Source organism: Pseudaquabacterium terrae (assembly GCF_013266755.1).
GTDB classification, from domain to species: Bacteria; Pseudomonadota; Gammaproteobacteria; order Burkholderiales; family Burkholderiaceae_C; genus Pseudaquabacterium; species Pseudaquabacterium terrae.
In genome coordinates this window covers 170203-225998 of sequence record NZ_JABRWJ010000005.1, presented here as the reverse complement: position 1 = coordinate 225998, position 55796 = coordinate 170203, and the positions used below count along the sequence as shown (strand labels likewise).

The window sequence follows — 55796 nt, the reverse complement described above, 5'->3', positions numbered from 1 at the left end:
TCATCGCCTGCATCCTTGGACCCGCCGGCGATCGATGCGGCACTGCTCGCCGCCTGCCTGCTGACCTCCGGATCGACCGGCACGCCGCAGCCGCATGCCAAGACCTGGGCACAGCTGCACGCGAATACGCGCGGCGGCAGCGCGCGGCTGGCCGAGATGCTCGGGCGGCCGACGATGAACGGGCTGACGCTGGTGGCCACCGTGCCGCCGCAGCACAGCTACGGCTTCGAATCGAGCCTCCTGCTTGCTCTGCACGGCGGCGCCGCCTTCCACAGCGGGCGGCCCTTCTATCCGGCCGACATCGTGCGCGCGCTCGCCGAGGTGCCGCGGCCGCGCGCGCTGGTGACGACGCCGTTCCACCTGAAGGCGCTGCTCGGCGCCGGGCTCGCGTTGCCGCCGGTCGATCTGGTGCTGAGCGCGACCGCGCCGCTGTCGCCGCAGCTCGCGCGCGAGGCCGAGCGCCGCTTCGACGGTGCGCTGATCGAAATTTACGGCTGCACCGAAGCGGGCCAGGTCGCGACGCGGCGCACCGCCGCCGGCGAAGTCTGGCAGACCTTCGGCGAGCTGCGCCTGCGCCACGAGCCGGCGGCCGCAGATGCGCAGGAGCGCTTCATCGTCGAAGGCGGCCACGTGCTCGAGCCGACGCCGCTGGCCGACCTGCTGCGGCTCGACGACGCGCGGCACTTCATGCTGCTCGGCCGCGCCAACGACCTGATCCACGTCGCCGGCCGGCGCAGCTCGCTGGGCCACCTGAACTTCCATCTCAACAGCATCGAGGGCGTGCAGGACGGCGCGTTCTGGCTGCCCGACGAGGTGCCCGACGCCGTCGTGCGGCCGGTGGCCTTCGTCGTCGCGCCCGAGCTGTCGGCGCAGGCGATTGCCGCCGGGCTGCGCGCGCGGCTCGAAGCCGTCTTTGTGCCGCGCCGCATCGTGCACGTCGACGCGTTGCCGCGCGAGGCGACCGGCAAGCTCACACAGGGTGCCCTGCGCGATTTTGCGCTCGCGCAGCTTCGTCACGATGGCGGGCACTGAACCGCTGGTGCTGCGCCGGCGGATCGCAGCAGACCATCCGGCCTTCGCCGGCCACTTCCCGGGCCGGCCGATCCTGCCCGGCGTGCTGCTGCTGGCCGAGGTGGTCGAGGCGCTGCGCGCGCACGGCGAAGCGGCCGACACCTTGACGATCCAGGCCGCGAAGTTCCTCGCGCCGGTCGGCCCGGGCGCCGAGCTGACGATCACTTTGAACGTCAGCAACCGCGGCGGCTGGCGCTTCGAGATTCATGCCGACGGGGTGCTGGCCGCCAGCGGCAGCCTGGCGGCCCCGTGAAGGCCGGCTGGACCGCCGAGCGCGAACGCAGCAACGCGCTGGCGCTGAAGCTGATGAGCTGGATCGCGCTGCGCTGCGGCCGGCGCATCGCGCGCGGCGTGCTGCACCTGATCGCCGCCTACTTCGTGCTGTTCGCACCGGCAGCGCGGCGCGCCAGCACGCGTTACCTCGGCCGGATCTTCGGCCGCCCGCCGCGCTGGCGCGAGCTGTACGCGCACGTGTTCTGCTTCGCCGCGACGATCCTCGACCGCGTCTATTTCCTGCGCCGGCACACCGATTGGCTCGAGCTGACGCTGCACGGCCATGACACGGTGCTGCAGGCGCTGGATGAAGGCCGCGGCGCCTTCCTGATGGGCGCCCACGTCGGCAGCTTCGAGGCGCTGCGCGCCGCTGCCGCCCACGAGCAGACCGACAAGCGCATCGCCATGGTCATGTACCCGGACAACGCGCGCAAGATCAATGCCGCGCTGGCGGCGATCGCACCCGACGCGGTGCCCGACATCATTGCGCTCGGCAGGCCGGAATCGATGCTGCAGATCCGCGACCGGCTGGCCGAGGGCGTGCTGATCGGCATCCTGGCCGACCGGGCGCTGCAGGCCGAGTCGCCGCGCGCGCAGTTCGTGCGCCTGCCGTTCCTCGGCACCGAGGCCGTGTTCAGCGATGCCCCGTTCCGCCTGGCCGACCTGCTGCGCCAGCGCATCGTCTTCATGGTCGGGCTGTACCTGGGCGGGCCGCGCTACGAGGTGCGCTTCGAGCCGCTGGCCGATTTCAGCGCGCGGCCGGCCGACGCCGCCGAGCGCGAAGCGCGCATCCGCGCCGCGCTGGCCGCGTATGTCGCCCGCCTAGAATCGCTGTGCCGCGAGCAGCCCTACAACTGGTTCAACTTCCATGACTTCTGGCGTGAAGACGCGCATTGAGCGCCTGCTGCTCGCGCTGCTGCTGCTGGCGAGCCCGGCGGCGCAGGCGCTCGATCTGCCCGAGCTGATGGCCCTGCTGGCGGCCAAGCGCAGCGGCGAAGCCCGCTTCACCGAACAGCGCGAGGTGCGCGGCCTCGATGCGCCGCTGACCAGCAGCGGCACGCTGAGCTTCGCCGCGCCCGACCGCTTCAGCCGCAAGACGCTGGCGCCGCGCGCCGAGAGCATGGAGGTGGTCGGCAACATCGTCACGCTGACCCGCAACGGCCGCACCCGCAGCGTCGCGCTCGACGCCTCGCCGGAGACCGAGGCGATCGTCGAATCGGTGCGCGGCACGCTGACCGGTAACGCGCAAAGTCTGCAGCAGCACTTTCGCATCGGCGTGCTGGGCAGTGCCGAGCAGTGGACGCTGGACCTCAAGCCGCTGACGCCGCGGCTGCAGGTGATGCTCGCCGGCGTGCGCATCGCCGGGCGGGGCGGCGAGCTGCGCAGCATCGAGATGAAGATGGCCGACGGGGATCGCTCGCTGATGACCATCGAGCCGATCTCGGGTGTGACCAAGCAGTGAGCGAACTGCCGCAGCGACCGGCGCGGCGCGCCACGGCGCTGCTCGTCTGGGCCGTCGTGATGCTCGCCGCGGGCTGGCTGATCGCGCGCACGCCGTTCAGCGCCGACCTGTCGGCCTTCCTGCCGGCGTCGCCCGAACCGGCGCAGCGCGTGCTGCTCGAGCAGCTGCACAGCGGCGTCGCCGCGCGCACGCTCATGCTGGGCGTCGAGGGCGGCGATGCCAGGCAGCGCGCCGACGCATCGCGGCGGCTGGCCACGACGCTGCGCGCCAGCGGCCACTTCGAGCAGGTGCACAACGGCGACCAGGAAGCCTGGGCCACGACCGGCGAGTGGGTGTTCCGTCATCGCTACCACCTGAGCCCGGCGGTGGACGCCGAGCGCTTCAGCGTGGCCGGCCTGCGCGCGGCGATCGACGAGACGCTGTCGCTGCTCGGCACCCCGGCGGGCGCGGCACTGAAACCCTTGCTCGACAGCGATCCGACGGGCGAGACCCAGCGCATCGCCGAAGCGCTGCTGCCGGCGCAGGGCCCGCGCATCGAGGAGGGCGTCTGGGCCTCGCGGCGCGCGCCGCGTGCGGTGCTGATGCTGCAGGGGCGCGTCGCCGGCGGTGACCTGCAGGCGCAGGCCGCGTTGATCGCCGAGGTGCGCGCCGCGTTCGCCGCCGTCCAGCGCGAGCCCGCGCTGGCCGGGCTGCAGCTGCAGATCTCGGGCCCGCCGCTGTTCGCGGTCGACAGCCGCGAGCGCATCGAGACCGAGGTCATCGAGCTGGCGATTGCCGGAACGCTGGTGATCGGCGCCTTGCTGCTGCTGGCCTTCGGCTCGCTGTCGGCGGTGGCGATCGCCTTCGTGCCGGTGGCCAGCGGCGTGGTCGCCGGCATCGCCGCGGTGGCGCTCGGCTTCGGCTCGGTGCACGGCATGACGCTCGGCTTCGGCAGCACGCTGATCGGCGAGGCCGTGGACTATGCGATTTATTACCTGATCCAGGCCCGCGGTGCCGCCCAGCCGGGGCAGGGCTGGCGGCACTGGCTGGTGCAGTCCTGGCCGACGGTGCGGCTCGGGCTGCTGACCTCGGTGTGCGGCTTCGCGGCGCTGCTGTTCTCCGGCTTTCCCGGGCTCGCGCAGCTCGGCCTGTTCTCGATCGCCGGGCTGTGTGGCGCGGCGGCGGCGACGCGCTGGCTGCTGCCCGCGCTGCGGCCGGACGGCGCGCCCGGCGTCGGGCTGCGGCGCTGGCTCGGCGTGCAGGCCGGGCACGGCATCGCGGGCCTGCAGCGCGCGCGCCGCTGGGTGTGGCTGCTCGCGGCGGTCGCGCTGGCCGTGCTGGCATGGCCGCGCGGGCCGCTGTGGCATGGTGACCTGAGCTCGCTGAGCCCGGTGCCGCGCGCCTTGATGGCGCTGGACACCGATTTGCGCGCCGACCTGGCGGCCAGCGACGCCGGCACGCTGGTGATCGCGCAGGCCGCGAGCGCCGAAGCCGCGCTGCAGGCCGCCGAGGCCGCCGGCGCGCGGCTCGATGCGCTGGTGGCCGAGGGCGGCCTGGGCGGCTACGACAGCCCGGCGCGCTGGCTGCCCAGCCTGGCCACGCAGCGCGCCCGCCTGGCCAGCCTGCCCGAGGCACCGGTGCTCGCGGCACGCCTGGCTGAAGCCACGGCAGGCGGCCCGCTGAAAGCCGAGCGGCTGCAGCCCTTCGTCGCGCAGGTGCAGGCGGCGCGTGCGCTGCCGCCGATCGAACCCGCCGCGCTGGCGGGCACGCCGCTTGCGCCGCTGCTCGAAGCCATGCTGTTCCAGCGCAGCGGCTCGGGCAGCGATCGCGCCTGGGTGGCGCTGCTGCCGCTGCAGCCCGGCGCGCAGCCGATCGATGCGGCCGCGGTGCGCACCGCGCTGCAGGGCCTTCCCGGCCTGCAGGTCGTCGACATCAAGCACGAGCTCGACAGCCTGTACCAGCGCTACCTGCGCGAGGCGCTGTGGCAGTCCGCGCTCGGCGCGGCGGCGCTGGTGCTGCTGCTGGCCGTCGCGCTGCGCTCGGCGCGGCGGCTGCTGGTGCTGTGCCTGCCGCTGGGACTGGCGGTGCTGCTGACCCTGGCCGGGCTCGTCGCCGCCGGCGTGCCGCTGGGCATCCTGCACCTGGTCGGCCTGCTGCTCGTCGTTGCGGTCGGCTCGAACTACGCGCTGTTCTTCGACCAGCTCGCCCAGGGCGGACCCGCCGATGCCGACACGCTCGCCTCGCTGCTGCTGGCCAATGCGACGACGGTGATCTCGTTCGGCCTGATCGCGCAGTCGAAGATCCCGGCGCTCGCGGCGATCGGGCAGGTGGTCGCGCCGGGCGCCTTGCTCGCGCTGCTGCTGTCGGCGGCGTGTATTCGGTCACGAATGACACGTCGCTCAGCCTGAGTCGACCCCCTAGGCGCATCCCCGGCCTCGGGGATGTCCCAGGGGCCGGTGTGGCGGAAACGCCGAAGGGTGCATGGGAAAATCCGCGCCTCCTTTCGTCGCCCCGTGACCGCTGCCCTCCCCTCCACCACCGCCGCCGACACGCCGGTCCCGGCCGACACGCGCTGGAGCCCGCTGCTGCGCGTCACCGTCGTCGTGCACCTGCTGGCCTTCAGCCTGCCGTGGTTCTGGGCCGGCAGCTGGCGCTGGGCGCTCGCCGCGCTGATCGCCAACCACGTGCTGCTGGCGGCAGCCGGCCTGTGGCCGCGTGCGCGCCTGCTGGGGCCGAACATCACGCGGCTGCCGGCGGCAGCCGCCGCACGCGGCGAGGTTGCGCTGACGATCGACGACGGTCCCGATCCGGCAGTGACGCCCGCGGTGCTGGACCTGCTGGATCGCCACGGCGCCCGCGCCACCTTCTTCGTCATCGCCGAGCGCGCCGCGCGCCATCCGGCGCTGGTCGCCGAGATCCTCGCGCGCGGCCACAGCGTGCAGAACCACAGCTTTCACCACCGCCACAACTTCTCGCTGCTCGGCCCGCGCGGCTTTCACCGCGAGCTGGAACGCGCGCAATCGCAGCTGCGCGCGTTGACCGGCGAGCGGCCGCGTTTCTTTCGCGCTCCCGCGGGCCTGCGCAACCCCTTCCTCCAGCCGGTGCTGCAGCGGCACGGCCTGCAGCTGACCAGCTGGACGCGGCGCGGCTTCGACACCCGCGAGTCCGATCCGCAGCGCGTGCTGGCACGCCTGACGCGCGATCTCGCCGCCGGCGACATCCTGCTGCTGCACGACGGCCACGCGGCCCGCGGCAGCGGCGGCGAGCCGGTGGTGCTGGCGGTGCTGCCGCCGCTGCTGCAGCGCCTGAACGACACCGGCCTGCATTCCGTGACCCTGCCTACGGCCTTCGCCGAGGCCACGGCACGAACTCCTAACGCCTGAAATACGCATGAGCTCCGTTGTCCTGACGTCCACCGTCGAGTCGCCCCCGCCTCCCCGCACGCCGGCCACCGACGCGGCCTGGCGCACGCTGCACGATGCGGCCTGCGCGCCGTATCGCCGCGCCGGCCGATTCGCCTGGAACTTCGCGCGCGGCAAGCTCGGCCGTGATCCGGTGTTCCGCGGCATGCTCGAGCGCGGCGACCTGCGTGCGCACGCCCGGGTGGTCGACATCGGCTGCGGGCAGGGCTTGCTGGCGAGCCTGTTCTCGTCGATCGACGCGCTGGTCGCACGCGGCGCCTGGCCGGCGAGCTGGCCCACCGCGCCGCAGGGCTGCCGCTACACCGGCATCGAGCTGATGCCGCGCGACATCGCCCGCGCCGAAGCCGCCGTCGGCGACCTGCCGACGCAGCCGCGCTTCGTCTGCGGCGACATGCGCGAGGTCGCGCTGCCGCCGTGCGAGGTGGTCGTGATCCTCGACGTGCTGCACTACGTCGACCACGCGGCGCAGGCCGCGCTGCTCGGCCGCATCCTCGACGCGCTGCAGCCCGGCGGCCGGCTGCTGCTGCGCATCGGCGACGCGTCGAACCGGCGCGGCTTCGCCGTCAGCCAGTGGGTCGACCGGCTCGTCACCTGGGTGCGCGGCCACCGCGCGCCACCGACCTGGGGCCGCACGCTGATGCAGTGGATCGAGCTGCTGCGCGAACACGGCTTCGTCGTGCAACCGGTGCCGATGAGCCGAGGCACGCCGTTCGCCAACGTGCTGCTGGTGGCCGACAAGCCGGAGGACCCCACATGAGTGTCATTGCACCGGTGGCGGTGAGCGCCTTCAGCGTCAGCAGCGCGCTGGGCATCGGCCAGGCCGCGACGCTGGCGGCCCTGCGCGAGCAGCGCAGCGGCCTGGCGCATCGCTGCTTCGAAACCGTCGACCGGCCGCTGTGGATCGGCGAGGTGCCGGGCGTCGACGAGGAACGGCTGCCCGCAGCGCTGTCGGCCTACGACTGCCGCAACAACCGCCTCGCCTGGCAGGGCCTGCACGCCGACGGTTTCGCAGCGCGCGTCGCGCAGGCGCGGCAGCGCCACGGGGCGGAACGCATCGCCGTGCTGCTCGGCACCAGCACGTCCGGCATCCTGCAGACCGAAGAAGCCTATCGCCGGCGTGACGCGGCCACCGGCGCGCTGCCGGCCGATTTTCACTACCGGCAGACGCACAACACCCATTCGCTGGCCGAGTTCGTGCGCGCCGCGCTCGATCTGCAGGGCCCGGCGATGGTCGTCTCGACCGCCTGCTCGTCGAGCGCCAAGGTCTTCGCGCAGGCCGCGCGCTGGCTGGCGCTGGGCCTGGTCGACGCGGCGGTCGTCGGCGGCGTCGACAGCCTGTGCCTGACGACGCTGTACGGCTTCTCGTCGCTCGAGCTGCTGTCGCCGGAGATCTGCCGGCCCTGGGATGCGAACCGGCACGGGCTGTCGCTCGGCGAAGCGGCAGCGTTCGCCCTGCTCGAACGCGATGGCGATGCCGCCGCCTGGCTGCTCGGCTGCGGCGAGAGCAGCGACGGCCACCACATGAGCAGCCCGCATCCCGAAGGCGCCGGCGCCGCCGCCGCGATGCGCGGCGCGCTGGCCAGTGCCCGGCTGACGCCGGCTGAGGTCGACTACATCAACCTGCACGGCACCGCGACGCCGAACAACGACACGGTCGAGGATCTGGCGGTGCGCACGGTGTTCGGCGCCCAGCTGCCGTGCAGCTCGACCAAGGGCGCCACCGGCCACACGCTCGGCGCAGCCGGCGGGCTGGAGGCGGTGATCTCGATGCTGGCGCTGCAGCACGGCCTGTTGCCGGCGGGGTTGAACGTGCGCACGCCCGACCCCGCGCTGCGCTGCGCCTACCTCAGCGAAAACCGCGCCGCAGCGCCGCGCCGCATCGCCAGCAACTCGTTCGGTTTCGGCGGCAGCAATGCCTGCCTGATCTTCGGGCGGGAGGCGGCATGATGGCTTTCGAAGTGAGCGTCCGCGGCGTGGGATTGGTCGGTCCGGGGCTGGCCGACTGGACGCAGGGGCAGGTGCTGCTGGGCGAGCCGGCCGGCTGGGCCTCGGCGCCGACCGTGCTCACCGCGCCGGCCCGCCTGGCACCGACCGAGCGCCGCCGCGCCGGCGCCATCGTCAAGCTGTCTTTCGCCGTCGCCGACCAGGCCTGCGCGCAGGCGGGCGTCGACGTGCACACGCTGGCCACCGTCTTCAGCTCGACGGGATCCGACTCGGCCAACTGCCATGCCTTGTGCGAAGCGCTGGCGCAGCCCGAGCGCATCGTCTCGCCGACCCGCTTCACGAACTCGGTGCACAACGCCGCCGCCGGTTACTGGCACATCGCGACGCAATCGCGCGCGCCATCGACCAGCCTGTGTGCCTTCGACGGCAGCTTCGCCGCCGGGCTGCTCGAAGCGGCGGCGCAAGCCGTGTCACTGCGCCGGCCGGTGCTGCTGGTGGCCGCCGACGTGCCGTATCCCGAGCCGCTGAACGGCACGCGGCCGCTGCCGGACGCCTTCGGCCTGGCGCTGCTGCTGGATGCCGATCCGGCGCTCGGCGGCGTGCGTCTGGGGCTCAGCCTCGCGGCGGCCACCGCAGCGGCCACGCCCTGCACGCACCCCGGCTTCGAGGCGCTGCGTGCAGCGATTCCCGCGGCGCGCGGGTTGCCGCTGCTCGAGCAACTGGCCGCTCCTGCCCCGGCCGCGACGCTGCGCATCGACTACCTCGAAGACCTGCACCTGGTGCTGCAGGTGCAGACCCGATGAACCTGCCGCCGACGCTGGACCACGCCGGCATCGCCGAACGCATCCCGCATGCCGGCCGCATGTGCCTGCTCGATGCCTTGCTCGACTGGACGCCCGAACGCATCCGCTGCAGCGCACGCAGCCACCACGCACCGGACCATCCGCTGCGCAGCGCCAGCGGCCTGCTTGCGCCGTGTGCCATCGAATACGCGGCGCAGGCGATGGCCCTGCACGGCGCGCTGATCGCGCCGCCCGGCAGCCGGCCGACGCCGGGGTACCTGGCGAGCGTGCGCGAGGTGCGGCTGGCGGTGCCGGCCCTGCACACGCTGGCGGGCGAGCTGCAGGTCGAAGCCGAGCGCCTGGCCGGCGATCAGCGCCAGATCCTCTACCGCTTCGCAGTGCGCGACGGCGCCGGCGGCGCCGTCGCCGACGGACGGGCGACGGTGGTGCTGAATGTGATGCCGGAGCACACCGCGTGACGGCGCCTCCTCGGCTCGCCGGCAAGCGCGCGCTGGTCACCGGCGCCAGCGGCGCGCTCGGCGGCGCGATCGCCCGCCGCCTCGCGGCCGACGGCGCCACGCTGCTGCTGCACGCGAACCGCGGTGCGGCAATCATCGAAGCGCTGGCCGACGAGCTGCGTGCGGCCGGCGGCAGCGCGCAATGCCATGTCTTCGACATCGCCGATGCCGCGGCCACGCAGGCGGCGACCACCGCGATGCTCGAAGGCGGCGCGGTGCAGGTGATCGTCAACAACGCCGGCGTGCACGACGATGCGGTGTTCCCCGGCATGCGCGCCGAGCAATGGCACCGCGTGATCGACGTCTCGCTGCACGGCTTCTTCCACGTCACGCAGCCGCTGCTGCTGCCGATGCTGCGCACGCGCTGGGGCCGCATCGTCAACATCTCGTCGGTCGCGTCGCTGATCGGCAACCGGGGCCAGGTCAACTACGCGGCGGCCAAGGGCGCGCTGAACAGCGCGACCAAGGCGCTGTCGCTCGAGGTCGCCAGCCGCGGCGTCACCGTCAATGCGGTGGCGCCCGGCATCATCGCGTCGCCGATGGCCGAGGCCGCCTTCGATGCGGCGCAGATCGCGCAGCTGGTGCCGGTCAAGCGCGCCGGCACGCCGCAGGAGGTCGCCGAGCTGGTGGCGTTTCTCGCCAGCCCGCTGGCCGCGTACATCAGCGGTCAGGTGATCTCGATCGACGGCGGCATGAGCTGACGCGTGCCAAGCGCGCCCAGCTCAGCGTTGGTACGGCGGCTTGCGCAGCAGCCGCCGCGTCAGCAGCAGCGGCAGCCGCAGCACGAACTCGAGCATCAGCCGCGCATGCATCCATGTCAATAGCGCGTTATCGCGGCCGTACTTGAAGTGCGAGATGCCGCCGTCCTCGGGCCGCGGGTACTTGACCGGTGCATCGACGTTGACCGGCTTGACGCCGCGCCACGCCAGCCGCACGACCGCCTCGGTGTCGAAGTCGAAGCGCCGCATCCACGGCTGGCGCCGCATCACCGCCGCCAACGCCGCGGCCGGGTAGACGCGGAATCCGAACAGCGAATCGCCGACGCCGGCGCCGAGCGTCTCGAGGTTGGTCCAGGCGTTCGAGACGCGCCGGCCGCGCACGCGCAGCAGCGGCGCGCTGGCATCGAACACCGGCTTGCCGAGCACCATCGTGTCCGGCCGCGCCTGCGATTGCTGCATGAAGTGCGGGATCAGCGCCGCCGGATGCTGGCCGTCGGCGTCCATCGTCAGCACGTGCGTGACGCCCGATTGCAGCGCCAGGCGCAGCCCGTGCAGCACCGCGGCGCCCTTGCCCTGGTTGCGCGGCAGCACGAAGACCTGCAGCCCGGGGTCGGCCGCGGCGCGCGCCAGCAGCGGCAGCTCGGAGCCGTCGGTGCTGCCGTCGATCACGACCCACACCGGGTTCCATTGCGCGCGCGCGGCGGCCACCGTCTGCAGCAACAGCCGGCCGGTGTTGTAGCTGGGGATCAGCACCAGGTGGCTGCGCGACGCGGTCTCGACCAGCGGGCGCGCGCTCACGAACTGCTGCCCGTCGTCTTGGACATCGACTTGTTCGGCCTGACGCCGGACGCGAAATAGGCTTCGAGCTCATGCAGCAGCGCGTCCGAATCGCGCTGCGGCTCGAAACGCTCGCCGATGCGCACGCTGAAGACGATCGGCAGCGGTGGCAACCGCCACAGCGGCCAGCCCTTGCCGAGGTAGGGCGAGTCGGTGTCGATGAAGACGGTCTGGATCGGCGCCTTGGCCAGCTTGGCGATCAGCGTGACGCCGGGCATGAAGGGGTTCACCGGCGGCTGCGTCGTACGCGTGCCCTCGGGGAACATCACCAGCTGGCCGCCTTGCTTCAGCGTATCGACCGCCTGGCGCACCATCGCCAGCGGCGCGTCGTTGCTGACGTAGCGCGCCAGCCGCGCGCCAGCGCTGAGGAAGGGGTTGCGCAGCAGGCTCGCCTTCATGATGCAGGTGGCGCGCGGCAGCCGCGCGACCAGCATCAGCGCGTCGAGCATGCTCGGATGGTTGGCGGCGATGACCAGCCCCGGTTCGTCGCGCAGCGCGTCCAGCAGGCCCGCCTCGAGCCGCAGCATGCCGGTGAACGCAGCGATGGCCCAGAACATCCGGTAGACATAGGCGATGGCGGCGCGGCCGATGGCTTGCCCGCGTTGGCGCGACAGCACCGGGTACAGCAGCATCGCGACCAGGTTCCAGCTCAAGGACATCAGGCCGAGCAGCAGCAGCAGCAGGTACAGCAGCAGCGTCATCGGCAGCGCGACCGGCCAGGCGATGCGGCGCGGCTGCGGCGAGGACTCGGCAGTGAGCGATGAACGCAGCGGCTTCATTCGTCGACGTCCACGCTGCGTGACGAGCCGGTCAGCACCCACGACATCGCCAGGCCCGCCGACCACTGGCTGCGCTGGCGCACCAGCGGGCTGTCTTCGAAGGCCGCGCCGCGCAGGCTGTCGACCTTGACGAAGAAGCCGATCCAGCGCGGACCATCGCGCCGCGACAGCCCGGCCAGCGCGGTCGCGCCGGCGTAACCGCCGCGCGCGCGGTAGGCCGGGCGCCCGGCGGTGGCGTGGGCCGGCGCCACGTCGTAGAAGTAGCCGTGCAGCTTGCGGTCGCCGATCACCGGGCCGGCGAGCAGGCCGACGTTCCAGCCGCCGGCGGTGCGCAGGTCGAGGTTGACGTTCGGCGTCGCGATCCAGCCGACGACCCGCGGCTGCGACTCGATGCTGAGCGCGGCGCGCAGCGGCAGCCGCAGGTCGAGCTTCCATTCGGCGATGCCCGCCACCGCGCCGCGGCCGCGACCGAGCGTCCAGTTGACGTTCGGGCCCAGCTCGATCGTCGGCTTCAGGTCCGGCATGCCTTCGCGGGCATGGTTGTCGCGGCTGCGCGTCGGCGTGCTGGCCGAGGCGCTCACATCGACGTCGAAGCGCTGAGAATCGAGCAGCACCGCGCGCGCGCCGTCGCGGTCGGCCTTGAAGATCTCGCCGCGGTAGGCGATGTAGGGCACCGGCAGCAGCCAGGCGCTGGACTGGTCGGAGCCGCGGTAGTGCGGCAGGCGCAGGCTGCCGACGCCCAGGCCCAGCTCCCACAGCGGCCGCTGCACGGCGGCGGCGGGCAGCGCCAGCGTCATCGTCAACGCGGCGAGCCCGGCGAACGCGCCGATGCGAGTGGGACGCCGGCCGATCATGCGCACACCTCGCCCGGCGCATGGGCCTGCGCCTCGATTTCGACCAGCAGGTCATGCCGGCAGATGTCGGCCTGCAGCAACACGGCCTCGCGCACCGCGGGCGCATCGGCGCCCAGGGCCTGCTCGAGCATCGTGCGCACGGCGGGTCCGTCGGCGGCATGCCGCACGTAGACGGTGAACAGCAGGTCGCGCAGGGCGAAGCGGGCGCTGGTGTGCCGGTGCGCCGTGCCGATCACCGCTTCGAGGTTGGCCAGCGTCTCGCGCACCTGGCCGGCGAGGTCGCCGACATGCACCGACTGGTGGCCGACGATGCTGGCGGTGCCGGAGATCGACAGCACCACCTGGCCGCCGCCGGCATCGGCGAGCGCTGCGCGCGAGAAGGTCGGTGCGCGCGGACCGTACTGGTTCGGGTAGTGGTAGGCCGAGACCTGGCGCGGGTTCTCGATCGGCCGCGACGGCCGGCGCCCGGCGAGCACGCGGATGACGATCGGTCCGTATTGCGGTCCGAGCGCGCAGGCTGCCGGCGAGCCTTCGAAGGCGGCCTGGCCGGCCTTCAGGAAAGCCTGCTGGCGCCCGAGGTTGAAGTGGCGATAACGCTCGAGGCCACCTTCGTCGGCATTGATGCGCGGCACGTAGTTCCACAGCCGCAGCGGGTGCACGAAGCCGGTGCTGCGCAAGGCATCGAACAGGTCGAGATAGGCCTGTTCGACGCACGCGGCCAGCTCGCCCACCGGCGCATCGAAGGCCAGCGCGCCGTACAGCCATTCGGCGTTGTGGCGCCAGTGCAGCAGGCCGCTGCGGCCCTCGGTCATCGGCCCGTCGCTGAGCCAGGCATCGATCACTTCGCGGCTGCCGGCCAGCAGCGGCAGCGCGGCGCCGAAGGGCAGCTCGCCGAGCAGCGTGGCCGCATCGGCCGCGGCGCCGGCGGGGCGGCGTTCGGCTCGCAGCGCCAGCGCGTTCACGGTGGACAGCACGCTCATCGGCCGGCGGCGGCCCGTTGACCGGGCACGGGCAAAACCTCGACCAGCGGGCCCTGCGACAGGCCCAGCACCATCATGTCCATCGGATGTCTTGAATATGTAAGTGTGCAGCGCGGGCCTCCCAGCCCCGGGCCGGACCGGCTGCGCCGCCGATCGCCGCGATTATGCCGAATCGACCCCCGCGGCCGCCTTGGCGCTGCCCCCTAGGTAACCACCCCCGGACAGGTGGTTCACGAGGGCCAGAATCGCTATGGCAAACTCGCGCGCTTTGTCTTTTCAGGGCCCTTCATGGGCCTGCTTTCCTTGGACAAGATCCTTCTGCAAATTGCGACCGAACTGAAGGTCGCGCCTCGACAGGTCCACGCTGCCGTCGAGCTGCTCGATGGCGGCGCCACGGTCCCGTTCATCGCCCGCTACCGCAAGGAGGCCACCGACGGCCTCGACGACACGCAGCTGCGCGATCTCGAAGCGCGCCTGGGCTACCTGCGCGAGCTCGAAGAGCGGCGCACGGCGGTTCTGAAGAGCATCGACGAGCAGGGCAAGCTGACGCCCGAGCTGCGCGCCGCCGTCGAAGCCGCGCCGACCAAGCAGGAGCTCGAAGACCTGTACCTGCCGTACAAGCCCAAGCGCCGCACGAAGGGGATGATTGCCCGTGAGGCCGGACTGGAGCCATTGGCCGACAAGCTGTTCGCCGACCCGTCGCTCGACCCGCTGGCGCAGGCCGCCGCTTTCATCAATGCCGACGCCGGCTTCGCCGATGCGCACGCGGTGCTCGACGGTGTGCGCGACCTGTTGTCCGAGCGCTGGGCCGAGGATGCCGCGCTGGTCGGCAAGCTGCGCGAATGGCTGTGGGAAGACGGCCTCTTCCGCTCGAAGATCGTCGACGGCAAGGACCCGGTGAATGCCGACGTGTCGAAGTTCCGCGACTACTTCGACTACGACGAGCCGATCAGCCGTGTGCCCTCGCACCGCGCGCTGGCGGTGTTCCGCGGCCGCACGCTGGAGCTCCTCGAAGCCAAGCTGGCGCTCGACGAAGAGGTGGTGCCGGGGCAACCGACGCTGGCCGAGGGCCGCATCGCCGTGCACCTCGGCTGGCGCCACGCGAAGCGGCCGGCCGATGAGCTGATCCGCAAGACGATTGCCTGGACCTGGAAAGTCAAGCTCAGCTTGAGCCTGGAGCGCGACCTGTTCACCCGGCTGCGCGAAGCGGCCGAGGCGACCGCGATCAAGGTCTTCGCCGAGAACCTGCGCGACCTGCTGCTGGCCGCACCCGCCGGCAAGCGCGTCGTGATGGGGCTGGACCCGGGCATCCGCACCGGCGTCAAGGTGGCGGTGGTGTCCGACACCGGCAAGGTGCTGGACACGTCCACCGTCTACCCGCACGAGCCGCGCAAGGATTGGGAAGGCTCGCTGCACACATTGGGCAAGCTGGTCGCGACACACGGCGTGAATCTGATCGCGATCGGCAACGGCACCGCCAGCCGCGAAACCGACAAGCTGGCCGCCGACCTGATCAAGCGCATCTCGGCCATTGCACCGGACGCGAAGATCGACAAGGTCGTCGTCAGCGAAGCCGGCGCGTCGGTCTACTCGGCCTCGGAATTCGCCAGCAAGGAGCTGCCCGAGCTCGACGTCAGCCTGCGCGGCGCGGTATCGATCGCGCGCCGCTTGCAGGACCCGCTGGCCGAGCTGGTGAAGATCGAGCCGAAGAGCATCGGCGTCGGCCAGTACCAGCACGACGTCAACCAGAGCGAGCTCGCGCGCACCTTGGGCGCGGTGGTCGAGGACTGCGTCAACAAGGTCGGCGTCGACCTGAACACCGCGTCGGCGCCGCTGCTGTCGCGGGTGTCGGGGCTGTCGGCGGCGGTGGCCGCGTCCATCGTGCGTTGGCGCGATGCCCACGGCGCCTTCCGCAATCGCCAGCAGCTGCTCGACGTCGCCGGCCTCGGGCCGAAGACCTTCGAGCAGGCCGCCGGCTTCCTGCGCATCCGCGACGGCGACAACCCGCTGGATCTGTCGGGTGTGCACCCCGAGACCTATCCCGTCGTCGAGCGTCTGCTCGCCAAGCTGCAGCGCCCGCTGCACGAGGTCATCGGCAAGGCCGACGTGATCCGCACGCTGAAGCCCGAGGCCTTTGCCGACGAGCGGTTCGGCGCGATCACCGTCAAGGACATCTTCGCCGAGCTCGAGAAGCCCGGCCGCGATCCGCGCCCGGACTTCAAGGTCGCGCGCTTCAACGACGGCGTCGAGGACATCAAGGACCTGATCGAAGGCATGGTGCTCGAAGGCACCGTCAGCAACGTTGCGCAGTTCGGCGCCTTCATCGACCTGGGCGTGCACCAGGACGGCCTGGTGCACGTCAGCCAGCTGTCGAACAAGTTCGTCACCGATGCGCGCGAGGTCGTCAAGACCGGCGACATCGTCAAGGTCAAGGTGCTCGAGGTCGACCTGGCGCGCAAGCGCATCTCGCTGACGATGAAGCTCGATGCGCAGCCGGGCAAGGGCGCCGGGGCCGGCCGCGGCGACGCCGGTTTCCGGCCTGCCGGCCGCAACGAGCGCGCGCCGAGCGGCGCGCGCGGTGGTGCGCCGGCCGCCCAGCCTGCGGGCGCGATGGCCGCGGCCTTCGCCAAGCTGCAGACCAAGCGCTAGGCTGCTAACGCGCGATACCGCCGGCCACGATGCAAGCGCTGCACATCCACGCCGGACCGCGCGCCCGCGCGCGGCTGCGTGAGCGCGGCCTGCAGCCCGATGACATCCGCGTCATCGCCGGTGCCGCCGGCGGGCCGAAGGGCCTGGTGCTGAACCCGCTCGACCAGGCGATCTTCGGCCGCTGGCTCACCGGCAGCGCGCAGACGATCCACCTCGTCGGCGCCTCGATCGGCGCCTGGCGCCTGGCCTGCGCGACGCTCGACGAGCCGGCGCGCGCGCTGCAGCGACTGGCCGACGACTACATCGCGCAGCAGTACCCGGTGCGGCCGGGCGGCGGCCGGGTCGCGCAGCAGATGTCGGATGTCTTCGGCCTGCGGCTGCGCGAGCACTTCGACGGCCGCGAGGCCGAGGCGCTGAACCATCCGCGCTACCGGCTGCACGTCTTCACGAGCCTCGGCCGCGGGCTGTTGCGCCGCGAGGGCCGGCTGCGCACGCCGCTCGGCTACCTCGGCGCCTTCACGACCAACCTGGTCAGCCGGCGGGCGATGGGCGGCTGGCTGGAGCGCGTGATCTTCTCCGATCGGCGCGAGCCGCTGCCCTTCCACCTGCACGACTACCGCACGCACCAGGTGGCGCTGTCGGCGCAGAACTTGACGTCCTCGGTGCTGGCGAGCTGCTCGATACCGTTCGTGCTCGCCGCAGTGCACGACATCCCCGGCGCGCCGGCCGGCGCCTACTGGGACGGCGGCATCACCGACTACCACCTGCACCTCGACTACGCGTCGATGGGCGAGGGCCTGGTGCTGTACCCGCACTTCCAGCGCCAGCTGGTGCCGGGCTGGCTCGACAAGGGCCTGCGCCATCGCCACCGCGCGAGCGCGCGGCTCGAGAATGTGATCGTGCTGGCGCCGAACCCCGAGTGGGTCAGAACCTTGCCGAACGCCAAGCTGCCCGACCGCAGCGACTTCAAGGCCTACGGCCTGGATCACGCCGGCCGTGCCGCGGCCTGGCGCCAGGCCTTGACGATGAGCGCTCGGCTGGCCGACGAATTCGAGCAGCTCGCCTCGAAGACGTCGATCGACGCCGCGCCGCTGCCCTAGGTGCGCCGGCCGGCGGGCCTTTGCCGACAAGCGCATCCGTTTTCGAGCTCCCCGCGTATCAGCCTGCCAGACACCCGCTGGCGCTGACAACAAGCCGGAGGTGTCCAGCGCCGAAGCGGCCCTCCGACGCCGCGGCGGCATGGACTTTCATGCGCTCGAGGACGAACACCATGACCCTCACAATGCTCCCGGTGCAGCGCCTGCTGCCCGTCGCCGCGGCCGCGCTGGCCGCCTTCGCCGCCGCGCTGCCGGCCCAGGCGTCGAGCCACCGCGAGGCGCCGTACATCACGACCCAGCCCAAGGTCGACGGCACCGACTTCTACATGTTCTCCAGCTACGAGCCGGGCCGCAGCGGCTACGTCACGCTGATCGCCAACTACCAGCCGCTGCAGGCGCCGTACGGCGGCCCGAACTACTTCTCGATGGATCCGAACGCGCTCTACGAGATCCACATCGACAACAACGGCGACGCGAAGGAAGACATCAGCTTCCAGTTCCGCTTCAAGAATGCGCTCAAGAGCATCACGCTGCCGATCGGCGGCAAGAACGTCGCGATTCCGCTGATCCAGGCCGGCGGCGTTACGGACCCGAATGCGGCTGCCCTGAACCTCAACGAGACCTTCAGCGTCGACATCGTGCGCGGTGACCGCCGCAGCGGCACCAAGGCGGCGATCACCAACGCATCGGGTGGCGGCGCGAGCTTCAACAAGCCGGTCGACTACATCGGCATGAAGACGATTCCCGACTACGCCGCGTACGCAGCGAAGCACATCTACGACGTCACGATTCCGGGCTGCACGCAGCCGGCCAAGCTCTTCGTCGGGCAGCGCAAGGAAGCCTTCGCGGTCAACCTCGGCACGATCTTCGACCTGGTCAACGCGCCGGTCGCGGTGATCACCGATCCGGCGCTGATCAATGCGGTGCCGAACACCATCGACAACACCAACGTTTCTTCGATGGCGCTCGAAGTCCATCGCAGCTGCCTGACGCAAGGCAGCGAGACGGTGATCGGCGGCTGGACCACCGCCAGCCTGCGCCAGGGTGGCCTGCTGAACCCGGCGCCGGGCAAAGGCCACCAGACCACCGGCGTGCCGGGCGGCGCCTGGGTGCAGGTGTCGCGGCTGGGCATGCCGCTGGTCAACGAAGTCGTCATCGGCCTGCCCGACAAGGACCGCTTCAACTCGAGCAAGCCGAAGGACGACGGCCAGTTCGCCGACTACGTGACGAACCCGACGCTGCCGGCGCTGCTGGAGATCGCGCTGGCCCTGCCGGGCGCCGCGCCGAAGAACATCCCGCGCAACGACTTGGTGGTCACCTTCCTGACCGGCATCAGGAACGTCAACCAGCCGGCCAACGTGGTTGCCTCGGAGATGCTGCGGCTGAACACCGCCACCGCGCCGACGCCGTCGGCCAGCCAGCATCGCCTGGGTCTGGCCGGTGGTGACGCCGCCGGCTTCCCGAACGGCCGCCGGCCGAAGGACGACATCGTCGACATCTCGCTGGTCGCGGTGATGGGCGGGCTGTGCATGGTCAACGGCGACGGCAATACGCTGAACATGGGCGCCGACTGCAAGCCGGCCAACGTGCCGCTCGGCGCCACCTCGCTGAAGCTGCACGACGCGGTCGACCAGGCGGTCGTGCCGCTGCTGCCGGGCTTCCCCTACCTGGCGACGCCGACGCCGGGATCCAAGTGAGGAGCGCTGCGATGAAGACCAGTCACACGCTGACGCTGCTGTTCGCCGCCGCCGCACTGCTCGGCGGCTGCGGCGGGGACGACGACTACACCGCGCCGCCACCGCCGCCGCCCGCACCGGCGCCACCGCCGCCGGATCCGCTGGCCGCGGTGCCGGCCAGCGCGACGCAGTCGATCGAGGGCCTGATCGCCTACCTGAAGACCTTGGGCATGAACCTCAACGACACGCGCGAGCCGATCGACATCGGCGCGACGCTGACGCTGCCCAGCAGCGACACGTCGGAGCCGTCCGCGCTCTGACGCCCGCTGCGCCCGCCTAAGCGCAGAATGCGGCGGGCGCAGCCGTGTCCATCGGAGGAGAACGATGCGAATCCTGTCCCGCGCGGCGCTCTTGATGGCGGTGCTTTCCGGCCCGGCGGCGCTCGCCGCGCCGATCGTGCCGCAGCACGACGACGAAGTCATCGAGCGCCTGCCGGCGGTCGCCCGCGGCAGCGCCAGCAGCGATCCGGCGGTCGCGCTGCGTGAGGCGAAGGCGCTGCTCGATGCCGGCCGCGAGCAAGGTGATCCGCGGCTGGCCGGCCGCGCGCTGGCGCGCCTGGCGCGCTGGCAGGCGGATGCCCGCGCGCCGGCCGAGCTGGTGCTGCTGATCGCCGACACCGAGCAGTACCTGCACCAGTTCGGATCGGCCGTCGTGCGCCTCGAAGCGCTCGTCCAGCGTGATCCGGGCCAGCCGCGCGCCTGGCTGATGCTCGCGACGCTGCATCGCGTGCAAGGCCGCTACGCGCAGTCCGACACCGCGTGCCAGGCGCTGCAGCGCCTGGGCATGCAGCCCTATGCCGCAGCCTGCAGCGCCGAGAACCTCGCGCTGCGCGGCGAGCACGAGCCGGCGCGCCGGCAACTGCAGCCCTTGATCGCGCGGGCCACCCAACCGACCACCCGGGCCTGGCTGCTGACGACGCTGGCCGAGCTCGAACAACGCGCCGGCCGCGCGGCGGCGTCCGACCAGGCCTGGCGCCAGTCGCTGGCCAGCGCGCGCGACAGTTATGCGGCGATTTCCTATGCCGACTTCCTGCTCGATCAGCGTCGGCCGCGCGAGGCTTGGGGACTGCTGCAAGGCGAGCAGCGCAGTGATGCCGCGCTGCTGCGTTTGGCGATCGCCGCGCAGCGCGCGGGATTGCCCGAAGCGGCCACGCTGCGCGATGAACTGCGCGAGCGTTTTGCGTTGGCCGACCAGCGCAGCGGTCCGAGCGGCCACGAGCGCGAGCGCGCGCTGATGGCGCTGGAGATCGAAGGCGATGCGGCGGCCGCGCTGCGGGCGGCGCGACAGAACGTCGAGCAGCAGCGCGAGCCGCTCGATGTGCTGCTGCTGGCGCGTTGCGCGGCCGCGGCGGGTGATGCCGCCGCGCGTGCCCAGGCGCGCACGCTGGCCGAACGCATGGGGATGCGCGATGCGCGGCTGGATGCGATCTGACGGCACCGCGACGCTGCTCGCGGCGTTCCGCGCGGCGATGCTGCTGCTGTGTGCGCTGTTGCCGCCGCTGCCGGCCGCGGCGCACAAGGCGAGCGATGCCTATCTGTTCATCGAGACACGCGGTGATAACACGCAAATGCGATGGGACATCGCCTTGCGCGACCTCGATGCCGCGCTGCCGCTCGATGCCGACGGCGATCGCCAGCTCACCTGGCGCGAGCTGCGCAGCGCCTGGGCCTCGATCGACGCGCTGGCGCTGGCCGCACTGTCGGCGCCGGGCTGCCGCTTCGAAGTCACCGGCCACGCGTTGGAGCGTCGCAACGACGGCGCTTATGCGGTGCTGCTGCTGCGCGCGCCGTGCACGATCGACGAACGCACGCCGCTGCGCTACACGCTGTTCGCCGACGTCGACCCGACACACCGCGGCATCCTGAAGATCCAGCGGGCCGACGGCAGCAGCGCGGTGCGGCTGCTCGATCCGCAGCAGCCGGCCGCCGTGCCGGCGGTGTCCGCGACGCCCGCTTCAGTCGAGCCCGGGACGGCGGCCGCGTTCTTGCGCGAAGGCGTGCACCACATCGTCACCGGCTACGACCACCTGCTGTTCCTGTTCTGCCTGCTGCTGCCCGCGGTGCTGCGGCGCGAGGACGGCCGCTGGCAGGCGGTCGACAGCTGGCGCGCCGCGCTGTGGCCGGTCGCCAAGACGGTCACGCTGTTCACGCTGGCGCACTCGGTAACGCTGGCGCTCGCGACGCTGGGCTGGGTGCGACTGTCGCCGGCGTTCGTCGAGCCGGCCATCGCGGTGACGATCATCCTGGCGGCGCTTGACAACATCCGGCCCCTGATCGGAAAGCGGCGCGGCTGGGTGACGTTCTTCTTCGGCCTGATCCACGGCTTCGGCTTCGCCGGCGTGCTCGGCGAGCTGCAGCTGCCGCCGGCCGCCTTCGGCTGGGCACTGTTCCAGTTCAACCTCGGGCTCGAGCTGGGTCAGCTGGCGATGGTGCTGCTGGTCGTGCCGATGCTGTATCTGCTGCGCCGGCGCCGGCTCTACGTGCCCGGCGTGATGGTCGCCGGCTCGGCGGCCGCGATGCTGCTCGCGGCGGTGTGGCTGTTCGAGCGCACGGCCGACGTCAGCCTGTTGCCGTTTTGACGGTGGCCTGAACTAGAATCGCGCCTTCCACCAATCAACAAGGGCGAGAAAGGCATCATGGTTGTGACACCGCGGACTACGTTCGCCACTGCCGACTGATTCGGCCGCGCCGTCACGCCTGTTCGCACCTTTCCCCCGAACAACCTGAAAGCGCGGTCTCCACCGCGCTTTTTTGTTGCCCGTTCCGAGAGAGTCCCATGATCAAGATCACGTTGCCCGATGGATCCCAACGCGAGTACGACCAGGCCGTCACGGTCGCCGACGTCGCGGCATCGATCGGCGCCGGCCTCGCCAAGGCTGCGCTCGGCGGCCGCGTCGGCGAGGGCGCCGACGCGAAGCTGGTCGACACGAGCCACCGCATCGACGCCGACACGACGCTGGCGATCGTCACGGACAAGGACCCGGCCGGCCTCGAGCTGATCCGCCACTCGACGGCGCACCTGCTGGCCTATGCCGTCAAGGAGCTGTTCCCCGAAGCCCAGGTGACGATCGGCCCGGTCATCGAGAACGGCTTCTACTACGACTTCGCGTACAAGCGGCCCTTCACGCCCGAGGACCTGGCGGCGATCGAGGCCCGCATGCAGGAGCTGGCGAAGAAGGACGAGCCGGTGGCACGCCGCGTGCTGCCGCGCGACGAGGCGGTGGCCTACTTCAAGGGGCTCGGCGAGCACTACAAGGCCGAGATCATCGCCAGCATCCCGAGCAACGAGGATGTCTCGCTGTACCGCGAAGGCGCCTTCGAAGACCTCTGCCGTGGGCCGCACGTGCCGAGCACGGGCAAGCTGAAGCACTTCAAGCTGATGAAGGTCGCCGGCGCCTACTGGCGCGGTGACCACCGCAACGAGATGCTGCAACGCATCTACGGCACGGCCTGGGCCAGCAAGGAAGACCTGCAGAACCACCTGCGCATGCTCGAGGAGGCCGAGAAGCGCGACCACCGCAAGCTCGGCCGAGAGCTGGATCTCTTCCACCTCGACGAGCACTCGCCCGGCACGGTGTTCTGGCATCCGAAGGGCTGGACGCTGTGGCAGGAGGTCGAGCAGTACATGCGCCGCGTCTACCGCGACAACGGCTACCTCGAGGTCAAGGGCCCGCAGATCCTGGACCAGAGCCTGTGGGAGAAGACGGGCCACTGGGGCAAGTACCGCGAGAACATGTTCACGACGGAATCGGAGAAGCGCGAATACGCGCTGAAGCCGATGAACTGCCCCGGCCACCTGCTGATCTTCAAGCAGGGCATTAAGAGCTACCGCGACCTGCCCTTGCGCTTCGGCGAGTTCGGCCAGTGCCATCGCAACGAGCCGACGGGCGGCCTGCACGGGATCATGCGCGTGCGCGCCTTCACGCAGGACGATGGCCACGTCTTCTGCACGGAAGAGCAGGTGCTCGCCGAGTGCGCGGCCTTCACGACGCTGCTGCAGCAGGTCTACAAGGACTTCGGCTTCACGCAGATCATCTACAAGGTCGCCACGCGGCCCGATGCGCGCATCGGCAGCGACGAATCCTGGGAGCGCGCCGAGCAGGCCTTGATGGAGGGCCTGCGGCGCTCTGGCGTCGACTTCGAGATCGCGCCGGGCGAGGGCGCCTTCTACGGGCCGAAGGTCGAGTACACGCTAAAGGACGCCCTCGGCCGTCAGTGGCAGTGCGGCACGATGCAGATCGACCCGAACATGCCGGAGCGGCTCGATGCCGAGTACGTCGCCGAGGATGGCTCACGCAAGCGCCCGCTGATGTTGCACCGGGCGATCGTCGGCAGCCTCGAGCGTTTCATCGGCATCCTGATCGAGCAGCACGCCGGCGCGCTGCCCGCCTGGCTGGCGCCGACGCAGGTGGTCGTGGCCAACATCACGGAAGCCCATGCAAACTATGTTGCTGAAGTCGCGAAAACACTTCAAAAACAAGGAGTTAGAGTGGCGGCCGATTTGCGGAACGAAAAGATCACGTATAAAATCCGCGAGCATTCATTGCAAAAGGTCCCGTACATCCTCGTCGCTGGCGACAAGGAGAAGGCAAGCGGGGCCGTTGCCGTGCGCGCTCGGGGCAACCAGGACCTCGGTGTGATGGCTCTCGACGACTTCGCCCGCAAGCTCGCCGACGACATCGCCCACAAGGTCTGAAGCGGTCCTCCGGCGCGCGCATTTGCTTTTTCTGAGCCCGTTGCTTGCCTTGGGGCCGTGTAGGGGTTAGCACCATCGCTACTTTTCTCGATCGCCGGATGCCCAATGTCGAGCGCAAGCATCGACTCAACCGCGAAATCATGGCGCCCATGGTTCGCTTGAACGGGGTCAACAACGAGCCCTTGGGCATCGTGAGCATCCAGGAAGCGCTGCGACTGTCCGGCGAGTCGGACGTGGACCTGGTCGAAATCGCGGCCACGGCCGATCCGCCGGTCTGCCGGCTGATGGATTACGGCAAGTTCAAGTACCTGGAACAGAAGAAGGCCGCAGAAGCCAAGTCGAAGCAGAAGGTCATCGAGGTCAAGGAAGTCAAGTTCCGGCCCGGTACCGATGAAGGCGACTACAACATCAAGATGCGCAATCTGCGGCGATTCATCGCCGAGGACGGCGACAAGGGCAAGGTCACGTTGCGCTTCCGCGGCCGCGAGATCACGCACCAGGACATCGGCATGCGCCTGCTGGAGCGGATCCGCGACGAGCTGGCCGATGTGGCGGTGGTCGAGCACATGCCCAAGCTCGAGGGCCGGCAGATGATCATGGTGCTGGCGCCGAAGAAGAAGCAGTGAAAGTTTGAGTTTTGAAGGATCCGCGCCGCGGTCTGGTCACCGCGGCGATTGGAGAGAAGCCGCTGCAAGGCCGTACAAGTGCTTCGGGCATTGCCCCAAGCCGCCTGCAGGGGTCACATAGAAGGAGCAGTCATGCCCAAGATGAAGACCAAGAAGAGCGCGGCCAAGCGGTTCCGCGTCCGTCCGGGGGGTACCGTCAAGCGCGGTCAGGCGTTCAAGCGCCACATCCTCACCAAGAAGTCCACCACGCGAAAGCGCCACCTCCGCGGCGCCGCCAACGTGCACGAGACCAACATGGGCCACATGGCGCAGATGCTGCCGTTTGCCGGCCTGTGACCTGACGGACTGAAAGGAAACCAACATGCCTCGCGTCAAACGTGGTGTAACCGCTCGCGCCCGCCACAAGAAGATCCTGGCCCTGGCCAAGGGCTTCCGCGGCCGCCGCAAGAACGTCTTCCGCATCGCCAAGCAGGCGGTGATGAAGGCGGGCCAATACGCCTACCGTGACCGCCGCACCCGCAAGCGCGTCTTCCGTCAGCTGTGGATCGCCCGTATCAACGCCGCTTCGCGCGGCCTCGGCTTGTCGTACAGCAAGTTCATGGCCGGCCTGAAGAAGGCTTCGATCGACATCGACCGCAAGGTCCTTGCCGACCTGGCCGTCAACGACCCGGCTGCCTTTGGCAGCATCGTTGCGAAGGTGAAGGCCCAGCTCGCTTGATCCCCTGCCCGCGGGCTCGTCTGGCAACAGACACGAGCCCACGGGTATGCAAGCATTCAAGGCCGTCACCTCGGGGCGGCCTTTTTCATTTGTCCGATTGACGTCCGACCGACGATGAACGATCTCGATCAACTGGTGGCCGGTGCAAGCGCCGAGTTCGCGGCCGCGCCGACCCCGGCCGAACTCGAAAACGCGAAGGCGCGCTACCTCGGCAAGTCCGGCCGCGTGACGGAGCTGCTGAAGGGCCTTGCCGCGCTGACGCCCGAGGAGAAGAAGGCGCGCGGCGCGGACATCAACCTGGCCAAGCAGCGCATCGAAGCGGCGCTGCAATCGTGCCGCCAGGCGCTGGCCGAAGCCGAGCTCGCGGCCCAACTCCAGGCCGAAGCGCTCGACGTCACGATGCCCGGGCGCCGGCGCGGCAGCGGTGGCCTGCATCCGGTGTCGCGCACGATGGAGCGCATCGAGCTGATCTTCGGCTCGATGGGCTTCGACGTCGCCGACGGTCCCGAGATCGAGACCGACTGGATGAGTTTCACCGCGTTGAACAATCCGGAGAATCATCCGGCCCGGTCGATGCAGGACACCTTCTACGTCGACATGAAGGACGAGGAGGGTCGCTGGCTGAACCTGCGCCCGCACACCTCGCCGATGCAGGTGCGCTACGCGCGCGCTCATGCGGGGCGTTATGCCGACGTGATCGCGCAGGGCGGCACGATGCCCGAGATCCGCGTGATCGCGCCGGGCCGAACCTACCGCGTCGACAGCGACGCGACGCACTCGCCGATGTTCCACCAGTGCGAAGGCCTGTGGATCGGCGAGAACGTCAGCTTCAAGGACCTGAAGTCGGTGTTCACCGATTTCTGCCGCCGCTTCTTCGAGACCGACGACCTGCAACTGCGCTTCCGGCCCTCGTTCTTCCCGTTCACCGAACCGTCCGCCGAGATCGACATCGCCTTCTCCAGCGGCCCGCTGAAGGGCCGCTGGCTCGAGGTCGCCGGCTCCGGCCAGGTGCACCCGAACGTCGTGCGCAACTTCGGCCTCGATCCCGAGCGCCACATCGGCTTCGCGTTCGGCATGGGTCCGGATCGGCTGACGATGCTGCGTTACGGCATCAACGACCTGCGCCTGTATTTCGATGGCGACCTGCGCTTCCTGTCCCAGTTCCGCTGATTCCCGACCATGCAATTCCCCGAATCCTGGTTGCGCGAGTTCTGCAACCCCGCGCTGACCACCCAGGCCCTGGCCGACCTGCTGACGATGTCCGGCATGGAGGTCGAAGAGCTGCGGCCGGTCGCGCCGCCGTTCTCGGGCGTCGTCGTCGCCGAGATCGTCGAGGCCGAGCAGCATCCGAACGCCGATCGCCTGCGGGTCTGCCGCGTCGATGCCGGCGGATTCTCGAAGGACGGGCCGCTGCAGATCGTCTGCGGTGCACCGAATGCGCGCGTCGGCATCAAGGTGCCGCTGGCGGTGGTCGGTGCGCTGCTGCCGCCCGCGGAGGGCGAAAACTCGGGTGGCGAGCCGTTCGAGATCAAGACCGGCAAGCTGCGTGGTGTCGAGAGCTTCGGCATGTTGTGCTCGGCGCGTGAGCTGAAGCTCAGCGAGGATCACGGTGGCCTGCTCGAGCTGCCGGCGGATGCGCCGCTGGGGGCTGATCTCCGTCAGGTGCTGTCGCTCGACGACACGCTGTTCACGCTGAAGCTGACGCCGAACTTGGGCCATGCGTTGTCGGTCTACGGCATCGCGCGCGAGGTCTCGGCGCTGACCGGCGCGCCGCTGCAGACCCCGGCGATTCAGCCGGTCGCGCCGCGCGACGATGCGCGCCTGCCAGTGCGAATCGAGGCGCCCGACCTGTGCGGCCGCTTCTCCGGCCGCATCGTGCGCAACGTCAACACCAAGGCCAGGACACCGGCGTGGATGGTCGACCGCCTCGCGCGCTGCGGGCAGCGCTCGGTGACCGCACTCGTCGACATCTCGAACTACGTGATGTTCGAGTACGGCCGGCCGTCGCACATCTTCGATCTCGACAAGATCCACGGCGGACTGGTGGTCCGTTGGGGCAGGGCGGGCGAAACGCTGAAGCTGCTGAACGGCAACTCCATCGAGGTCGACGCGGCCGTCGGCGTGATCGCCGACGACCAGGCCGTCGAATCGCTCGCCGGCATCATGGGCGGCGACAAGACGGCGGTCTCGGACGACACGCGCCACGTCTACGTCGAAGCGGCTTTCTGGTGGCCGGAAGCGGTTGCCGGGCGTTCGCGGCGCTTCAACTTTGCCACCGATGCCGGCCACCGCTTCGAGCGCGGTGTCGACCCGGCGCGCACCGTCGAGCACATCGAGCGCATCACGCAGCTGATCATCGACATCTGCGGCACGCCGGAGACGGTGTGCGGTCCGATGGACGACCAGCAGGTCAACCTGCCGCAGCCGCGGCCGGTCACGCTGCGTGTGGATCGCGCGGCCAAGGTCATCGGGATGCCCGTCACGCAGGCCGATTGCGAGGCGGTGTTCACGCGGCTGGGGATGCCGTTCAGCGAATCGGCAGCGGGCACACTGAGTGTCACGCCGCCGAGCTGGCGCTTCGACCTGACGATCGAGGAAGACCTGATCGAGGAGGTGATCCGCGTCATCGGCTACGACAAGCTGCCGGCGACGCCGCCGCTGGCTCCGATTGCCGCGCGCCCGCTCGACGAAGAGCGACGCAGCGGTCACGCGGTGCGGCGGCTGCTGGCAGCGCTCGATTACCAGGAGACGATCAACTTCAGCTTCGTCGAGCAGCGCTGGGAAAGCGAGCTGGCCGGCAACCCCGATCCGATCCGCGTGCTGAATCCGATCGCCGCTCCGCTGGCGGTGATGCGTTCGAGCCTCGTCGGCAGCCTGGTCAACGTGCTGCGCCACAACCTCGCGCGCAAGACGAACCGCGTGCGGGTGTTCGAGCTGGGGCGCGTGTCGCGCCGCGATGCGTCGGTGATGGCGGGTGATCTGACAGTCGCTGGCATCGCGCAACCGCAACGCGTGGGCGGACTGGCTTATGGGGCGGCCGACGAGCTGCAGTGGGGCGAGAAAGAGCGGCTGGTCGACTTCTTCGACGTCAAAGGTGATGTCGAAGCGCTGCTGGCGCCGCGCGCCGTGCGCTTCGAGCCGGCCAGCCACCCGGCGTTGCATCCGGGCCGCAGCGCCCGTGTGCTGCTCGATGACGATGGGCGTGAGATCGGGATCGTCGGCGAGCTGCATCCCCGCTGGCGCCAGGGCTACGAGCTGCCGCAGGCGCCCGTGCTGTTCGAGCTCGATCTCGCCGCCGTGCTGGAACGGCCGCTGCCGCGCTTCGAGCCGATCTCGCGCCATCAGCCTGCCTGGCGCGACCTGGCGCTGGTGGTGCCCGACGGTGCGGGTCACGACGCGCTGGTCGGCGCGTTGCGCGCCGACCCGGCAGGCCATGTGCGCGACGTGACGCTCTTCGATGTCTACAAGCCCGCTGGGCCGAGCACCGACATCGGCGCCGGCGAGCGCAGCATGGCGGTCCGGCTGGAACTGCTGGACGCCGACGCCACCTGGACCGACGAGCGCATCGATGCGACGGTGGCAGCGGCGGTCGCCCGCGCGGCCGAGGCCGTCGGCGCCCGCTTGCGAACCTGACCCGATCGACGAACAACGACCGAAAACACAAGCGCATGAGCAACGAGGAGCCGACCCCCGATCGCGTGATCCTGCCGTCACTGGAGACACCGACGCTGACCAAGGCCGAGCTGGCCGAGCTGCTGTTCGAGCGGCTGGGGTTGAACAAGCGCGAATCCAAGGACATGGTCGAAGCCTTCTTCGAGCTGGTGCACCAGACGCTGGTCAACGGTGACGACGTCAAGCTGTCGGGCTTCGGCAACTTCAACATCCGGCGCAAGGCGCCGCGCCCGGGGCGCAACCCGCGCACCGGCGAGGCGATACCGATCAAGGCCCGCAACGTCGTGACCTTCCATGCCAGTCACAAGCTGAAGGCGATCGTGCAAGGTGACGCCCCGGTCGGGGAGGAGTTCGAGTAAAGTCTAGGTTTGCTCGCGCACCCCGTTGATTTCAATGGAGAAACCGCTTCCCGCCATCCCGGCCAAGCGCTACTTCACGATTGGTGAGGTCAGCGACTTGTGCGGTGTGAAGCCGTATGTTCTGCGCTATTGGGAACAGGAGTTCACGCAGCTCAAGCCGATGAAGCGGCGCGGCAACCGGCGCTACTACCAGCACCACGAGGTGCTGCTGATCCGCCGCATTCGCGAGTTGCTCTATGACCAGGGCTTCACGATCAGCGGTGCGCGCAACCAGTTGACCGATGCCGTGGCGCCGCGCATCGCGGATGGGGCCGGCACGCTCGACGGCATCGGGTCGATGGCCGCCGAGATCGAAGCGGTGGTAGCCGCCGAAGCGGTCGAGGCCGTCATCGTGCTGCCGTTGCCCGAGGTGCATGAGCTCGCGCCGTCGCAACTGCGTGCAGAGCTGCTGTCGATCCGCGAGCTGCTGTTGGTCTGAAGCGGGGAATTGGCTGGCATAATGCGCAGCTTCGTCGGGGTGTAGCGCAGCCTGGTAGCGCACTTGCATGGGGTGCAAGGGGTCGCGAGTTCGAATCCCGCCACCCCGACCATTGAACTTGTAGGAAAATCAACGGGTTAGCTCTCACAAGGAGCTGGCCCGTTGTGCTTTCTGGTCTCGTGAGCCGTCTTCGGATACCAATCTGGATACCCGGCAAAGTGGGGCCCCGGTCATCTTGGCGGGGGGCCGGTCGGCGCGATCACCACTCATGGGCTGCCCGCCGATACGAGGCAAGGGAAAAATCCGGGAAAACGCTCCCCCAAATCGAAGGGGGACGCACTGACCCCGGTACACCCCTGGCGAAGTCGCCGGCGCAGGTTCCCCCTTGTTCAGCACCATTTCGCGCGGTCGTGGACCAGTTTTCCAAGATTTTGCCCTCGGAACGGTCCTCAGAGATCGACCCCCTCAACCCCTGTATTTTGTGCGTTAGCAACGGGTCCCAAGCTGCACCCGGGGCGTGGGCTAGAATCCGGGGTAGGGCCCTTACGCCCTCCATCATCCACAGCGCCCGAGAGGCGCTTTTTTCATGGCCGCGCCGATCCAGCGCTCAGCCACAGAAGCCGGCGCCGTCCTCGCGCCGAAAGGAACCAGCATGAATATCGGAATCATCGCCGGCGCGATGGGCGGCGCCGCGGGCGCGCTCGGCGAAGTCGCGCAGCGGCACATCGAGGACCAGCGCCGGGGGACGCTCGCCAAGCAGATGGCCGACATCGACGAGCAGAAGGCGCTGCGCATCGACGCGTACCGGCGCAAGGCTGAGCGAGAGGACGCACTCGATCGGTTGACCGGGCAGCAAGCAGCGGCACAGCTGGAGTTCACGGCGCGTAGCGCCAGGGCGGCCGCGGCCCGCGCGCTCGACCAGAAAAGGGCCGAGATCCCCGTGGATGTCGAACGCGGCTTGGCGCTGACGCCGATCGAGGTGGAGCGGCAGCGGCTGGTCGACCAAGCGCGGCACGACGCCGAGACGGCGGCGCTCAACGACCCGCGCCACCTGCAGGGCCTGCGCAACAAGACGGCGGCGACCGAGACGGCGGCCTCCCGCGCCGCCACGGCTGAGTCCGCGGCGCGCACCCGCATCCTGGGCGTCGAGCTCGACGCGAAGCGGCTGACGCTCGAGGACCAGCAGAAGCTCGGCGCACTCTACGAGCAGGCCGCCTCGCTGAACGCGAACCCGGCCATCGGCGACGCCGAGAAGGTCAAGCGCCTGTCTGAACTGCAGCAGCAGGTGGCCCTGATCAAGGCGAAGAACGGGCAGGGCGCCACCGGGCCGCGCGAGCAGGACATGACCACGATCGAGCGCAACGAGATCGATCCGAAGACCGGTGCCGAGACGAAGACGACGACGCGAGAGGTTCGCCGCCCGGGTGGGGGCGTTCAGGTGCAGCCGGGCGCTGCGCGTGGTCCATGGGGTTCGTTCGCCGGGCAGTCGACGGCCGGTGTCGACGATCGCAAGCCCAGCCAGGTCCCGGGGCGAAAGTTCGCCGCGTACTCGACCGCCGAGCTGGCGGCGATGCTCAAGCGGCGGGATGTCCCGTGGCTCGACAAGGCCGACATCGAGATCGAGCTGGATGTCCGGAAACGAGGGGACATCGCGCCGCTTTGACCTTGCGTTAGTCGATGGATATGAACCCTGCGCAGCGCACGGCCGAGAAGTACTGGCGCAACTCTGAATCCCCTCGTGGGCCCGCCTTCTTCAGGTGCTGAAGCCAGCGCTTGGGGTAGTCAAAATCCGTCGTTGGCGCTCTCGCGGCAGCCTTGGAGAGTTTGAACGCATTCGCGTAGAACTGCGCGGCAACCTCGCGAAGGGTCACACCTGCCTCGGCCCCTTGGGGGCTGCTCGCGTCGTATGCGGTACGCCTGTATGGTCTCGTCACAATTAGCAGATCGGACCAGGCCGCCTCGATATCCATTTCACGGCGCGCGAGTCTTTCGAAGAACGGCGGATTGGCGTGCCGAATCGCGCAGAGGATGACTAGCCAAAGGAGGTGGATGTCTTGCGTGCCTAGGGCGCTGACGCTGGCTTCTGCCACCGCGAACATTTGCTGCTGAGAGCGGAAGTCGAGGCCGAACTCTTCCGCTACCCAGCAAAAGGCTGCGGGTGCAGTCTCGCCCCAGTCGGTGTCCTTTAGGCCACCGTCGGGCATTCCGTGAGCGAGCCGGCCTTGAGCTGCTGCCATCACAGAGCTCGCCGCAAACAACGACTCGGCGAACTTCAGCGGTGAGGGCGCGGGTAGCTCGCACTGAACGTCGAAGAACCGCTTGAGGTATCCCGCACCATTGAAGCCAGGCCCATAGACAGCGCGCGTCGCCTCTGCCAACTGAGCCAAGTTCGTCGAGACGACGTAGCAGACGCCCTTTACCCCAAACAGGTGCTTAATGCCCTCGAGCATCGCAATCGCGAACGGCGGCCGGCAGCGATCCAGCTCGTCGACGAACACAAACATCGGAAGGGCGACTCCTCCCTGTTGGGCAAGAGTTGACAACGTCATTTCGATCGACGAACGAAGCTCAGCGACGACCTTGGCAAGGTCGGTTTGCTCTGCAAGCGCCTTTTGAAAGAACTCATCCAACCCTTTGCCGACTGTCTTGAAGCTCTCTTCGCCCAGTTCTTCGAGTCTCGCTTGATCGATGTCCGTGTCTCCGGTCTTGAGCGCCTCGAAGAATTCGTCAGCACCCGCGCCGCTCCACTTCTCGAAGAGCCCCCTCAACAGCACTTTGCCGGCTGGGAGGTAAGCGCGTCGCATGCCTTTCACCATCTTCTTAACGCTCTCCCCGGTGGCAGCTACCAAGTCGAGAGCCTGAACTTCCTCGTCGAGTTTTGCCTTGAACGCCGCCATGAATGCGACGAGCGGGTCCGCAGCGATGTCGGCTGCCCAAGCGTTGAACAGCAGCACCGGGTGTCTCGGTGCTCTCGTCGACAAGTCCTTTGCCCACCGCTCGACGAAGAACGTTTTGCCTCGGCCCCAGCCAGCATCAAGCGCAAGCGAGAAGGGACGCAGTTCGGACTTCCCAGGCGCGTGCGACTGGGTCCTGAGGTACTCCGTCAAGAAGTCGGCGAAGCGATGACGCTGAAAGAAGTCGCCTTCCCAGACCACCGGCTGCGCTGTTGTCGTCTGCTGCATATTTCTCCCAACGAAATTCAAGTTCGGCGGATCTGGGCGATCACGCCGGGAGTCGGCGCGCGCCGCTCCGTGGTGTCCAGCCTGCGAATATGGCAATGTTCGCTGCCCTTGGCCCAGATCCGGCTCGCACTGTGCGTCGCTCGAGACCTACTGTCCATCACTCTCGGAGGGCGCACAGAAGTTCAGTCGTCGTCGACCAGCACTCCGGTGCCGATGCCAAGCTTGGCGAGCAGCAGGCGCTGCGCGGCGGCTAAGTCGTCCTTTGGCAACCGACACCACCAGGCCTGTCGCTGAAGTAGCCGTGAAGCCCCGGGAGGTTGCGTCTCCTGTACGCCGGCGACGACAAAGCTGTCGCCTCGCATCGGTACGATGCGGACGTTCAGCAACGGCCTGAACAGCTCATGCCGCGCGGTCGACGACCGAAGTCGCGCGACCGGGCCGCTCTGGCCTTCGTGCTCGACACCAAGATCGCCACGCAGGACAGGTTGCAGCCGCAACTCAAGTTCAGGAAGCTTCCGGCCGTCTCGGCGGAGCACAGTCACGTCCACGATCACTGTACAAATATACAGTCTTAGAGGGGGCATGCCCTACCACGGCGCCGAACGGGTGACATACTCGATCACATGACCCGCCGCGCCGACTGGGACTTCGCACTCCGCATTCGCGGCGTGAGCCTGTCGACGCTTCAACTTGGGCGCCTGGCCGAGTATCTAGGTCGATTCGCCGACCTGCTCGGCGACGATGGCCGGCCCGTCTTCGCCGGGGTGGTGAAGGGCAGTGTCGTCCTTCGTGTGAAGGAACGGAACACGCGTCTCGTGTCGACCACGCGGCAGCGGCTTCGCAAAGCGGCGAACGACGACGAGGCTCCAGGTCGGTCTGCCTATGAGAGGCTCACAAGCCTGTTGCGGTCCGACGGGGCGCGAGGTGCAGTCGTCGATGAGAAGAATGACGAAGTCATCGTTTTTCCATCGCTGCCCCAGCCGAGCATTTCGGCTGAGGTCGTAGTCGCTGATGTCGCCGACATCGATGGCGTCGTGGTCGCCGTAGAAGGCGTGGACGACACGGCTCACATTCGCCTGCTGGACCCGAGCACCAAGGCGATCACGAGCGTGCAAGTGCGGGACATGGCGCTTGCCCGACAGGCTGCAGCATGCTTTCGAGGTGCTGCCCTTCGCATCCGCGTGCACGGCACGTGGAAGCGCACACCAGAAGGGAACTGGGTGCCGAACTCGCTCTATGCCGACGCGATCGAGCAGCTCGATCAGCGAAGTGCTGTGGAGGTGTTCGGGGACCTGGGCGCGATCCGCCATACCGGCTGGGCAAACATGTCCAAGGAGGATGCCTCGAAGCTCCTCGATGACATCAGGGGCCGCGAGTGATCGTCGCGCTCGACACCAAGTGTCTTGTGTGCTGGTCACGTCTTGACCCAGACGATCCGGATCGCCAGCGCTTCGAGTTTCTCCTCACGCGCGTTGCGGCAGTGAAGGGCCGAGTTGTCATTCCCACGCCGGTCGTCGCCGAATTTCTCGTCGGGGCCGATGCAGGTTCCGCGGACTGGCTGACCACACTCGATCGCAAGGCGGCGGTGCAGGTCGCGCCGTTCGATAGGCGCGCTGCGATGGAGTGCGCCCAGATCGATCGAGAACTCATCAGGAAGGGTGACAAGCGCGGAGGGCGGAAGGACGCGTGGCAGCGGATCAAGATCGACCGGCAGGTGGTGGCAATCGCCAAGGTCGCCGGAGCAACGATGATCATCAGTGATGACGCCGGGCTCTGTCAGACGGCCAAGTCCCTCGGCATGCAGGCCACCTCAGTGTCGGACCTTCCGCTCCCCGACTCGGCTCGCCAGTGGAAGCTCGATCTGCAGGAGGGCGCGACGAATGCCGCCGCGCAAGCCGCGGCAGGGGCCGAGGGCGGTGAACCTTTGGCGGCGTCGCCCGCTGCCGCTTCCCTGCCCCCTTCGACGCTGGGCGGTGTCGAGTAGCGCTTGGCCGCGGGCCAATGGGCTCCGACTGGCCTGCCACGTCTGCGGTCGCCGGGACGAACCTAGCAACTGCGGTAGTTGCCGGTCGCCGAGCACAGCGAGACGGCAGTCGGCACTGCCTGCGGAGGCAGCGCTCTACGCTTTGGTTTGGACGCTCTCGCCGAGCGCGGCCTGCTTCAACATGGAAGTTGCCTCGCCGTCGAGTGGGTACAGCGGCCCGTTGATCGCACCAGCCAGCGGAAGGTCGACGTCTGCCCAGAACAGCGCCGGCGCATGCGCACCAGCGGCACCGGCGAGCACCTGCAACAGCACCGGCGTGGACGCACCCGACTTCCCGGTCACGTCATCGCCGTTGACCCACACGTGCACCTCACGCGTTGAGCCGGTCGTGCAGTAGACGGCTGCGCGGGCGTCGAAGAGGCTGATCGGCACCAGATCCCCAACATGCGCGATGCGCACGCGCACAGCGATCCCGTCATCGGCCAAGCGTTCGAGCTGGTCGGCGGCGAGGTGAAGTGCGTCGCGATCACCCGGCCGTAGGCCCGAGAGGGCGGGGTGATGGAGCAATTCGCCCAGTGGAATCTCACGGGCGGCTCTGTCCGGCTGGCCACGTGTCTGTGTCACCAACATGGCGGGCAGCATATCGGCGATCGTGCGCGGCCAGCACTCATGTAAACGCGATGGGCGTCGTGTCGCTGGGATGCTGTGTTGTGCAGCGCCTTGTGCCTCAGGGGGCCCGAGCGCCGGGTCGCGCGGTCGCTTCGCAAAGCTGGCAGTCCCGCTGACAATGGCGGCGGAGGTAAGGGGACAGCGGCCCAGCGTGCGGCCGCGCGCGGCTGATCTCGGGGCAAGGCGCCGCGGGCAGTGTCCGCCTGTTCAGCGACGCTCAGCAGCCGTCGCCTTGGCCCAGCTGCTTCGGTCGGCCGGGTCGCCACCGAGGAAGCGATAGCCCTCCCGGATCTCGCCCACGACGGGAGCACCGGACGAGCTCTTGCCGTCCATTTGGTCGAAGAAGTTGGGGCCGCGGATCAGGTGCCGCTGATCGCCTATCACCAGGTCGACGCGCCCGGTCCATCGGTCTTGCAGATAGGCAATCGCGCCTCCGTCGCGCGGGACGACGACTACCGTGTGCCGCAGCATCCAGGCAGCGCCGAGCATCGCGGCAAGCGTCAAACTGAGCGCCGCCCTCTGAAAGGTCGTCATGCGTCGCGCCTCCTCGCGATCGAGTATCACTCGTCGTCCGGCTCGCTGGGCCACGCGGTTGGGGGAGGTAGCTTCACCGACTTGACGCGCAGGCTCGCTGTCCTCGCCGCCTGCTGTTCGCGCTCGTACAGCGCCTTCGCAGCCGCAGCCTTCACGCGCGCCTCTGCTGCGGTTGACTCGGACCAGCGCCGCACATCGACGACGCGCCACGCGAGCTTGCGGGTGCCGGGCACGTGGAAACGAGGGGGCAGGTTCCCAGGGTTGCGGGACGCGTCGACCCTCACGGTTCGGGGCGACCGGCCGAGCAGGGCGGCGAGGTCGTCAGCGCCGATCAGCTGCAGGCCTTCAAGCCCGGCGGCGGCTGCGGCCTCCTGCGGTGTCTTCGTCCTGCGCGTCTTCTTCGGCACGTCCGTCATGAGTGGTTGCTCGGTGAAGTGGAGAAGCTGCGCAGCCTAGGTCCAGTGCCGGCGCCGACCAAGGCAGCGCAGGATTCCCTCGACGACACTGCGGTTAGCGCTGCTCACACGAGAGCGTTCGCGACCGACTGCGCAGGGTGTGGATCGAGCAGGAGCACGCGCCCCTGCCGCGGAACGGGTAGGCACGCGCCGCGCCTCGTGAGTCATGGTCAGCTGAACTTGCACGCCGGCTTCACACGCGCGTCAGCGGAGTGTTAGCGGTGCCGCATGTGCGTCGCGTCGAAACCACGCTTCCGCACCAGCAGGGCCAGGGCGCGCGCCCGTGGGGCTGCCGTCCATCCGTCCACCCCCGTCCACCCGGACGGGCCATTGCGGCTCACACACCTATGCCTCGCGCCTTGTGTTGCGCTCCCTGGCCCAAGACTCCCCTTAGGAAAATTGAACCTCAAAATAGGGTGGACGGGGGTGGACGGGTGGACGGGTCGTTTACCGACGACAACTCCTGACCCCACCCGGCAACGTAAGCAACTTCGCGGCGCCTGCGCGCCCCGGACGGGATGGTGGACGGTGGTTGGACGGCCCCCCGGAGTGGACCGCACCCGGGGGACTGCCGCGGTAGCTCTTGGCCTACAGCTCTGCAGTGTCCACGCGGTCGGCCCACTCGTCTGTCAACCGCATGCCGGCGAACGCCCGCGCCCGTTGAGCTCCGTTCGGGCGAACCTCGCGGATGCCGACCCCCGCCGCGTACAGGTTGCGAGCGAACGTGCCCAACGGGTCGGGGTGGCTGATGCCCTGATCGCGGGCCCACAGCCGATAGGCGTTGTAGGACGGTTGTTTCGGCATGCGCTCGCCGGCGCCGAGGATGCAGCAGTCCTTCAGGAACTCGCCGACCTGCGACCCGAGCGCCTCCATCTGCTCGATCACTTGCGCGCTCGCGTCAGGTTGCTGGAACCGGCCGCGCTGCTCCACGCGCTGCAGGCCTTCGAGGGCCCAGTTCAGGATGCCCGGCAGTTCCTGCACCAGCCGGTCAGCCAAGGCGGGGTCCTCCTTGCCGAAGAACGAGTGCTCCATTCGCAGCACCAGCATCCGGCCGACGAGCGCGCCGCTGGCGTCGGGCAGCTTCGGCACCTCGTTGGAGCAGATGACGAAGCGCACGCCAAGCCGGCCGATCCAGTCGGTGCGGTTCTTCCTCTCGACTGTCTGGACATCGCCGCCGCTGATGCCGAGCAGGCGCTCGACGGTGGTCTGCACGTTGGCGCCGCCACTGCGCGCGTCGCCGATGATCGCAGCCGTGCGGCCGATCAGGGATGCCATGCCGAACTGACTCGCCAGTGTCTGAAGCGTCGGCCCGGCCACGTTGTCGCTACCCAGCAGGCCGTTGATTACGCGGCAGATCGTCCCCTTGCCGCTGCGGCGAGGGCCCACCAGGAAGAACACCTTCTGCTGTCGCGTGTCGCCGGAGACGAGGTAGCCGAGCGTCTCTTGCAGAGCTCCGATGGTCTGATCGTCATTCGGCCACACGGACCGCACGAACTTAAGCCATTCCGGGCACTGTGCGGTCGGGTCGAACTCGTACGGCAGGGCCGCGAGGCCGAAGCGGTGCGGCGTGTGCGGAAACAGGCGACGCGTCGGGAGGTGGAACAGGCCGTTGCGCAGCGCCACCAGGTCCGCTGCCCGGAGGCCTTCATAGCCCGTCGGGGCCTTGCCGCCGATCCAGACGGGCGCCGCCTGCTCGTCGAGATGGCACAGCGTCCGCAGCGCGTAGATCACCTCATCCGTCGCCTGCTTGTTGGGGTTGAAGGGCACCAGCCTCGCCGGCTCGCCGGCAGGCCCTGGCTGGGTCATCTTCCGGGCGCTCACGAGGTACCTGTGGCACGCGGCGGCCAGGGCCTCCCCCGGCATCTCGCCGAAGTGCGAGCCGTCACCGGATCGCCGGTACCAGTCACAGTTCCAGCGAATCAGGCCGGGCGCGGTGGGGCCGCCGAACTTGCGCCGCCACAACTTGCTGGCGATCACGGAGTGCTCACCCGGCACCAGCACCCGGCGCTCGTCCTCGTCCTCTTGTCCATCGTCGGCGTCGGCCTCGGCCTCGGCCGCGACGGCCGGCCCGACGACGCCGCTGGAATCCGCTGGGGTGGCTACTGTGCTTTCGGCCGGGCAACGCGCAGCCGACTCCGCGCCCGGGTCCGCAGCTGGCAGGTTGCTCGCGAAGTAGACAGCCGCTCCCGCGGCATTCGGTGCGTCCTCATAGTCCCTGGTGGCGGCGTCGGCCCCGGCGGCCAGCGTCTCCCGCATCTCAGCCATGGCCGCTTGCTCGGCCTGCACTTCGGCTTGCACGGTCGGCAGGGACAGCGCCCATTCGACGGTGGCGAGGTAGCTCGGCGCCGCGGTGACGTCCAGGTCAAGCACGTCCTGGTCGATGCCCTCGTCGAGGTGGCCGAAGACGTGCGCGCGCACGAAGTCAAAGAGGTTGGCCGCGCGGTCGGCGATGGGGCTCGTGCTGTGCGTGTTGAACAGGTGCGTGCCGTTGTCGGCGACGCCCACGCCCTCCTTCGCGCCGCCACCGGCGAGCCACGTGATCCGATGCTCTTTGCTGCCGGCCTCGAAGTGGTCGGGCCACAGCGTGACGATCTCGGCGGCGGGGTGCGCCCTGGCGAGCGCGCCGATGATGCCGGGCTTGTCGCGCGGATCCACCATCCCGCTCGCGCGCTCCGCGCGGCGCGTGCGCCGGGTCTGCCCTTCGGGCACGGGCATGTCCGCGGGGATGATGACGTTGTGGCCGAGCATGCCCTCGACGAAGCCCAGGCGCTGCGCGATCGGATCGCTGACGCCGTCATCCATCACGGGCGCCGCGGTGTAGTTGACCTGCACGGTGCGGTGGACGGTGCAGTCGGCCTGCGGGATCCACTGTTTCGCCCAGGCCTCGGCCTGCTCGGACGTGAGTGGTGTCTCGAGCCAGAACCACAGGTGAGCCCGCAGCCCGCCGCCCTTCGACGGGTGGCCGTGCGAGCCGGACAGCTGCCACACGAAAGACGCGTCCTGCAGCGGCGCGGGCAGCGTGGCGACGAACTCCTCGACCGTGCCTTCGAACCGGTCGACGTCGACCATGAACAGGTGGCTGGGCTCGTCCTCGAAGGTGTCGAGGTTGCGCAGCACCACCGCCTTCGGGTCGGTGCCGGCCTTCGGCTGGCCGCGGATGATGCAGCTGCGCGGGTCGCGCTGCAGTTCCTGCAGCAACAGGTACAGGTGGTCGATGCCGCCGACGACCTGGCGCTTGAACGTGTACTGCCGCGGCGAATCGTAGTTGGCGATCGTGCCGTCAGCTCGCCACTGTTTTGCGAGCAGGGGGCCGCGCGTGCGGAGGGTGGTGATGTGCTGGTTCAGCATCCGTCGCCCTCCTGCAGCTCGGCTTCGAGGCGGCGCAGATCGGCGAACAGGTCGCCCAGGCGCTCCTCGGCGACGTGCTCCGCTGCCAGCGTCTGCAGCGTGCAGCCGTACTTGCGCGCGACGGCGTCGAACGCGCGGCGCCTGTCTGCGATCAAGTCGTTGGCGACGTTCGTCATGCCCAGGCACCCGGCAACGTTGCGCACCTGCACGATCGCAGCGTCGGCGCCGCGGCGGGTCATCTCGATCCTGCCCGCCGCGACCATGTCACGCGCGAGCCGGAGCGCGTCGACCTGAACTTGCATCTTGATCCGCCGGCAGTCTCTGAACTGCTCGGCCAGCAGCGCAGCCCGGGGGTGGTACTCGCGCCACGCGACGGCCATCGAGAGATCGCCCAGCATGCGCACCAGGTGGTGCAGGTCAGCGTCGGACTCAGGCATGCGTCCGGTCGCGGCGAACATCAGCACTGCGGGTTCGGCGCGGCGGTTGGCCGGGCCGCCCGCGCCGGCCAGCGCCCCCGCGGCGCGAGCCACGCCGCAGTCCTGCTGTGGCAGGTCGGTGGTGTCCATCAGTGCACCCCCTCAACCGCGAACGGAATCGGCAGGCCCATCGCGCGCCGCTCGCGCACGAGTACGGACCCCGCCTCATCGTGGCTCTCAGTTTCGAACGCTCTCGCCGCGAGCTCCCATCGCTGGGCAGGCGTCAGGTCGTCGATCCGATGCGCACCGACTTCAGCCAGGTAGCACTCCTGCAGCTCTTTGCCGCCGCCGTTCTCGAAGTCTGACGATCGGAGGAACGCGACCAGGTCTGAGAGGGACGGGGCTCCGTGCAAGAGCCACAGTGACGCCGCAGTGCGCGCGCGGTCATAGATCAGCACTTGCTCGGCATCGGCCGGCGCGCGCTCGCGCTCGATCTGCTCGTGCAGCAGCCTCTCAGCGAGTCGGCGCCGGGGGTTCGAAGCGGGCAACGCGGCGAGGCACAGGGGCAGGTTCTCCATCAGGAAGCCCGACCAGAGGCCGAACGCAGCGTTTCGCGTGTTCGTCAGGCGTCGGGTGTCGTTGTTGGTGGGTGCCAGCGGCATGTGCACCCCGGCAATGTCCGCGGTGCACAGATCGTCGCCCGCTCGCGCTGGAGCGCAGGTATCATCACGCGTCAATTTTTCGTCCTTGTGTTCGGTCATGGGGATGCCAGAGGCCCGGGGCGTTCCACCGCCGCCGGGCTTCGTTTTTTCTGGCCGCGCCATCACGCAGCACTCACGCCACGTGCGGCGATCAATTCGCGGGTTAGGGCGCGCAGCCGGTCCACCGCCCCGGCGCCGGCCTTGGCGGCGTCGACCACCGCGCGCACCTCAGTCGCGAGCCACCTGGGCGCGCCGCACATCTGCACTGCCGGCGGCAGCGTGCCGTCGGCGACGAGTTCGCGCAGCCGCGTCTCGCCGATGCCGAGCACCTGCAGCACGACGGCTCGTGTCAGCAGGGCGTCTGCCGCGGTCAGCGCGGCCGGGGTCTGAAAACAGGCCTTATGGGCCATAGGGTTCTCCTCGTTGGCGGGCTGCTGACCGCTCTTGGAATCAGCAGGCCCAATGAAAAAGGCCACCCCGGTGGGTGGCCCTTGCGTGGTGGGCAGTACGTCGGGACGTACTGCCTCGCCGATCAATGTAGCAGCCGAAGAGGGAACGTCCTAACGTGCGGGTGGCGCGTCAGGTCGCGTCCGGCCGCGTTGTTGGGTTGTGTTGTCGTCCGTGCAAGTCTGGTGCCGGAGGCTCATCGAAAGACCTTGCGCACCCGAAGGATATAGCTGGTGGTCGGCTCGGCGGTCGGGTCCGGGTAGGTCCCGCCCGCCGACACTTGCTGCGCCATCCCTTACCGGTCCACCCGGGCCAGCGCAGCACTCACTTGAGCCTGCAGCCGCAGCAGGTCGCCCCGGCCCAGGACGAGCACGTCGTGCTGCTCGCCGATGTCCAGGAACGCCAAGCGCCCTGCGGTGGTGTCTTCCACGAAGACCGCCAGTTCATTCGTTTCCACGACGTCCATGATTCTTCTCTCTGTGTGCTTGCCGCCGATTCGAGGGCCGCGGCGGCGCCGGCCGTGATTTCGATCAGGCGACGCGGCGCAGCGTGGGTGCTCCGGGCGCGGGCCGGGAGGCTGCGCCGTCGGTCAGCTGCTGCAGCTGACCGCCGAGCGCGTCGAACGCACGGGCCTGCTCGGGGAGGCGCCGATTGCGGATGTAGGTGCGGCGCACGCGGCTTTCGATCACGTGGTTCAGGCACTCATCGATCACGTCGCCGCTGATCCCCAGCTCGGCCATAACGGTGGCCGCCGTGCGCCGCAGGTCATGCGCCGTCCACCGGCCGCCGGGCAGCGCGAGGCTGTCGGTCGCTTTCGCGCGCCCCTGCAGACGGCGATCCGCCGCCCGCTGCCGGTCGGCCAGCTGCTTGCCGAAGGACTTCACGTCCACCGGGCCGGTGTTTCGTGCGTTCGGGAAGACCCACTCCGATGGCTGCAACTCGGGTATGCCGGTGGTGTCGACAGCGATGGTGGCCGCGTTGGCTTCGGCCAGCGTCATGCCTCGCGCGCGGGCAGCCTTCCGGCGCTCGATCCGCTCGTTCTCGATCGCGTCGTGCACCCGCTGATCTTCCAGGCGACGCAGTTCGGCGAACTGGCGAAGCGCGAACTCCGACAGATGAATGGTGTGATCTCGCTGATTCTTTGAGTCCGGCAGGTACCACGTGCGCGTCGTGAAGTCGACGTTCTCCCACCGCGCGCCCATCGCTTCGCTGATCCTGCAGCCAGTGCTCAAGATCAGCCAGACGGCCGAGGTGCTGCGAGGCGACATGCCGGAGCCCTGCAAGGCCTGGGCGAGCGCCTTGATCTCATCCGCGCCCAGGATGCGCTCGCGGCCACCTTCTTCGCCGCCGACCTCGCGCCGGGTGACCGTCGCCAGCGGGTTCCTCTCGATCAACTCGCGGTTCAACGCCCAGTTCAGCATCTGCTTCAGGTCGGCCAGCAGCACGTTTGCTGTCCGCCGTCTGCCCGTCGACTTCACCCTGTCCAGGATGTCCATCAGGTCGGCCTTGCGCACGTCGACCACGGCGCGCGCGCCGATCGCAGGGAAGACGTGACGGTCGAACTGCTCGGCCGTGTATTGGCCCCCGTCCTTCCGTCCCAGGCGCTTGCCGTTCGCGCCGACGTGTGGCTGGAGGTCGACCTCGCGCCACCGGCTGAACAGCGCCTGGACCGTGATGCGGCGCTCGCGTTCGAGGCGCTCGGCCTCACCAGCAGCTGCACGGCGCGCGCGCTCGGCAAGTGCTTCGCGTTCGGTCTCGGCGCGCTGCCGGATGAGGTCCAGGCCGCCGGGCTGGTCTGCCTGCACTTCGGCATCGCGAGCGGCCTTGCGCGCATCATCAAGGTTGCGACCGGGGTACGCAGCAGACGGCCCAGGCGGAAACACAGGCGCCCAGGTACGCGCACCGGTGGCTGCGTTGCGTTGGCGCAGGTACCAGTAGGCATTCGCTCCGCGCTTGCGCAGGTACAGGCCACCACCATCATGCAGCGGCGACTCATTCGGACCGGCCAGGTACGCCTCGATGTCTACCTTCTTCAGCTTGTGCTTCGCTGCCATGGCAGTCCTGATTTGGTATCCGGGGAGTCCCGTCGGGGCGCAGGATACCGCGCCGGATACCAATTTCAAGAGGGCACAAACGACAACACGAGACGCGGATCGTGGCTTGCCGATCTTCGTTTCTGCGTAAGTGCTTGTTGTATAAGCGATTTATCTGTTGGCTCAGATGACAACTGATCCCCGGAAAGCCCGCCTTCAGGCTGTTCGTCCTTGAATGGGGTGCAAGGGGTCGCGAGTTCGAATCCCGCCACCCCGACCATTGATTCGGCCACGGGCCGGTTTCCACAAGGAGCCGGCCCGTTTGCTTTTCTGCCTCAAGTCTTTCGAAGCGCGGCCGATAAGCAGCGAATGGGCCTTCAATCGACCAGCTCGATCGCTTTGTCGGGCATGCAGGCGGCAATGCAGCGGCTGGGCAGCGCGTCGCACAACGTGGCCAATCTCGGCACCGACGGTTTCCGCCGCGAGATCGCGTCGGCGCAGACGCAGCCGGGCGGCGGGGTGTTCGTCACGCTGTCCACGGCAGCCGAGGCAGGCAACGCGCTGGCCGATGACGTGGTCGCGCAGCGCGTCGCGCTGTACGAGTTCAAGGCCAACATGCAGACCTTCAAGACCGAGCAGGAGATGCTGGGCAGCTTGCTCGACCTGCGCGCCTGAGCCGCAGGGACCCAAGAAAAAAGGGCCAGCTCACGCTGGCCCTTTGAGTTTCAGCGCGACGCCGTCAGTTCGACGCGGCCGAAGCAGGTGCCGGTGCAGGCGTGGCCGGCATGGCGGCGACCGGCGCCACCGCTGCGCTAGCCGCTGGTGCGCCGTGCGACGCCGGCGGCGCGGTCGACGCGGCGGCCATCGGCAGCAGCGGCACGATCAGCAGCGCCACGATGTTGATGATCTTGATCAGCGGGTTGACGGCCGGGCCGGCGGTGTCCTTGTAGGGGTCGCCGACCGTGTCACCGGTGACCGCGGCCTTGTGGGCGTCACTGCCCTTGCCGCCGTGGTGGCCGTCCTCGATGTACTTCTTCGCGTTGTCCCAGGCGCCGCCGCCGGTGCACATCGAGATCGCGACAAAGAGGCCGGTGACGATGGTGCCCATCAGCAGGCCGCCGAGCGCAGCCGGTCCCAGCAGCATGCCGACCAGGATCGGCACGATCACCGGCAGCAGCGACGGGATGATCATTTCCTTGATCGCCGCCGTCGTCAGCATGTCGACGGCCTTGCCGTACTCGGGCTTGGCCGTGCCTTCCATGATGCCCTTGATGTCACGGAACTGGCGCCGCACTTCCTCGACCACCGCGCCTGCGGCGCGGCCGACGGCTTCCATCGCCATCGCGCCGAACAGGTAGGGAATCAGGCCGCCGATGAAGAGGCCGACGATCACCATGTGGTTCGACAAGTCGAAGCTGACGGCCATGCCACGCGCCTCGAGCGCGTGCGTGTAGTCGGCGAACAGCACCAGCGCGGCGAGGCCGGCCGAGCCGATCGCGTAGCCCTTCGTGACCGCCTTGGTCGTGTTGCCGACGGCATCCAGCGGATCGGTGATGTCGCGCACGCTGTCGGGCAGGTCGGCCATCTCGGCGATGCCGCCGGCGTTGTCGGTGATCGGGCCGTAGGCGTCGAGCGCGACGATGATGCCGGCCATGCTCAGCATCGAGGTCGCGGCGATCGCGATGCCGTAGAGGCCGGCAAGCTGGAATGACGCGACGATCGCGATGCAGACGAAGATCACCGGCCAGGCGGTGGACTTCATCGACACGCCGAGCCCCGCGATGATGTTGGTGCCGTGACCGGTGGTCGACGCCTGCGCGACGTGCTGCACCGGCTTGTAGTCGGTGCCGGTGTAGTACTCGGTGATCCAGACCATCGCTGCCGTCAGCACCAGGCCGACGGCGCAGGCGCCGAACAGGCGCATGTGGGTGCCGGCGCCCAGTGCATCGGCCGGCATCACCGCCGTCGTCACGAAGTAGAAGGCGATCAGCGACAGCACGCCGGCAACGGTCAGGCCCTTGTAGAGCGCCGGCATCACGTTCTTCATGCCGGGCGAGGCCTTGACGAAGCCGCAGCCGATGATCGACGCGATGATCGACACGCCGCCGAGCAGCAGCGGGTAGATGACCGAGGCCATCGGCGCCGCGCTGACCACGAGTGCGCCGAGCGCCATCGTCGCGATCAGCGTCACCGCGTAGGTCTCGAACAGGTCGGCGGCCATGCCGGCGCAGTCACCCACGTTGTCGCCGACGTTGTCGGCGATAACGGCCGGGTTACGCGGGTCGTCTTCGGGAATGCCCGCCTCGACCTTGCCGACCAGGTCGGCGCCGACGTCGGCACCCTTGGTGAAGATGCCGCCGCCCAGACGCGCGAAGATCGAGATCAGCGACGAACCGAAGGCCAGGCCGAGCAGCGGCTTCAGCACGGTCGACAGGTTCTTCTGCGCATCGGCGCCGGCACTGTTGACGACGTACCACAGGAAGATGCCGACGCCGAGCAGGCCGAGGCCGACGACCAGCATGCCGGTGATCGCGCCGCCCTTGAAGGCAACGTTGAGCGCCGGCCCGATGCCCAGCGTGGCCGCCTGTGCGGTGCGCACGTTGGCGCGAACCGAGACGTTCATGCCGATGAAGCCGCAGGCGCCCGACAGCACGGCGCCGAGCACGAAGCCGGCGGCCGTCTTGCCGCCGAGGAAGAAGAAGATCAGCACCGCCAGGACCACGCCGACGATGGCGATGGTCTTGTATTGCCGCGCCAGGTACGCGGCCGCGCCCTGCTGCACGGCGCCGGCGATCTCTTGCATGCGGGCGTTGCCCGGGTCTTGTGCCAGGATCCAGCTTCGCTGCACGAAGCCGTAAAGGACGGCGGCCAAGCCGCAGGCCAGCGCCACGTAGAGCGCCATGTCGGTCGAAATCAAGGTAACTCCTTCCTCGTCGAACTAGCCCTGGGGGATGCGTGTCGTCTTCGCCTGCGCAGCAGCAGTGGCAGGGGCGGCGGTCGCAAAACCATGCTACGAGATGATTGCTGCGCCGCGGCACCGTGTTTTCCTGCGGTAACAGTCGGCGGGCGCGCCTTGCAGGGTCCGCCAGGGCGGCACTCGCCTATGTCAGCCCGGGGCAAGGGCGGTCCTTAGAATCCGGGTTTCCCCTGGAGAGTTTTCACAACATGAGCCTGCACAACGTGACCCCGGGCGCGAAGGCGCCGAACGAGTTCAACGTGATCATCGAGATCCCGATGAACGCCGACCCGATCAAGTACGAGGTCGACGAGGAAACCGGCGCGTTGTTCGTCGATCGCTTCATGGGCACGGCGATGCACTATCCGTGCAACTACGGCTACATCCCGCAGACGCTGGCCGATGATGGCGATCCGGTCGACGTGCTGGTGATCACGCCGGTGCCGCTGATCCCCGGCGTCGTCGTCACCTGCCGGCCGCTGGGCATGCTGAAGATGACCGACGAGGCCGGTGGCGACAACAAGCTGCTGGCGGTGCCGATCGACAAGATCCTGTCGATCTACACGCAGTGGCAGAAGCCCGAAGACCTGAACCCGCTGCGGCTGAAGACGATCCAGCACTTCTTCGAGCACTACAAGGACCTGGAGCCCGGCAAGTGGGTCAAGGTCGAGGGCTGGACCGGCGTGGAAGGCGCGCGTGACGAGGTCACCGGCGGCATGGCGCGTTGGGCCGCGATCCACAGCAAGCCGCCCGGCGGCGCCTGAGCAGGCCCAGCTTCAGTCCACGGCCGGACCCGCCTTGAACGGGGTGTGTTCGGCCAGCTCGTCGACATAGTCGGCGATGCCCCGCGATTCGCGACGCAGGAAGTCGTCGACGGCGCGCGCGAACTCCGGATGTGCGAGCCAGTGCGACGAGCCGGTGCCCACCGGCAGCAGGCCGCGTGCCATCTTGTGCTCGCCCTGCGCACCGCCCTCGAAGCGCCGGTAGCCGTGCTCGATGCACCACTGCAGCGGCTGGTAGTAGCAGGCCTCGAAGTGCAGGCAGGGCACGTGCTCGGTGCAGCCCCAATAACGTCCGAAGGCGTGGCCACGTTCGGGATCGACGGCGATCAGGGACACCGCCACCGGCGTCGTTCCACGCCGCGCGACGAACATCACCCAGTGCTCGGCCATCGTCGTGGCCATGCGATCGAAGAACTCGCGCGTCAGGTAGGGCGTGGAGTGGTGGGCGCGATAGGTCAGCCGGTAGCAGCGCAGGAAGAACGCCCACAGCGCGGCATCGATCGCCTCACCTTCGTGCACGCTGAAGACGATGCCGGCGTCGGCCACCTTGCGCCGCTCCTGCTGGATCTTCTTGCGCTTGTCGCGCTGCATCGTCGCGAGGAATTCCTCGAAGCTGCGCGGACCCGCGCCGTCGGGCGCGGTCCAGTGGAACTGCACGCCGTGCCGCGATAACCAGCCTGCCGCGGCAGCGGCGCGGCCGTCGGCCGCATCGTGGAACAGCAGGTGGACCGACGACGCCTCGAGCTCCTGCGCCAGTGCGCGCAGCACGCTGGCGAGCAGCGCGCGTGATGCCGCGTCGACCGCCAGCAGCCGCGAGCCGGGGACCGGCGTGAAAGGCACGGCGACCAGCAGCTTCGGGTAGTAACGCAAGCCATGGCGCTGGTAGGCCTCGGCCCAGGCCCAGTCGAACACGTATTCGCCGTACGAATGCTGCTTCAGATAGGCCGGCGCTGCGGCGATCAGCTCACCGCCGCGCTGTACGGTGATGAACTGCGGCAGCCAGCCGGTCTCCGGCACCGCGCTGTGCGAGGCGTGCAGCGCCGCGAGGTAGCGGTGCTGCATGAAGGGCGTCGGCTGCGCCTGGCGCGCGAGAAGGGCGTCCCATGCGGCGGCGTCGATGGTGCCGGGGTCGTCGTGGACCCGGATAACATCTTCGGCTTCGATTCGCTGCGCCTTCGCGTCACTCACCGTATGTCATCCTCTTCCACGGTCAAGGTCGCGCTGGCGCAGGTCAATGCGACCGTCGGCGACCTGGCCGGCAATGCCCAACGCATCGTCGACGCGGCAGCCCAAGCCCACGCCGCCGGCGCCTGCCTGCTGATCGCGCCCGAGCTCGCGCTGACCGGCTATCCCCCGGAAGACCTGCTGCTCCGCCCGGCCTTCATGCACGCTTGCGCGCAGGCCCTGGCCGATCTGGCGCAACGGCTCGCGGCCTTCGAGGGCCTGCAGGTGGTGGTCGGGCATCCGCATCAATTCGGTGACAAGGGCGATCTGCGCTCGCGTTCGGTCGCCGTGCCGCAGCGTTTCAACGCGGCCTCGGTGCTTGGCGGGGGCCGCATCCTGGCGACCTATTGCAAGCGCGACCTGCCGAACTACCAAGTGTTCGACGAGCGGCGCTACTTTGCCTCAGGTCGCGATGCCGGACTGGGGCCGGTGGTCTTCGAGGCTGGCGGCCGCCGCTTCGGGCTGCTGGTGTGCGAGGACGCGTGGTTCGATGAACCGGCGCGGCTGGCGCAGTCGGCCGGCGCCGAGGTGCTGTGCGTCGTCAATGCCTCGCCGTTCCATCTCGGCAAGAGCGAGGAACGCGAAGCGCGCATGCTCGAACGGGTGCGCGAGACGGGGCTGCCGCTGCTGTTCTCGCACCTCGCGGGCGGCCAGGACGAAGTGGTGTTCGACGGAGGCTCGTTCGCGATCGATGGCCAGGCGCGTGTCGCCGCGCGGGCGCCGAGCTTCGAGTCCGCGGTCCTTCAGCTCGAGCTGCACGCCGACGGCCGCATCGACGGCATCTTGCACCCGGTGCCCGAGCTCGAGGCGCAGGCCTGGGCCGCGCTCGTCACCGGAGTGCGCGACTACATCGGCAAGAACGGCTTTCCGGGCGCGATCATCGGCTTGTCGGGCGGCATCGATTCGGCGCTGGTGCTGGCGGTCGCCGTCGATGCGCTCGGCGCGGAGCGTGTGCGCACGGTGATGATGCCCTCGCCGTACACCGCGGACATCTCCTGGCTCGATGCGCGCGAGATGGCGCAGCGCCTGGGCGTGCGCTACGACGAGATCTCGATCACGCCAATGTTCGAGGCGTTCCGCGCCAGCTTGGCCGGTGAGTTCGCCGGGCTGCCCGAGGACACGGCGGAGGAGAACATCCAGGCCCGCGTGCGTGGCACGCTGCTGATGGCGCTGTCGAACAAGTTCGGCGCCATCGTCCTGACCACCGGCAACAAGAGCGAGATGGCCACCGGCTACTGCACGCTCTACGGCGACATGGCCGGCGGCTTCGCGGTCATCAAGGACGTCGCGAAGACCCTGGTCTACCGCCTCGCCGAATGGAAGAACCGCCAGCCGACGCGGCGCGCCGACGGCAGCATCGGCCCGGTGATCCCCGAGCGCATCATCACGCGGCCACCGTCGGCCGAATTGCGGCCGGATCAGAAGGACCAGGACAGCCTGCCGCCGTACGAAGTGCTCGACGAGATCCTCGCCCGCTACATGGAAGAAGACCAGGGCATCGCGGACATCGTCGCCGCCGGATTCGATCCCGCCGACGTCGAGCGCGTGACGCGCCTGATCAAGATCAACGAGTACAAGCGACGCCAGGCGCCGGTGGGCATTCGCATCACGCACCGGGCCTTCGGGCGCGACTGGCGCTACCCCATCACCTCGAAGTTCCGTGCTTAAATCGCCGGCAATCGACCGTCGCCCGGAGGCTTTCAATGAAACAGATCACCGCCATCATCAAGCCCTTCAAGCTCGAGGAGGTGCGTGAGGCGCTGGCGGATGTGGGCGTGTCGGGTTTGACGGTGACCGAGGTCAAGGGCTTCGGCCGCCAGAAGGGCCACACCGAGCTCTACCGGGGCGCCGAATACGTGGTCGACTTCCTGCCGAAGGTGAAGATCGAAGTGGTCGTCAAGGAGGCCGACGTCGACCGCTGCATCGAGGCGGTGGTCAAGGCGGCGAAGACCGGCAAGATCGGCGACGGCAAGATCTTCGTCACGCCGGTCGAGCAGGTGGTGCGCATCCGCACCGGCGAGACCGACGAATCGGCGGTCTGAAGGCGAGCCCTCAGATGCGGTCGAGCGGGCGCTCGGCCACTCCAGGGCTGCGCAGCGCATAGAGCGCATCGAGCAGCGGCTCGATGTCGTCACCCACGGCGAGCATCGCCATCTGGGCTTCGCTCATGAACCCGGCATCGACGCCCTGGCGCAGGAACGCGACCAGCGTGCCGTAATAGCCCTCGACATCGAGCAGGCCGATCGGCCGCTGGTGGTAGCCGAGGTGGCGCCAGGTCCAGACCTCGAACAGCTCCTCGAATGTGCCGATGCCGCCGGGCAAGGCGATGAAGGCATCGGCTCGCTCGGCCATCATCTGCTTGCGCTCGTGCATGCTGTGCACGACGTGCAGCTCGCTGAGACCGGCATGGCCGACCTCCAGGCGCATCAGGCTGTCGGGGATCACGCCGATCACGCTCGCGCCGGCAGCCAGCGCCGCATCCGCGACCTCGCCCATCAGCCCGGCGCGGCCACCGCCATAGACCAGCCGCCAACCGCGGCGGCCGATCGCCGTGCCGAGGCGGCGCGCCTGTTCGGCGTAGGCGGGCCGGTCGCCCGCGCGCGAGCCGCAGTAGACGCAGAGTGAAAAGGGGTGGTCTGAGACGCTGGTGGTGCTCATGCAAAGAACCGGTGGTAGATCGCGGCCGCCCAGATGCCCGTGCAGAGCAGGATCGAAAGAAACACCGCCGCGCTGCCGACATCCTTGGCCCGCTTGGACAAGTCGTGCTGCTCGTACGATACCCGGTCGACCACCGCTTCGACGGCGGTGTTCATCAGCTCGACGATGAGCACCAGAGCGACCGCGCCGGTCAGCAGGGCGATCTCGACCCAGCCACGGCCGACCCACAGCGCGAGCGGCAGCAGGACCACCGCCGCCGCCGTTTCCTGGCGGAAGGCACTTTCATTGCGGATGGCGGCGTGCAGGCCTTGCAGCGAATAGCCCAGGGCATGCAGCACGCGGTCGAGGCCGCTGCGGCCCTGTCCCGGAATGCTCATCCAGCGGATTGTGCAGGGCGGGCGTGACGCCACGTCACGAGGCGCGTACCGCAGAGCGCGTCGTGCCAGAACTGCCGGTCCGGGCGCAGCCAGGCCAGTGCCGCATAGCCGATGACACCGATCGCCATGACGCCGAAGACCGCGCCCGGCTGCCTCAGTCCGGACTGATAGACCAGCACCAGCGAAGGCAGGAACCAGAGCCAGCTGGCGACGTAGCGCAGCAGCGCCCGCGGCTGGCTCACCGGTCGCCCGGCGGCGTCGACGAGCCGGATGTGCCAGGCCTTCATCGCCACCGTTTGCCCGCCGTGCGACCAGAACCACGTGAAGTAGATGGCAAGGATCACGAACAGGAAGGCCTGCAGCCCGGTCTTGCCCTCGAGCGCATGCCGCTGTTGCGTCAGGCTGCCATACAGATAGGCGGCGATCATCACCACGCCGAACAACAGCACGCCTTCGTAGACAAAGCAAGCGAGGCGGCGGGCGATGCCCGGCGCTGACGCCGAACCGGCGCCGAGCGTGGCGCCGTTCTCGGCGGTCGGGTTCATGGCTGGCTGGCGGGAGTCGAGGCGGCCGTGCTGACGCGCGCGGCTGCGCCCGGCGCCGGTCGTTGCGGCAACATGGTCGTGCGGTTGACCTGTCCGGGTTGCGCCTCGATCTTCGCCTGGCCCGGTCGCTGTTGCGGCGGTGTCGTCGGCGTCTTGGTGATCAAGGTCGTCGTGGCACCGGGTTGGACCTGCACGATCGTCGGTGCCACCGGCTTGACCGCCGTACCGGCACGTGGTGGACTGGTGACGTTCTGCTTCGGCACGGCTGCCATCGGCGTGCTTGCGCCCGGCTTCGACGGCTGGGCCTGTGGCTTGGCGCGCTCGGCGAGCGCCTGCCGGTCTTCCGGAGTGAGCGCCTGGTAAGCCTCCCATCGCGCCTGGCGCTCCTGGGGGCTCAGCTGCTTGGCTTCCTGGAACGACAGGCGCGCGCGGCCACGCTCGTCGGGCGTCATGCGTGCCCACTCGGTCATCCGCTCCTGCATCCGGCGTTGCTCGTCGGCCGGCATGGACGGAAAGCGCGTGGCAATTTCCAGCCACTTCGCCTTTCGCTGTGCGTCGATCGTGGACCAGTCGCGTTCAAGGGGAGCCAGCGACTTGCGTTGCGCGGGCGTCAGGCTGGACCAGGCCGTGCCGGCCGTGTCGTCTCGCGGTTTCGCCGCAGGTGCGGTGGGCTGGGCGCGCGCCGTGGCCTGAGCCGCTGCCGGCGGATGCACCCACGACAGTGCACCGGCTGCGAGCAGCGCGGCTGCAAGAAAGGCGAGACGACCCGCTGACAACGCCGCCATTTCAGGGCGTCGCCGAACGCAAGTACTCCGCAAACCCTGGGTCGCCATAAGCCGTTGGGGGCAATTCGTCACTGAGCAGCGCGGCATCGATCTCGGCGGCGACGGCGATCTGCTCATAGTCATGGTACTGCTGGATCAGCACCAGGCCGACGATCAGCACGATCAACGGCATCAGCGATGCCAGGCGCAGCCACACCGGCGTGGCGCCGAACACTGCGGCGCCACCGGCGCGGCCGACGACCACGGCGGCTGGTGCAGCAGCCACGGCGTGCCGGACTTGTCGCGCATGCTCGACGGCTCGGTCGCGGGCGACGCGCAGCCGCTCGGTGATGTCGTGCGGCAGATGCTGGGCCGATTCGCTCAGGCGGCCGGCCAGACGCAGCGCGACCCGAGCCTCGAGGGCCTCTCGCTGGCTGGTGAGATTGGTGGTGGACGGCAGCGTGTTCTTCATGGTGCGATTCCCTTGGCTCGGAGCGCCTTGGCCAGGGCGTGCACCGCCCTCGAGCAATGGGTTTTCACACTGCCCTCCGAGCAGCCCATCACCGTCGCTGTTTCGGCAACATCGAGCTCTTCCCAGTAACGAAGTAAGAACGCCTCCCGTTGACGTCTTGGCAACTGACTGACCTCGGTATCGATCAATTGCAGGATCTGTGCCCGCCCGACGGTGTCGGCGGCGCTTTCCGCGCCGAGCAGGCCTTCGGCCGACTCGAGGCTTTCGAGCAGGTCGAAGTCGCCGCCGTCGTCCCCTTCGGGCTCGAAGTCCGACAGGTTCTGCATCACCGCGTTGCGCACGCGCTGGCGCCGGAACCAGTCCATCGTCGCGTTCGACAGGATGCGCGTGAACAGCAGCGGCAGCTCGGCCGGCGGCCGGTCGGCGTACTTGTCCGCCAGCCGGATCATCGCGTCCTGGACGATGTCGAGCGCCGCATCGTCGTCGCGCACGGCGTAGGCCGTCCGCTTGAAGGCGCGCTTTTCGACGGTCCGCAGGAAGTCAGTGAGTTCTTTGTCGCTGGCCAATGGGTGCCCGGCACCGCGGGTGCCGGTGGCGGTCGCAAAAACGCGGCGGATTATGTCATCCCGGATTCAGGCGATCGGAAGGCCGACGGCTGGGTGCGGAACTGATGCAATAATGCTGCTTCGCACAAAGCGATACTGGTCTGAAGCTGGCTTGCCGACCCAAGGAAGCCCCAAGTTTTTGATCGCGCAGGTTCTGAATCCGCCTCACGAGGGCGCGAGGAGGGGCACCGATGGTTTTTCGTTAGAGATCAACCCAAAGGTTCGAAATGGACATGTCTGCCGCGGAACTCAAACGCGCCGCCACGGCGCAGCCGCAATCCAACTCCCCCTCTCCGGAGCTCAATGGCTCCGAAATCCTCGTCCGCTGCCTGCAGGCCGAGAACGTCAAGTTCATGTGGGGCTACCCCGGCGGGGCCGTGCTCTACATCTACGACGCCCTCTACAAGCAGGACACCATCGAGCACGTGCTGGTACGCCATGAACAGGCGGCCATCCATGCGGCCGACGGTTACGCGCGCGCCACCGGCGAGGTCGGCGTTGCGCTGGTGACCTCGGGTCCGGGCGTCACGAATGCCGTCACCGGCATCGCGACCGCCTACATGGACTCGATCCCGATGGTGATCATCACCGGCCAGGTGCCGACGCCGGCGATCGGCCTCGACGCCTTCCAGGAGTGCGACACCGTCGGCATCACACGGCCGATCGTCAAGCACAACTTCCTCGTCAAGGACGTGCGCGACCTGGCCACGACGATGAAGAAGGCCTTCCACATCGCCCGCACCGGCCGTCCCGGGCCGGTGGTCGTCGACGTGCCGAAGGATGTGTCGCTGAAGGTCTGCCCGTTCAGCTACCCGGAGCGCATCGAGATGCGCTCGTACAACCCGGTCAAGAAGGGCCACGGCGGACAGATCCGCAAGGCGATGCAGCTGCTGCTGGCGGCCAAGCGCCCGTACATCTACACCGGCGGCGGCGTGATCCTCGGCAACGCCGCGCCCGAGCTGCGCGAGCTCGCCGACCTGCTCGGCTTCCCGTGCACCAACACGCTGATGGGCCTGGGCGCGACGGCAGCGTCGGACCCGAAGTTCCTCGGCATGCTCGGCATGCACGGCACCTACGAAGCCAACATGACGATGCAGCACTGCGACGTGCTGCTGGCCGTGGGCGCGCGCTTCGACGACCGGGTGATCGGCAACCCGAAGCACTTCGCTTCGGTGGAGCGCAAGATCATCCACGTCGACATCGACCCGTCGTCGATCTCGAAGCGGGTGAAGGTCGACATCCCGATCGTCGGCGACACCAAGGACGTGCTGCAGGAAATGATCGCGCACCTGCGCGAGACGCAGGCCAAGCCCGACGTCACCGCGCTGTCGGCCTGGTGGGGCCAGATCAACGAATGGCGCAAGCGCGAATGCCTGGCCTACAAGCGCAGCGACGACGTGATCAAGCCGCAGTACGTCGTCGAGACGCTGTGCGAATTGACGCGCGGCAAGGACGTCTACGTGACGTCCGACGTCGGCCAGCACCAGATGTGGGCGGCGCAGTACTTCCGCTTCGAGGAGCCGCGGCGCTGGATCAATTCCGGCGGTCTCGGCACCATGGGCGTCGGCCTGCCGTACGCGATGGGCATCAAGCTCGCGAAGCCGGACTCGGAAGTCTTCTGCATCACCGGCGAAGGCTCGATCCAGATGTGCATCCAGGAGCTGTCGACCTGCGCGCAGTACAAGACGCCGGTCAAGGTGATCTCGCTGAACAACCGCTACCTCGGCATGGTGCGGCAGTGGCAGCAGCTCGACTACGGCGGCCGCTACTCGCACAGCTACATGGATGCGCTGCCCGACTTCGTGAAGCTCGCCGAGGCCTACGGCCACGTCGGCATCAAGATCGAGAAGCCGTCCGAGGTGCTGCCGGCGCTGAAGGAAATGATCCGCTTGAAGGATCGGACCGTCTTCCTCGACGTGCGCACCGACCCGACCGAGAACGTCTGGCCGATGGTGCAGGCGGGCAAGGGCATCAGCGAGATGCTGCTGGGGTCC

Annotated in this window: 56 protein-coding genes and 1 tRNA gene (2 of these 57 only partly in view); 34 read left to right on the top strand and 23 right to left on the bottom strand. The window is 69.0% G+C overall.

The genetic code is table 11. The annotated features are described in order from the left end of the window. The 11 genes from HLB44_RS17035 to fabG all read left to right on the top strand — a co-directional run. On the top strand, nucleotides 1-1032 hold the 3' portion of the coding sequence (locus HLB44_RS17035) for an AMP-binding protein (protein ID WP_246312316.1). Its footprint begins 357 nt before the window's first position; the window shows 1032 of its 1389 coding nt (coding positions 358-1389); its start codon lies beyond the left edge, outside the window; it ends in the stop codon at nucleotides 1030-1032. Next, the gene (locus HLB44_RS37275) at nucleotides 1019-1324 is read left to right on the top strand and encodes a 3-hydroxyacyl-ACP dehydratase FabZ family protein (protein ID WP_246312315.1); all 306 of its coding nucleotides are present in this window, start codon (nucleotides 1019-1021) and stop codon (nucleotides 1322-1324) included. The genes HLB44_RS17035 and HLB44_RS37275 overlap by 14 nt, the downstream gene beginning before the upstream one ends. Continuing rightward, nucleotides 1321-2241: a lysophospholipid acyltransferase family protein gene (locus HLB44_RS17030; RefSeq protein ID WP_343051358.1), complete on the top strand. Its 921-nt coding sequence runs from the start codon at nucleotides 1321-1323 to the stop codon at nucleotides 2239-2241. The genes HLB44_RS37275 and HLB44_RS17030 overlap by 4 nt, the downstream gene beginning before the upstream one ends. Next, nucleotides 2225-2806, top strand: a complete 582-nt coding sequence (locus tag HLB44_RS17025; RefSeq protein WP_343051357.1) for a LolA-related protein — start codon at nucleotides 2225-2227, stop codon at nucleotides 2804-2806. The genes HLB44_RS17030 and HLB44_RS17025 overlap by 17 nt, the downstream gene beginning before the upstream one ends. After that, complete coding sequence (locus tag HLB44_RS17020) at nucleotides 2803-5193, top strand: MMPL family transporter (RefSeq protein WP_343051356.1); 2391 nt, start codon at nucleotides 2803-2805, stop codon at nucleotides 5191-5193. Before HLB44_RS17025 ends, HLB44_RS17020 begins: the two co-directional genes overlap by 4 nt. A 105-nt stretch (nucleotides 5194-5298) precedes the next feature. Next, entirely contained in the window at nucleotides 5299-6168 is an 870-nt protein-coding gene (locus HLB44_RS17015) for a polysaccharide deacetylase family protein (protein ID WP_343051355.1), read from the top strand. 7 nt (nucleotides 6169-6175) lie between these two features. Further along, nucleotides 6176-6964, top strand: a complete 789-nt coding sequence (locus tag HLB44_RS17010; RefSeq protein WP_173124645.1) for an SAM-dependent methyltransferase — start codon at nucleotides 6176-6178, stop codon at nucleotides 6962-6964. A 5-nt stretch (nucleotides 6965-6969) separates the two neighbouring features. Next, nucleotides 6970-8154, top strand: a complete 1185-nt coding sequence (locus HLB44_RS17005; protein WP_173125550.1) for a beta-ketoacyl-ACP synthase — start codon at nucleotides 6970-6972, stop codon at nucleotides 8152-8154. Further along, entirely contained in the window at nucleotides 8154-8954 is an 801-nt protein-coding gene (locus HLB44_RS17000) for a beta-ketoacyl synthase chain length factor (protein WP_173124643.1), read from the top strand. Before HLB44_RS17005 ends, HLB44_RS17000 begins: the two co-directional genes overlap by 1 nt. Beyond that, nucleotides 8951-9412 (top strand): hotdog family protein, encoded by a 462-nt coding sequence (locus HLB44_RS16995; RefSeq protein WP_173124641.1) that lies wholly within the window; start codon nucleotides 8951-8953, stop codon nucleotides 9410-9412. Before HLB44_RS17000 ends, HLB44_RS16995 begins: the two co-directional genes overlap by 4 nt. After that, a complete protein-coding gene (fabG, locus tag HLB44_RS16990) occupies nucleotides 9409-10152 on the top strand; it encodes a 3-oxoacyl-ACP reductase FabG (RefSeq protein WP_173124639.1) in 744 nt (247 codons plus the stop codon). Before HLB44_RS16995 ends, fabG begins: the two co-directional genes overlap by 4 nt. Nucleotides 10153-10173: 21 nt before the next feature. Here fabG and HLB44_RS16985 read toward each other — a convergent pair whose 3' ends face one another. The 4 genes from HLB44_RS16985 to HLB44_RS16970 are packed head-to-tail and all read right to left on the bottom strand — an operon-like array spanning nucleotide 10174 to nucleotide 13620. Next, on the bottom strand, nucleotides 10174-10968 hold the full coding sequence (locus tag HLB44_RS16985; RefSeq protein WP_343051354.1) for a glycosyltransferase family 2 protein: 795 nt from the start codon (nucleotides 10966-10968) through the stop codon (nucleotides 10174-10176). Further along, nucleotides 10965-11786 carry a lysophospholipid acyltransferase family protein gene (locus HLB44_RS16980; protein WP_173124637.1) on the bottom strand — a complete coding sequence of 274 codons (822 nt, stop codon included), beginning with the start codon at nucleotides 11784-11786 and terminating at the stop codon, nucleotides 10965-10967. Before HLB44_RS16980 ends, HLB44_RS16985 begins: the two co-directional genes overlap by 4 nt. After that, nucleotides 11783-12640, bottom strand: a complete 858-nt coding sequence (locus HLB44_RS16975; protein ID WP_173124635.1) for a MipA/OmpV family protein — start codon at nucleotides 12638-12640, stop codon at nucleotides 11783-11785. Before HLB44_RS16975 ends, HLB44_RS16980 begins: the two co-directional genes overlap by 4 nt. Beyond that, nucleotides 12637-13620 carry a chorismate transformation FkbO/Hyg5 family protein gene (locus HLB44_RS16970; RefSeq protein WP_217283699.1) on the bottom strand — a complete coding sequence of 328 codons (984 nt, stop codon included), beginning with the start codon at nucleotides 13618-13620 and terminating at the stop codon, nucleotides 12637-12639. The genes HLB44_RS16975 and HLB44_RS16970 overlap by 4 nt, the downstream gene beginning before the upstream one ends. Before the next feature lie 303 nt (nucleotides 13621-13923). On the opposite strand from HLB44_RS16970, the gene HLB44_RS16965 reads away from it, so the two are divergent. From HLB44_RS16965 to HLB44_RS16890, 16 genes are all read left to right on the top strand, one after another. Further along, on the top strand, nucleotides 13924-16269 hold the full coding sequence (locus HLB44_RS16965; RefSeq protein ID WP_173124633.1) for a Tex family protein: 2346 nt from the start codon (nucleotides 13924-13926) through the stop codon (nucleotides 16267-16269). Between the two features lie 29 nt (nucleotides 16270-16298). Then, nucleotides 16299-17369, top strand: coding sequence for a patatin-like phospholipase family protein (locus tag HLB44_RS16960; protein ID WP_173124631.1), 1071 nt, complete (start codon nucleotides 16299-16301; stop codon nucleotides 17367-17369). Nucleotides 17370-17539: 170 nt separating this feature from the next. After that, nucleotides 17540-19063, top strand: coding sequence for a DUF4331 domain-containing protein (locus HLB44_RS16955; RefSeq protein ID WP_246312314.1), 1524 nt, complete (start codon nucleotides 17540-17542; stop codon nucleotides 19061-19063). Between the two features lie 11 nt (nucleotides 19064-19074). Next, complete coding sequence (locus tag HLB44_RS16950; protein ID WP_173124629.1) at nucleotides 19075-19362, top strand: hypothetical protein; 288 nt, start codon at nucleotides 19075-19077, stop codon at nucleotides 19360-19362. Between the two features lie 64 nt (nucleotides 19363-19426). After that, nucleotides 19427-20533 carry a tetratricopeptide repeat protein gene (locus tag HLB44_RS16945; protein WP_173124627.1) on the top strand — a complete coding sequence of 369 codons (1107 nt, stop codon included), beginning with the start codon at nucleotides 19427-19429 and terminating at the stop codon, nucleotides 20531-20533. Then, nucleotides 20523-21680 carry a HupE/UreJ family protein gene (locus tag HLB44_RS16940; protein ID WP_173124624.1) on the top strand — a complete coding sequence of 386 codons (1158 nt, stop codon included), beginning with the start codon at nucleotides 20523-20525 and terminating at the stop codon, nucleotides 21678-21680. Before HLB44_RS16945 ends, HLB44_RS16940 begins: the two co-directional genes overlap by 11 nt. A 197-nt stretch (nucleotides 21681-21877) precedes the next feature. Beyond that, a complete protein-coding gene (gene thrS, locus HLB44_RS16935; RefSeq protein WP_173124622.1) occupies nucleotides 21878-23797 on the top strand; it encodes a threonine--tRNA ligase in 1920 nt (639 codons plus the stop codon). Nucleotides 23798-23895: 98 nt separating this feature from the next. Beyond that, the gene (infC, locus tag HLB44_RS16930) at nucleotides 23896-24423 is read left to right on the top strand and encodes a translation initiation factor IF-3 (RefSeq protein WP_173124620.1); all 528 of its coding nucleotides are present in this window, start codon (nucleotides 23896-23898) and stop codon (nucleotides 24421-24423) included. Between the two features lie 132 nt (nucleotides 24424-24555). Further along, a complete protein-coding gene (gene rpmI, locus HLB44_RS16925; protein ID WP_173124618.1) occupies nucleotides 24556-24759 on the top strand; it encodes a 50S ribosomal protein L35 in 204 nt (67 codons plus the stop codon). Nucleotides 24760-24784: 25 nt separating this feature from the next. After that, nucleotides 24785-25141, top strand: coding sequence for a 50S ribosomal protein L20 (rplT, locus tag HLB44_RS16920; protein ID WP_173124616.1), 357 nt, complete (start codon nucleotides 24785-24787; stop codon nucleotides 25139-25141). A gap of 114 nt (nucleotides 25142-25255) precedes the next feature. Next, nucleotides 25256-26311: a phenylalanine--tRNA ligase subunit alpha gene (gene pheS, locus HLB44_RS16915; protein WP_173124614.1), complete on the top strand. Its 1056-nt coding sequence runs from the start codon at nucleotides 25256-25258 to the stop codon at nucleotides 26309-26311. A 9-nt stretch (nucleotides 26312-26320) separates the two neighbouring features. Beyond that, entirely contained in the window at nucleotides 26321-28774 is a 2454-nt protein-coding gene (gene pheT, locus HLB44_RS16910) for a phenylalanine--tRNA ligase subunit beta (protein WP_173124612.1), read from the top strand. 35 nt (nucleotides 28775-28809) lie between these two features. Beyond that, nucleotides 28810-29172, top strand: a complete 363-nt coding sequence (locus tag HLB44_RS16905; protein ID WP_173124610.1) for an integration host factor subunit alpha — start codon at nucleotides 28810-28812, stop codon at nucleotides 29170-29172. Nucleotides 29173-29206: 34 nt separating this feature from the next. Then, nucleotides 29207-29650, top strand: coding sequence for a MerR family transcriptional regulator (locus HLB44_RS16900; RefSeq protein ID WP_173124609.1), 444 nt, complete (start codon nucleotides 29207-29209; stop codon nucleotides 29648-29650). Between the two features lie 35 nt (nucleotides 29651-29685). Next, nucleotides 29686-29762, top strand: a tRNA-Pro gene (locus HLB44_RS16895). A gap of 474 nt (nucleotides 29763-30236) precedes the next feature. After that, entirely contained in the window at nucleotides 30237-31313 is a 1077-nt protein-coding gene (locus HLB44_RS16890; RefSeq protein ID WP_173124607.1) for a hypothetical protein, read from the top strand. A 7-nt stretch (nucleotides 31314-31320) separates the two neighbouring features. Here the strand turns inward: HLB44_RS16890 and HLB44_RS16885 are convergent, their stop codons facing one another. Together HLB44_RS16885 and HLB44_RS16880 are read right to left on the bottom strand one after the other, a co-directional pair. Next, nucleotides 31321-32853, bottom strand: a complete 1533-nt coding sequence (locus HLB44_RS16885) for a KAP family P-loop NTPase fold protein (RefSeq protein WP_173124605.1) — start codon at nucleotides 32851-32853, stop codon at nucleotides 31321-31323. 161 nt (nucleotides 32854-33014) lie between these two features. Beyond that, nucleotides 33015-33374, bottom strand: coding sequence for a hypothetical protein (locus tag HLB44_RS16880; protein WP_173124603.1), 360 nt, complete (start codon nucleotides 33372-33374; stop codon nucleotides 33015-33017). Between the two features lie 81 nt (nucleotides 33375-33455). On the opposite strand from HLB44_RS16880, the gene HLB44_RS16875 reads away from it, so the two are divergent. Together HLB44_RS16875 and HLB44_RS16870 are read left to right on the top strand one after the other, a co-directional pair. Continuing rightward, nucleotides 33456-34211: a hypothetical protein gene (locus HLB44_RS16875; protein WP_173124601.1), complete on the top strand. Its 756-nt coding sequence runs from the start codon at nucleotides 33456-33458 to the stop codon at nucleotides 34209-34211. Beyond that, nucleotides 34208-34816: a PIN domain-containing protein gene (locus HLB44_RS16870; RefSeq protein WP_173124599.1), complete on the top strand. Its 609-nt coding sequence runs from the start codon at nucleotides 34208-34210 to the stop codon at nucleotides 34814-34816. The genes HLB44_RS16875 and HLB44_RS16870 overlap by 4 nt, the downstream gene beginning before the upstream one ends. 135 nt (nucleotides 34817-34951) lie before the next feature. On the opposite strand, the gene HLB44_RS16865 is transcribed toward HLB44_RS16870, so the two are convergent. The 9 genes from HLB44_RS16865 to HLB44_RS16825 all read right to left on the bottom strand — a co-directional run bounded on the left by HLB44_RS16865 (nucleotide 34952) and on the right by HLB44_RS16825 (nucleotide 43440). Then, a complete protein-coding gene (locus HLB44_RS16865; RefSeq protein WP_173124597.1) occupies nucleotides 34952-35458 on the bottom strand; it encodes a hypothetical protein in 507 nt (168 codons plus the stop codon). Between the two features lie 234 nt (nucleotides 35459-35692). Continuing rightward, nucleotides 35693-36019: a hypothetical protein gene (locus HLB44_RS16860; RefSeq protein ID WP_173124595.1), complete on the bottom strand. Its 327-nt coding sequence runs from the start codon at nucleotides 36017-36019 to the stop codon at nucleotides 35693-35695. Nucleotides 36020-36045: 26 nt separating this feature from the next. After that, nucleotides 36046-36435 (bottom strand): helix-turn-helix transcriptional regulator, encoded by a 390-nt coding sequence (locus HLB44_RS16855; protein WP_173124593.1) that lies wholly within the window; start codon nucleotides 36433-36435, stop codon nucleotides 36046-36048. Between the two features lie 627 nt (nucleotides 36436-37062). Beyond that, the gene (locus tag HLB44_RS16850) at nucleotides 37063-39822 is read right to left on the bottom strand and encodes a DNA primase family protein (protein ID WP_173124591.1); all 2760 of its coding nucleotides are present in this window, start codon (nucleotides 39820-39822) and stop codon (nucleotides 37063-37065) included. After that, nucleotides 39816-40388 carry a hypothetical protein gene (locus tag HLB44_RS16845; RefSeq protein ID WP_173124589.1) on the bottom strand — a complete coding sequence of 191 codons (573 nt, stop codon included), beginning with the start codon at nucleotides 40386-40388 and terminating at the stop codon, nucleotides 39816-39818. Before HLB44_RS16845 ends, HLB44_RS16850 begins: the two co-directional genes overlap by 7 nt. Beyond that, entirely contained in the window at nucleotides 40388-40999 is a 612-nt protein-coding gene (locus HLB44_RS16840) for a hypothetical protein (protein ID WP_173124587.1), read from the bottom strand. The genes HLB44_RS16845 and HLB44_RS16840 overlap by 1 nt, the downstream gene beginning before the upstream one ends. Before the next feature lie 62 nt (nucleotides 41000-41061). Then, nucleotides 41062-41349, bottom strand: coding sequence for a helix-turn-helix transcriptional regulator (locus HLB44_RS16835; RefSeq protein ID WP_173124585.1), 288 nt, complete (start codon nucleotides 41347-41349; stop codon nucleotides 41062-41064). Between the two features lie 332 nt (nucleotides 41350-41681). Then, nucleotides 41682-41852, bottom strand: a complete 171-nt coding sequence (locus HLB44_RS16830; RefSeq protein WP_173124583.1) for a hypothetical protein — start codon at nucleotides 41850-41852, stop codon at nucleotides 41682-41684. Between the two features lie 64 nt (nucleotides 41853-41916). Then, nucleotides 41917-43440: a tyrosine-type recombinase/integrase gene (locus HLB44_RS16825; RefSeq protein WP_173124581.1), complete on the bottom strand. Its 1524-nt coding sequence runs from the start codon at nucleotides 43438-43440 to the stop codon at nucleotides 41917-41919. A 348-nt stretch (nucleotides 43441-43788) separates the two neighbouring features. Here HLB44_RS16825 and HLB44_RS16820 point away from each other — a divergent pair, with 348 nt between their 5' ends. After that, nucleotides 43789-44094: a flagellar basal body rod protein gene (locus HLB44_RS16820; protein ID WP_173124579.1), complete on the top strand. Its 306-nt coding sequence runs from the start codon at nucleotides 43789-43791 to the stop codon at nucleotides 44092-44094. A 64-nt stretch (nucleotides 44095-44158) separates the two neighbouring features. Here the strand turns inward: HLB44_RS16820 and HLB44_RS16815 are convergent, their stop codons facing one another. Continuing rightward, complete coding sequence (locus HLB44_RS16815; RefSeq protein ID WP_173125542.1) at nucleotides 44159-46321, bottom strand: sodium-translocating pyrophosphatase; 2163 nt, start codon at nucleotides 46319-46321, stop codon at nucleotides 44159-44161. 263 nt (nucleotides 46322-46584) lie between these two features. On the opposite strand from HLB44_RS16815, the gene ppa reads away from it, so the two are divergent. Beyond that, on the top strand, nucleotides 46585-47139 hold the full coding sequence (gene ppa / locus HLB44_RS16810) for an inorganic diphosphatase (RefSeq protein WP_173124577.1): 555 nt from the start codon (nucleotides 46585-46587) through the stop codon (nucleotides 47137-47139). A gap of 12 nt (nucleotides 47140-47151) precedes the next feature. Here the strand turns inward: ppa and HLB44_RS16805 are convergent, their stop codons facing one another. Further along, the gene (locus tag HLB44_RS16805) at nucleotides 47152-48345 is read right to left on the bottom strand and encodes a GNAT family N-acetyltransferase (RefSeq protein WP_425500822.1); all 1194 of its coding nucleotides are present in this window, start codon (nucleotides 48343-48345) and stop codon (nucleotides 47152-47154) included. 3 nt (nucleotides 48346-48348) lie between these two features. On the opposite strand from HLB44_RS16805, the gene HLB44_RS16800 reads away from it, so the two are divergent. Next, the gene (locus HLB44_RS16800; protein WP_173124575.1) at nucleotides 48349-50049 is read left to right on the top strand and encodes an NAD+ synthase; all 1701 of its coding nucleotides are present in this window, start codon (nucleotides 48349-48351) and stop codon (nucleotides 50047-50049) included. Between the two features lie 35 nt (nucleotides 50050-50084). Continuing rightward, complete coding sequence (locus HLB44_RS16795; RefSeq protein ID WP_173124573.1) at nucleotides 50085-50423, top strand: P-II family nitrogen regulator; 339 nt, start codon at nucleotides 50085-50087, stop codon at nucleotides 50421-50423. Between the two features lie 10 nt (nucleotides 50424-50433). Here the strand turns inward: HLB44_RS16795 and HLB44_RS16790 are convergent, their stop codons facing one another. Genes HLB44_RS16790 through HLB44_RS16765 form a run of 6 tightly spaced genes read right to left on the bottom strand, consistent with a single transcriptional unit; the run spans nucleotide 50434 to nucleotide 53763 of the window. After that, complete coding sequence (locus tag HLB44_RS16790) at nucleotides 50434-51039, bottom strand: LOG family protein (protein ID WP_173124571.1); 606 nt, start codon at nucleotides 51037-51039, stop codon at nucleotides 50434-50436. Then, entirely contained in the window at nucleotides 51036-51416 is a 381-nt protein-coding gene (locus tag HLB44_RS16785; protein ID WP_173124570.1) for a diacylglycerol kinase, read from the bottom strand. Before HLB44_RS16785 ends, HLB44_RS16790 begins: the two co-directional genes overlap by 4 nt. Beyond that, nucleotides 51413-51961, bottom strand: a complete 549-nt coding sequence (locus HLB44_RS16780; RefSeq protein ID WP_173124568.1) for an RDD family protein — start codon at nucleotides 51959-51961, stop codon at nucleotides 51413-51415. Before HLB44_RS16780 ends, HLB44_RS16785 begins: the two co-directional genes overlap by 4 nt. Next, nucleotides 51958-52746 carry a DUF3106 domain-containing protein gene (locus HLB44_RS16775; protein ID WP_173124566.1) on the bottom strand — a complete coding sequence of 263 codons (789 nt, stop codon included), beginning with the start codon at nucleotides 52744-52746 and terminating at the stop codon, nucleotides 51958-51960. Before HLB44_RS16775 ends, HLB44_RS16780 begins: the two co-directional genes overlap by 4 nt. 1 nt (nucleotide 52747) lies before the next feature. Further along, nucleotides 52748-53197 carry a DUF3619 family protein gene (locus HLB44_RS16770; protein ID WP_173124564.1) on the bottom strand — a complete coding sequence of 150 codons (450 nt, stop codon included), beginning with the start codon at nucleotides 53195-53197 and terminating at the stop codon, nucleotides 52748-52750. After that, nucleotides 53194-53763, bottom strand: a complete 570-nt coding sequence (locus HLB44_RS16765) for an RNA polymerase sigma factor (protein WP_173124562.1) — start codon at nucleotides 53761-53763, stop codon at nucleotides 53194-53196. Before HLB44_RS16765 ends, HLB44_RS16770 begins: the two co-directional genes overlap by 4 nt. A 266-nt stretch (nucleotides 53764-54029) precedes the next feature. Between HLB44_RS16765 and HLB44_RS16760 the strand changes: the two genes are divergently transcribed. Further along, a protein-coding gene (locus HLB44_RS16760) for an acetolactate synthase 3 catalytic subunit (protein ID WP_173124559.1) crosses the window boundary here: on the top strand, nucleotides 54030-55796 show its 5' portion. 12 nt of this gene lie beyond the right edge of the window; the window shows 1767 of its 1779 coding nt (coding positions 1-1767); it begins with the start codon at nucleotides 54030-54032; its stop codon lies off the right edge, out of view.

Bases quoted from the DNA above. Each gene is read 5' to 3' on its own strand.
- HLB44_RS37275 (WP_246312315.1), top strand. From the start codon at position 1,019: ATGGCGGGCACTGAACCGCTGGTGCTGCGCCGGCGGATCGCAGCAGAC.
- HLB44_RS17010 (WP_173124645.1), top strand. From the start codon at position 6,176: ATGAGCTCCGTTGTCCTGACGTCCACCGTCGAGTCGCCCCCGCCTCCC.
- HLB44_RS17000 (WP_173124643.1), top strand. From the start codon at position 8,154: ATGGCTTTCGAAGTGAGCGTCCGCGGCGTGGGATTGGTCGGTCCGGGG.
- HLB44_RS16995 (WP_173124641.1), top strand. From the start codon at position 8,951: ATGAACCTGCCGCCGACGCTGGACCACGCCGGCATCGCCGAACGCATC.
- HLB44_RS16980 (WP_173124637.1), bottom strand. From the start codon at position 11,786: ATGAAGCCGCTGCGTTCATCGCTCACTGCCGAGTCCTCGCCGCAGCCG.
- HLB44_RS16975 (WP_173124635.1), bottom strand. From the start codon at position 12,640: ATGATCGGCCGGCGTCCCACTCGCATCGGCGCGTTCGCCGGGCTCGCC.
- HLB44_RS16970 (WP_217283699.1), bottom strand. From the start codon at position 13,620: ATGAGCGTGCTGTCCACCGTGAACGCGCTGGCGCTGCGAGCCGAACGC.
- HLB44_RS16960 (WP_173124631.1), top strand. From the start codon at position 16,299: ATGCAAGCGCTGCACATCCACGCCGGACCGCGCGCCCGCGCGCGGCTG.
- HLB44_RS16955 (WP_246312314.1), top strand. From the start codon at position 17,540: ATGACCCTCACAATGCTCCCGGTGCAGCGCCTGCTGCCCGTCGCCGCG.
- HLB44_RS16950 (WP_173124629.1), top strand. From the start codon at position 19,075: ATGAAGACCAGTCACACGCTGACGCTGCTGTTCGCCGCCGCCGCACTG.
- HLB44_RS16945 (WP_173124627.1), top strand. From the start codon at position 19,427: ATGCGAATCCTGTCCCGCGCGGCGCTCTTGATGGCGGTGCTTTCCGGC.
- HLB44_RS16940 (WP_173124624.1), top strand. From the start codon at position 20,523: ATGCGATCTGACGGCACCGCGACGCTGCTCGCGGCGTTCCGCGCGGCG.
- thrS (WP_173124622.1), top strand. From the start codon at position 21,878: ATGATCAAGATCACGTTGCCCGATGGATCCCAACGCGAGTACGACCAG.
- infC (WP_173124620.1), top strand. From the start codon at position 23,896: ATGCCCAATGTCGAGCGCAAGCATCGACTCAACCGCGAAATCATGGCG.
- rpmI (WP_173124618.1), top strand. From the start codon at position 24,556: ATGCCCAAGATGAAGACCAAGAAGAGCGCGGCCAAGCGGTTCCGCGTC.
- rplT (WP_173124616.1), top strand. From the start codon at position 24,785: ATGCCTCGCGTCAAACGTGGTGTAACCGCTCGCGCCCGCCACAAGAAG.
- pheS (WP_173124614.1), top strand. From the start codon at position 25,256: ATGAACGATCTCGATCAACTGGTGGCCGGTGCAAGCGCCGAGTTCGCG.
- pheT (WP_173124612.1), top strand. From the start codon at position 26,321: ATGCAATTCCCCGAATCCTGGTTGCGCGAGTTCTGCAACCCCGCGCTG.
- HLB44_RS16905 (WP_173124610.1), top strand. From the start codon at position 28,810: ATGAGCAACGAGGAGCCGACCCCCGATCGCGTGATCCTGCCGTCACTG.
- HLB44_RS16900 (WP_173124609.1), top strand. From the start codon at position 29,207: ATGGAGAAACCGCTTCCCGCCATCCCGGCCAAGCGCTACTTCACGATT.
- HLB44_RS16890 (WP_173124607.1), top strand. From the start codon at position 30,237: ATGGCCGCGCCGATCCAGCGCTCAGCCACAGAAGCCGGCGCCGTCCTC.
- HLB44_RS16875 (WP_173124601.1), top strand. From the start codon at position 33,456: ATGACCCGCCGCGCCGACTGGGACTTCGCACTCCGCATTCGCGGCGTG.
- HLB44_RS16865 (WP_173124597.1), bottom strand. From the start codon at position 35,458: ATGCTGCCCGCCATGTTGGTGACACAGACACGTGGCCAGCCGGACAGA.
- HLB44_RS16860 (WP_173124595.1), bottom strand. From the start codon at position 36,019: ATGACGACCTTTCAGAGGGCGGCGCTCAGTTTGACGCTTGCCGCGATG.
- HLB44_RS16855 (WP_173124593.1), bottom strand. From the start codon at position 36,435: ATGACGGACGTGCCGAAGAAGACGCGCAGGACGAAGACACCGCAGGAG.
- HLB44_RS16850 (WP_173124591.1), bottom strand. From the start codon at position 39,822: ATGCTGAACCAGCACATCACCACCCTCCGCACGCGCGGCCCCCTGCTC.
- HLB44_RS16845 (WP_173124589.1), bottom strand. From the start codon at position 40,388: ATGGACACCACCGACCTGCCACAGCAGGACTGCGGCGTGGCTCGCGCC.
- HLB44_RS16840 (WP_173124587.1), bottom strand. From the start codon at position 40,999: ATGACCGAACACAAGGACGAAAAATTGACGCGTGATGATACCTGCGCT.
- HLB44_RS16835 (WP_173124585.1), bottom strand. From the start codon at position 41,349: ATGGCCCATAAGGCCTGTTTTCAGACCCCGGCCGCGCTGACCGCGGCA.
- HLB44_RS16830 (WP_173124583.1), bottom strand. From the start codon at position 41,852: ATGGACGTCGTGGAAACGAATGAACTGGCGGTCTTCGTGGAAGACACC.
- HLB44_RS16825 (WP_173124581.1), bottom strand. From the start codon at position 43,440: ATGGCAGCGAAGCACAAGCTGAAGAAGGTAGACATCGAGGCGTACCTG.
- HLB44_RS16820 (WP_173124579.1), top strand. From the start codon at position 43,789: ATGGGCCTTCAATCGACCAGCTCGATCGCTTTGTCGGGCATGCAGGCG.
- HLB44_RS16815 (WP_173125542.1), bottom strand. From the start codon at position 46,321: ATGGCGCTCTACGTGGCGCTGGCCTGCGGCTTGGCCGCCGTCCTTTAC.
- ppa (WP_173124577.1), top strand. From the start codon at position 46,585: ATGAGCCTGCACAACGTGACCCCGGGCGCGAAGGCGCCGAACGAGTTC.
- HLB44_RS16800 (WP_173124575.1), top strand. From the start codon at position 48,349: ATGTCATCCTCTTCCACGGTCAAGGTCGCGCTGGCGCAGGTCAATGCG.
- HLB44_RS16795 (WP_173124573.1), top strand. From the start codon at position 50,085: ATGAAACAGATCACCGCCATCATCAAGCCCTTCAAGCTCGAGGAGGTG.
- HLB44_RS16790 (WP_173124571.1), bottom strand. From the start codon at position 51,039: ATGAGCACCACCAGCGTCTCAGACCACCCCTTTTCACTCTGCGTCTAC.
- HLB44_RS16785 (WP_173124570.1), bottom strand. From the start codon at position 51,416: ATGAGCATTCCGGGACAGGGCCGCAGCGGCCTCGACCGCGTGCTGCAT.
- HLB44_RS16780 (WP_173124568.1), bottom strand. From the start codon at position 51,961: ATGAACCCGACCGCCGAGAACGGCGCCACGCTCGGCGCCGGTTCGGCG.
- HLB44_RS16775 (WP_173124566.1), bottom strand. From the start codon at position 52,746: ATGGCGGCGTTGTCAGCGGGTCGTCTCGCCTTTCTTGCAGCCGCGCTG.
- HLB44_RS16770 (WP_173124564.1), bottom strand. From the start codon at position 53,197: ATGAAGAACACGCTGCCGTCCACCACCAATCTCACCAGCCAGCGAGAG.